The organism is Isoptericola sp. AK164 (assembly GCF_029643425.1).
In the GTDB taxonomy this organism is placed as follows: domain Bacteria; phylum Actinomycetota; class Actinomycetes; order Actinomycetales; family Cellulomonadaceae; genus Isoptericola; species Isoptericola haloaureus.
In genome coordinates this window covers 226,788-283,354 of sequence record NZ_CP119106.1, presented here as the reverse complement: position 1 = coordinate 283,354, position 56,567 = coordinate 226,788, and the positions used below count along the sequence as shown (strand labels likewise).

Here is a 56,567-nt window from a genome sequence, read left to right as displayed (position 1 = left end):
GGGTGCGGGTTCGGGGGCCTCGACCGGCTGGGTCGCCTGCTCCACGGTCTTCTCGAGCGTGGTCGTCACCGGCTCCACGACGTCGTCGACGATCGTCCCGGTCGTGTCCGTGACGGTGGAGACGACCCCACCGAGCAGACCGCCGGAGCCGTCGTCGGACCCGGTGTCGTCGGCGGCAGCGGCCGTCGAGGTGAGGCAGAGGGTGGTGGTCACGGCGCCGACGGCGACCCCGAGGGCGCGCAGCGTCCAGCGGCGCAGGCACCGTGCCTGCGGGACGCTGTCCGCGCGCGTCATGCATTCCCCCTGCGTGTCGCACATCGGCCCTGCTCAGGGCTGTGACGTCACTCACTGTGCCGGGAGCAACCGACCTGTGCAACCCGGGCGGTGGGCGTGTCGGGAGATCAGCGCGTGATCACCGGGGCGCGCTCGGGCAGCCGGTCGAGCCGGTCGGCCGTGAGGATCGCGCACTCGGCCAGGTCCGCCGCGATCTGCGAGGACAGCCCCAGGTAGCTCGCGGGATCGATGAGCTCGCGCAGCTCGTCGGGGTCGAAGGCACCACCCACGAGCGGGTCCGCCTGCAGCAGCTCCAGGAACGGGCGGTCCTGCGTGGCCGCCGCCTGGGCGACCTCGAAGACGACGTCGTGAGCCTTCTGCCGACCGATCTTCTCGCCCAGCGCGAGCATCAGCGCCTCGGATCCGATCATGCCCTCGGACAGCTTGATGTTGGCCCGCATCCGGGCCGGGTCGAGCTCGAGACCGGCCATGATGACCTGCAGCCGGGCCAGCATGTCGCCCGCGAGCACCGCCGCGGACGCCGAGACGTCCTCGAGCAGCGCCGTCATCGCCCCGTTGGCCTCCTGGTCGTGCAGCATCGACTCCAGCGCCGGTGTCGCCAGGGCGCGCAGCTCGGCGGACATCGTCAGCAGGTCCAGGGCGAGCTGCGGGTTGCGCTTGTGCGGCATCGTCGAGGACCCGACGGTCCCGTCCGGGACCGGCTCGAACGCCTCGGCGAACTCCGGCTGCATCAGCGCGTAGACGTCCTTGCCGATCTTGCCGATCGTGCCCGCGAGCTGGGCGAGGACCAGGACGAGCTCGACGATGCCGTCGTTGACCGACCGGGACGGCACGCGCATCGGGTGCAGCGTCAGCCGCTGGGCGACGCCCGCCTCGATGACGCGCCCGGCGTCCCCGAAGGAGGCGAAGGTGCCGGCCGCTCCGCCCATGAGCACGCAGAACAGCCGGTCGTCCAGGCGTTCGAGCCGTTCGGTGTGCGACACGAGCTGGTCGATCCATACGGCCACCTTGAAGCCGAAGGTGACCGGCACCGCGTGCTGGGAGTGCGTGCGCCCCGCCATGGGCAGGTCGGCGGCTCCCTCGGCCAGCGCCGCGGCCGCGCGCAGCACGCCGCCGAGCTGACGCAGCAGCACGCGGTGCGCGTCGCGCAGCACCAGCACGTCGGCCGTCTGGGTGATGTTCTGCGTGGTGGCGCCCCAGTGCACCCAGCCGCCGTGCTTGGAGCCGACGGCGCGGGCGAACTCCTCGATGAGCGGCACCAGCGGGTGGCTGGCCTCGGCCGTCGCGGCGAGGACGCGCTTGATGTCCAGCTTCTCGATGCGGGCGGTGAGCGCGATCGCGCGCGCGGACTCCTTGGGGATGACCCCGGCGTCGGCCTCGGCGAGCGCCAGCGCGGCCTCGACGTCGAGCCGGGCCTGCCACCGGTTCTCCCGGGTGAACAGCGCGGCGATGCCGGGGTCGGGGACCCGACCCTCGGTGAAACGCCCGAACGGCGCGACGATCATGTCCAGCTCCCCTCGACGTGCGAGTCGATGGAGGCATTCTGCCCCGGTCATGTTTCGGGCAGGGCAACGTCGTGCGTCGCGGCAGGTCAGCAGGCTCTCAACGGCCCAGGAGCGCGGGCCGGTCCGGGTGGTCGAACCGGACGACGACGTCGGCCCGCCGCTCGGGCGCCGCCTCGCGCCGGTACCGGGTGTACGCGGCGAGCGTCCACGCCTCGTCCAGCGGGGTGCGACGCATCTCGGTGGCCGGGCGCAGCGCGAGGTGGACGGCGAGGTCGACGTCGAGCCCCCGGCCGAGGGCGAGCGACCCGTCGAGCACGACCACCGTGCCCGGCGCCGCCTCGACGTACGCCGCGCGCGTCGGGCGGTCGACGTCCGGGTCGCGCAGGGACGGCAGCCAGCGGCCGCGCCGCACGACGGAGGTCAGCACCTCCCGGTTGAGGCCGTCGACGTCGATCCAGTCGTCGAGCAGCGCGTCCGGGTCCCGCCGGCCCTGCTCGAGCCGCAGGGAGGCGGGGCGCCAGAAGTCCCGGACCCGGACCCGCGCCACGGGGCGCCCGGCGACCTGCAGCGGCGGGACCAGCGCGTCGGCGAGGCTCTCCGGGTGGGTGGACGGGTGGCCGTCGACGACGAGCCGTACCGGCCGGTCCGCGTCCTGGGACAGCACCCGGTCGACGACGTGGCTCACCACGCCGTCGACGGTCACCGGCTCCACCCGCACCCGCTCATGCTCACACACGCCACCAGATGCTCACCCAGCCTTCCGTTCCAGGTCCGGCAGTCCCGGTGGCGCCCCGCTGCTCGCCGCCCGCTCCGGCTCCTCCACCCGACCATCTGTCGGACAGAGACCCGGCTGATTGCCAGATAGGGGCATCGCAATTTGTTAGATAGATTGGCGGCCATCTGTTAGATTCCCGCCATGCGGTACCGCCGACGCATCATCGACGACGCCCTGGACGAGCTGTTCCCGCACCTGGCCGCCATCGCGCTCGAGGGCGCCAAAGGCGTGGGCAAGACCGCGACGGCGACACAACTGGCCAGCACCGTGATCAACCTCGCGGACGATCTCCAGCGGCAGACGGTCGCGGCCGACGTCGGCCAGGTCACGCGGGTGCCGCCCCCGGTCCTCGTCGACGAGTGGCAGCTCGAGCCGCCGGTCTGGGACCGGATCAAGCGCGCCGTCGACGACGACCTCACCGGCGGGCGATACCTCCTGGCGGGTTCGGCGGGCGTCGCGCCCGGAACCCGGATCCACTCCGGCGCCGGGCGCATCGTGTCCCTCACGATGCGCCCCCTGTCGTTCGCCGAACGAGCCGTCAGCACGCCGACCGTCTCACTACGCACCCTCCTGGACGGCCACCGCCCCGAGATCACCGGGACGTCGGAGGTCGGGCTGCCGCACTACGTCGACGAGATCCTCCGGTCCGGATTCCCCGGGATCCGACACCTCCCGGAGCCCGCCCGGCACGTCCAGCTCGACAGCTACCTGGCACGGATCGTCGAGCGCGAGCTCCCGGAGAACGGCATCCACGTCCGCCGCCCCGAGGCGCTGACCGGCTGGCTCGCCGCCTACGGTGCCGCCACAGCGACGGACGCCTCGTACAGCACGATTCTCGACGCGGCCACCACCGGCGACGGCGACAAACCCGCTCGCCAGACGGTCGACATCTACCGCGAGCACCTCTCGCGCCTGTTCATCCTCGACCCGGTACCCGCATGGCTCCCTCTGTTCGCCCCCCTCAAGCGCCTGACCAGGACGCCCAAGCACCACCTGGTGGACCCGGCACTCGCGGCACGACTCGTGGGCGTCACCCAGGACGGTCTGTTGCGTGGAGAAGGGGACCGCGTTGCGTCACGAGCCGACACCGGCACCTGGCTCGGAGCCTTGTTCGAGTCGCTCGTGGTCCAGAGCATCAAGGTCTACGCTGACGGCGCTCGAGCGACCGTCGGACACCTGCGCACCAAGGACACGAACCGCGAGATCGACATCATCGTCGAACGGCCGGACCGCAAGCTCGTCGCGATCGAGGTCAAGCTGGCAGGCAGCGTGAGCGACAAGGACGTCCGCCACCTGAACTGGTTGCACGACCAGCTCGGCGACCGCGTCCTCGAACGTGTCGTGGTGACCACGGGACCCTCTGCCTACCGCCGCAAGGACGGCGTCGCCGTCGTCCCGCTGGCGCTGCTCGCCCCGTAGCACTCCCGGCAGGCGCTCACCGGGCGTGCTCCACGCACCGCGTCGCCGCCGGCCGCGCCTCGAGCCGGCCCGCCGGGATGCCCCGCCCGCACACCTCGCACACGCCGTACGTCCCGGCCTCCACCCGACCGAGGGCGTCCCGCAGCGCGTCGCGCTCACGCTCCGCCTCGGCGAGCAGCGCGGCGGCCTGCTGGCGCTCCCAGGCGAGCGTGGCGCCCTCCGGGTCGTGCTCGTCGTCGACGTTCTCGCCCCGCACCGAGGCGACGATGCCGTCCACGACGGCCCGCTGCCGGCCGATGCGCTCCTCGGCCGCGGCCAGGCGGGCGCGCAACGTCCCGACCGGGTCCGGACCACCGCCGTCGGACATCTCAGAAGCCCCGGTAGGTCCACCGGCCGGCCACGAGCGTGCCGGCCACCGGGAGGTCGCGCAGCGACTCGGCGAGCGTCACCACACCGGTCCGGGTGCCGTCGTCGGACAGCGTGAGCGGGTCCAGCTCCAGCACGGCCAGGTCGGCGGGGTCTCCCGGCCGGACCCGCACCCCGCGGCCGTCGGTCGAGGCCGCGAGCGCCGTGGCCAGGTCGATGCGCTGCTCGGGGTGCCACGGGTCGCGGCCGTCGCGGGACCGGGTGACGGCCGAGGCGACGGCGAACCACGGGTCCAGCGGGGCGACCGGCGCGTCGGAGCCGAGGGTGAGCGGCACCCCGGCCGCGTGCAGGTCGGCCAGCCGGAAGGCGCGGTCGGTGCGGCCCGCCCACAGCTCGTCCGAGGCGTCACGATCGTCCATGGCGTGCTCGGGCTGCACGCTGGCGACGACGCCGAGCGCGGCGAACCTGGCGACGTCGTCGGGGTGCAGCAGCTGCGCGTGCTCCACGGAACCGCGGGCCCCGGAGGCCGCGAACGCATCCAGCGCCAGGGCGTTGGCGTGGTCGCCGATGGCGTGGATCGCGCAGCGCAGCCCGGCCTCGTGCGCGCGGGACATGAGCGGGACGAGATGGTCGGTCGCGACGTTGAGGATGCCGTGCGCGTCGGGCCCGGCGAACCCGACGTAGTCGTCGAAGCAGAAGGCGGTCAGCGTGTTGAGCGACCCGTCGGAGATCACCTTGAGCGGGCCCTGGGTGACGAGCTCCGCCGTCGGCCCGCCGTCCGGGACGAGGGCGTCGCCGTGGCGCAGCCCGGCCTCGAGGACGGCGTCGAGGTGCTGCTCCCACACGGCGGCACGCACCCGCAGCCGGTCCCAGCCGGCCGCGGCCCGGCGCCGCCAGGCGGTGAGGTTGTCGTCGACCTCGAAGTCGACCACCCCCACGACCCCGCGCTCGGCGGCGGCGCGGGCCGCGTCGGAGACGAGCTCGTCGGCGTCGGCGTCGGACACCGTGACGATCGCCGGCGACGCCGGCATCCACTCCTCCTCGCGCAGCAGCCCGGTGGGGTGGTGCGCGATGCCGAGGTAGCGCAGCCCGGCGGTCGAGGCCCAGGCGGAGTGCAGGTCGCCGGAGAGCAGGATGACGGGGATCTCGCCGGCGACGGCGTCCAGGACGTCGGAGGTGGGTTCGTCGTCCCAGGTGGCCCAGCGGAACCCGAAGCCGACGAAGGGGCGGCCGGGCGCCGGGTGCCGGCGGGCGTCGGTGAGCGCGGCGCCGACCAGGGCGGCGGCGTGCGCCGGGCCCGTGGCGGTCGAGACGTCGAGCCGGCGGCGCACCATCGCCCACTGCGTCAGGTGGGTGTGGGCGTCCCACAGCCCGGGGACCACCGTGCGACCGCCGGTGTCGACGCGTTCCGCGGCACCACGCCGGAGGCCGAGCGCGCCGGGCAGCGGAGCGCCCGTGGGCACGACGGCGGCGACCCGCCCGTCGGTGATCAGCACGTCCACGGGGCGGTCGGGATGCCCGGCCAGACGGGCGTTCGCGAGGTGCAGGACGGTCACGCGGACACCGTAATCGGTGCGGTCCCCGGCTCGCCCCGCCCGGACGCGGGGCGAGCGGGGCGCTAGCGTCGTGGCATGAGCGCACCGACGCCGTACCTCGCTCTCGCCGGCACCGCCCGGGAGGCGCTGACCTTCTACGCACAGGTCTTCGGAGGCAGCGCCCAGCTGCACACCTTCGCCGAGTTCGGCCGGACCGACGGGCCCGCGGACGCCATCGCCCACGGCTACCTCACGGACGGGCCGGTGGATCTCTTCGCCGCCGACGCGGCCGAGGGGGAGACGCCCCTGCACTGCGAGGGCATGATGCTGTCGCTCCTGGGAGCGGCCGCCCCCTCCACGCTGCGGGACTGGTTCGCCCGGCTGTCCGCGGGAGGTCGGGTCGTCGAGGACCTGCAGACCCGCCCGTGTGGAGCGTCGGACGGACAGGTCGTCGACCGGTTCGGCCTGCACTGGCTGATCGGGTTCGAGGGCGACGAGGACTGAGCCCCCTCTCGCCCAGGACGTCCTCCGGTCGGGCACCGGGCGACGTCCTGCGGGACAGGTGTGCCCCGACGAGCCCGTGTCGTCGCTCACAGTGGGAATGTCGCGGTCCCGGCGCGCTGTTCCGTCCGGTGCGTATCGCCACCATCGATGCCATCCATCAACATCTTCGATCATTTCGGGAGACCCCCATGCGACGCTCGTCCGCCCTCATCGCCACCGCCACGGCCACCCTGACCGCGCTGGCGCTCGCGGCGTGCGGCGCGGCCGACGACGGCGCGTCGGGCGGCAGCACCGACGCCGAGGGCTCCGGCGACCTGAACCTCGTGGCGGACGGCACGCTCACCGTCGCCACCGAGGGCACCTACCGGCCGTTCACGTTCCACGACGCCTCCGGCGAGCTCGTCGGGTACGACGTCGAGGTGGCCGAGGCCGTCGCCGAGGAGCTCGGTCTGGAGATCGAGTTCGCCGAGACCCAGTGGGACGCGATCTTCGCCGGGCTGGACGCCGGCCGGTTCGACACCATCGCCAACCAGGTGTCCATGACCCCGGAGCGCCTCGAGGACTACGCGTTCTCCCAGCCGTACACCGTCTCCCGCGGGGCCGTCGTCGTACCCGAGGGCGACACCTCGATCACGAGCTTCGACGACCTGGACGGCCTGACCGCCGCGCAGTCGCTGACCAGCAACTGGCGAGCGCTCGCCGAGGAGTCCGGCGCCGAGATCGAGGCCGTCGAGGGCTGGGCCCAGTCCGTCGAGCTGCTCGGCACCGGCCGCGTCGACGCCACGATCAACGACTCGCTGACCGTGCTCGACTACCGGGCCGAGAACCCGGACGCGCCGATCCAGATCGCCGCCGAGACCAAGGAGAGCTCCGAGATGGGGTTCGTCGTCACCCCGGAGCGGGCGGCGCTGGCCGAGGCGATCGACGGGGCGCTGGACACCCTGCGTGAGGACGGGACGCTCACGGAGCTGTCGGAGAAGTACTTCGGGGCCGACGTCACCAGCTGATGGACGTCCAGCTCTTCACCGACTCGTTCTGGCCGCTCGTCCTGGGTGGCCTGACCGGGACGATCCCGCTCGCGCTCTCCTCGTTCGCGATCGGGCTCGTCCTCGCCCTCGGCGTCGCGATGCTGCGCCTCTCGGCCCACCCGGTGCTCGCCTGGGTGGGCCGGGCGTACGTCTCGGCGATCCGCGGCACCCCGCTGCTCGTGCAGCTCTTCGTCATCTTCTACGGGCTGCCGTCGCTCGGGCTGACCATCGACCCGTGGCCGAGCGCCGTCGTCGCGTTCTCCCTCAACGTCGGCGGGTACGCCGCCGAGGTGATCCGCGCCGCGATCCTGTCGGTGCCGACCGGCCAGTGGGAGGCCGGCTACGTCGTCGGGATGTCCCGCCATCGGACGCTGCGGCGCATCATCCTGCCGCAGGCCGCCCGCGTGTCCGTGCCGCCGCTGTCGAACACGTTCATCTCCCTGGTCAAGGACACCTCGCTCGCGTCGCTGATCCTCGTGACCGAGCTGTTCCGCGAGGCCCAGGAGATCGCCGCGTTCACCAACGACTTCCTGCTGATCTACACCGAGGCGGCGATCGTGTACTGGATCTTCTGCACGGTGCTGTCGTTCGGGCAGTCCCGCCTCGAGAGGAAGCTGGAGCAGTATGTCTGAGGCCCCGCTGCTGACCGCCACCGGGCTCCACCTGTCCTTCGGCGAGAACCACGTGCTGCGCGGCATCGACCTCACGGTGCACCGTGGCGAGGTCGTCGCCCTCATCGGCCCCTCCGGGTCCGGCAAGACCACGCTGCTGCGCTCGCTCAACGGCCTGGCCACGCCCGACGCCGGGCGCATCGTGGTCGACGGCGGACCCGGCGAGCAGGTCGACCTGACCTTCGACGGCGGTCCCCGGCGCGCCTGGGGACGAGCGGGACGCCGTGCCCGCGCCCAGCGGGAGTCCCTGCGCGACCGGTCGGCGATGGTGTTCCAGCACCACCACCTGTTCCCGCACCTGACGGTGCTGCAGAACGTCGTCGAGGGACCGGTGCAGACACGTGGCGTACCCCGCACCGAGGCCGAGGACCGGGCGCTGGCCCTGCTGGACCGGGTGGGGCTCGCGGATAAGCGCGACGCCTACCCCCGCGAGCTGTCCGGCGGGCAGCAGCAACGCGTCGGCATCGTGCGGGCGCTCGCCCTGCAGCCCGACCTGCTGCTCTTCGACGAGCCGACCTCGTCGCTGGACCCGGAGCTCGTCGGCGAGGTGCTGACCGTGATGAAGGAGCTCGCCGAGGAGGGCTGGACGATGGTCATGGTCACCCACGAGCTGGAGTTCGCCCGAGCCGTCGCCGACGAGGTGCTGTTCCTCGACGACGGCGTCGTGGTCGAGCGCGGTGCGCCGGCGCAGATGTTCTCGGCACCGCGCCGGGGCCGGACCCGGGAGTTCCTGCACCGGATCCTGCACCCGCTCGACTGAGGCGGAGGTGCAGCGCAGGGTGGGGGCCGCAGCGCAGCACGGCACCCGCCCGCAGCGGAACCGCAGCCTCAGGCGAGGCCGGCACGACTGAGGCGTCGAGGCGGTGCGGATCCGCCACCAGTATGCTGCGAATCCACCACCATCGGACTGCGAATTCACCGCGCAGATGGTGCGGATCCACCAGATTGCGCGTACCGTGGCGCTGTGACCAGCACCATCGAACGCCATGTGCGGGGACGCGCCCTCGAAGGGTTGGACGACACCCGCGTCGTCGTCGTCCAGGGTGCGCGCCAGGTGGGCAAGACCACCCTCGTCCGGGACCTCGTCCGGGCCAGAGAGGGCCGACTGGTCACCCTGGACGATGAGCTCACGCGTCTCGCGGCACGATCCGACCCGACGACGTTCCTGCGGCAGAGCCCGGACCGCCTCCTCGCGATCGACGAGGTCCAGCGAGCCCCGGAACTCGTTCTCGCCCTCAAGGCCGCCGTCGACGAGGACCCTCGACCGGGAAGGTTCCTCCTGACCGGCTCTGCAGACCTCCTGCGGCTGCCCGCCGCCGAGGACAGCCTGGCCGGCCGGGCCGAGAGCATCGAGCTCCTCGGCTTCAGCCAGGGTGAGCTCACAGGCCATCGGGAGCGCTTCGTCGACCGACTCCTGTCCGGTGAGCTCTTCCTCGACCACGGCGGCGCACTGGAACGTCGCGACTACCTGGACCGTGCCGTCGCCGGCGCCTACCCCGAGGCCCTCGCCCGGACCACGGCTCGACGCCGGAACCAGTGGCTGGACAACTACCTGGCTCGCATCGTCGAACGGGACGCTCGGGACGTCTCCGCGATGCAGACGCTGGACCGGCTCCCGGACGTCCTGAGGATCCTGGCGGCACGCAACGCCGAAGAGCTCAACGTGAGCGGCCTGGCGAACGCCCTGAACATCCCGGCCACGACCCTGACCCGCCAGCTCGACCTGCTCGAGACCCTGTACCTCGTGCACCGCGTACCTGCCTGGTCGACCAATCTGTCCAAACGCGTCGTCGCACGCCCCAAGTCGATGCTCCTGGACTCCGGACTGGCAGCCCGCCTCATCAACGTCACGACGGACGGCCTCGCGCCGGGTGCCCACGGGAACGTGGCGGGGCATCTCCTCGAAGCGTTCGTGTCGGCCGAGATCCGTCGGCACCAGGGGTGGGCGGACGAGTCGTTCCGCATCAGCCACTATCGCGACCGGGCCGGCGGTGAGGTCGACCTCATCCTCGAGACGGGCGACGGCCGTGTCGCCGGGCTCGAGATCAAGGCCACCGCACGCGTCACAGGTGGTGACTCACGATGGCTCACGCGGCTGCGGGATCACCTGGGGAAGCGATTCGTCGCCGGCATCGTGCTCCACACCGGCCCGACGAGCGCCCCGCTGGGTGACCGCCTCGCCGCCGTTCCGCTCGACGTCCTCTGGCGAACCTAAGCCGCTCCCCCACTCGACCCCCCTCCCGCCGCCCGGATTGCCGAGATCGGCGATCGGGGCGACGGGGACTCCTCTGGCAGACTCGCGCCCATGGCGGACGTGACGGTGGTCGGGGCAGGGGTCATGGGGCTGACCTGCGCGGTCCGGCTCCTCGAGGCCGGGCACCGGGTCGAGGTGCTCGCCCGCGACCTGCCGCAGGACACCACCTCCGCGGTCTCGGCCGCCCTCTGGTACCCGTACCTCGCTTTCCCGCAGGACCGGGTCACCGCCTGGTCGGCCCGCTCGTTCACCGCCTTCGCGGACCTCGCCGCGACGGATCCCGGGTCCGGCGTCCGGATGCGTGCCGGCACCGAGGTCTTCACCGAGCGACCGGCCGAACCGTGGTGGCGCGACGCCGTGCCGGAGCTCGCGCGCACGGCCGACGTGCCGCCGTCGTACACCGACGGCTGGACCTTCACCGCCCCCGTGATCGACATGCCCGTCTACCTGGGCTGGCTCGCAGCACGCGTGGCGGCGCGGGGCGGCACGATCGCTCGGCGCGACCTGACCGCGCTGCCCGACGGCGACGTCGTGGTCCACACGTCCGGGCTGGGGGCGCGCGACCTGGTCGGCGACGACACCGTCCACCCCGTGCGCGGGCAGGTCGTGGTGCTCGAGCAGTGGGGGCTGGACCGCTGGTGGCTCGACGCCGCCGGGCCGACCTACGTGGTGCCGCGCCTGCGCGAGGTGGTCGTCGGCGGCACCGACGACGACGGCGCCTGGGACCGCGAGCCCTCGCCGACGACGGCGGCGGACATCCTCGAGCGCGCCGCCCGGCTCGTGCCCGCCGTGCGGGAGGCCCGGGTGCTGCGGCACGTCGTCGGGCTGCGTCCTGCGCGTCCGCAGGTGCGGGTCGAGCGCGAAGGCCGGGTGGTGCACTGCTACGGGCACGGCGGCGCGGGTCTCACCCTGAGCTGGGGCTGCGCCGACGAGGTACGAACGCTGGTGGACACGGCGGTCACCGCATGACGCGCCTCGTCCTCCTGCCCGGCCGGGACACCGGTGGCCTGGATCCGGAACGGCTCGAAGCCGAGTGGCTCGCCGCGCTGAACACCGGCCTCGCCCGCGCGGGCTCGCCGCTGCGCCTCGCCGACGCCGACGCCACGTTCGTGTTCTACGGCGACGCGCTCGACGCCGTCGTCGGCGGCGACGAACCACCGCCGATCACCACCCACGGCCTGCCGGGGATGAGCGAGGACGCCGCACGGTTCGCGCTCGGCGTGGCGCGGGAGGTGCTCGCGACCACCGGGACTATGACGGCGGCACCCGCCGTCACCCCCGCCGCGCTGGCGGGTGGCTCGCTCTGGGCTGCGCTGTCCGCGGCGCTCGCCGCGATCGACCGCTGGGTTCCCGGACTCAGCAGCGCCGTGCTGCTCCTGTTCGTCCGGGACGTGTACGTCTACCTGACCGACGCCGAGGCACGCGCCACGATCGACGCCGGTGTGGCCGCGGCGATCGCCGGTGACGGGCCGGCCGTCGTCGTCGCCCACTCGTTGGGGTCGGTCATCGCCTACGACGTGCTGCGGTCCACCACCCCGGGGCTGGACGACGTGCCCCTGCTGGTCACGCTCGGCTCGCCGCTGGCGATCACGGCGGTCCGCGACGCGGTCGAGGCGGTCGCTCCCCTGACCTGGCCGCCACCCGTGCAGCGCTGGGTGGCGCTGCGGGATCCCCGCGACCTGCTCACGCTGCGCGACCTGGACGCCGACGGGTTCCCGCTGCCCGGCCCGCTGACCATCGAGAACGCGCACGTGGACAACCCGGTGCCGGGTCACCACGCCGCAGCGACGGTGCTGGAAGGAGTACCGGCGGGCTACGCGGCGGTCGTCGAGGTCGGCAGGCTGCTCGACGAGGCGCTGGGCCCCTGCTGACGTCGCGGCGAGTCAGGCATCGGCGGCTGACACCTGACCCGCCGCTACGTCGTGCGGTCCTGCCAGCCCGGCAGCAGCCGCTCGAGGGCGTCGACGAGGTCGATGGAGTCGCCGTCCTTGCCGCCGGCGCCGAGCACCAGCGGCGGACGCTTCGGCTCCGGACGCAGGCCGCGGACCCGGTCGAGCAGGGTCAGCGGGGCGGTGAGCACGTAGAAGGCGCCGTCGGTCGCGACGGCGGCCGTCCTGTCGGCGCGCAGGTACCAGCCGTGCAGCGGCGTCCGGGCGGTCCCGCGCCCGCCGTAGCCCTTGACCTGGAGTGCCTCGGCCGGCAGGTCCGCGGCGCGGGCCGCCTCGACGAACCGCGCGAGGAGCTCCTCGGCCTGCCGGTGCTCGGCGTCCTGCCGCGCGGCGAGCCGCGCCGCGTGCTCGTGGGCGGCCTCGGTGCGTTGTCGGGCCCAGTCGTCGCTCACCCGGCCAGTGTCCCACCGGCCAGACCTGACCGGCGTCACAGCCGCGGCCGGCTCCGTCAGAGCTCGCGCTCGGCGTAGGCCAGCAGCGCGTCGCGCACGAACGTCGCCCCGTCCACGCCGCCGTAGTTCGCGGCGAACCGCTCGTCGGCGACGTACATCTCGGCCAGCCCGACGACGTACTCCTTCGGCGGGCGCCCGACGTCGGACCCGGGCGTCCCCGGGATCGACCCCAGCCACTCGGCGTGCCGCGCGGCGAGCACCTGCGCCTCGTCGGACGTCGGGTCGACGCCGCGCCCGGCCGCGTCGGTCCACGCCCGGCCCAGGGCCTCCGTCTTCTCGCGGAAGTCGGCCTGCCCGTCCACGCCCAGCCCGCGCCACCAGGCGTCGGACTCGGCGTAGGTGTCGGCGCCCCAGCGCTCGGTCACCTCGTCGCGGTACCGCGTGTGGTCGAACCCGTCCAGCATCTCCTCGGCCACGATGGGCCTCCTCTCGGTCAGTGCGGTGAGCGTGCGTTCCACCGAGGCGATCTGCCGGTCGATCCGGCGGCGCTCGTCGTGCAGCACGTCGAGATGCCGCCGCAGCGCGGCGGTCTCGTCGGTCTGGGCGTCCAGGACGTCGGCGATCTCGGCCAACGGCAGCCCGAGCTCGCGCAGCAGCAGGATGCGCTGCAGCCGGCGGATCGCTCCGTCGTCGTAGTGGCGCAGCCCGCCGTGCCCCGTGCCCGACGGCGGCAGCAGGCCGATGCGGTCGTAGTGCCGCAGGGTGCGGCTCGAGACGCCCGCGAGGCGGGCGACGTCCTGGATGGAACGGCTCATGGGCTCGACGGTAGAGGTTGACGCTACGTCAAGCGCAAGGGGTTCAGTCGCTCTCGGGAGCGGACCCGGACCCGTGCTCGGACCACGACCCGGACTCGGCGTCCGACGGTTCCGGGACGAGACGCTCGCCGGGCGGCGCCGTGGCGTTCCACTCCTTGGCCGCCGCCCAGGCGACGGCGGTGAGGGGGACGGCCAGCAGCGCGCCGACGATCCCGGCGAGGACCGTGCCCGCCGTCAGGGCCGACAGCACGACCAGCGGGTGCAGCGACAGCACCTTGCCCATGACCACGGGGGCCAGCAGGTCACCCTCGAGCTGGTTCACCGCGATGACGATCGCGACGACGATCAGGGCCGCGATCGGGCCGTTGGTCACCAGGGCCACCAGTGCGGCCAGGACGCCTGCGAGCACGGCGCCGATCAGGGGGATGAACGCGCCGAGGAACACCACCGCGGCCAGCGGCAGCGCGAGCGGGACGCCGACGATCATCAGGCCGGCCCCGATGAAGACGGCGTCGACGGCCGCGACGATCGCCGTGCCGCGCAGGTACCCGCCGAGCACCTCGACCGAGCGCTCCCCGACCTGGAGCGCCCGCCGCCGGGTCGCCGCGCGCAGCGGCGTGATGAGGAAGGTGAACATCCGCCGCCCGTCCTTGAGCAGGAAGAACAGCACGACGACGCCGAGCAGCAGTCCGGCGACCGCCTCCACGGCGGCGGTCGCGCCACGGATCGCCCCGGACTGCACCTGGTCGCTGGACAGCGCGTCCATGGCCGACTGCCGCACGGACTCGATCTGGTCCGGGCTGATCCCCAGCGGGCCGTCGGTGACGAACCGCTCGAGCTCCTCGATCCCGCGACCGGCCTCGTCGACGAGGCGCGGCCACTCGTCCTGGAAGGCCAGGGTCACCAGCCACACCACCAGCGCCAGCAGGATCAGCCCGGTCAGGAGCGTGGTCCACGTCGCGAGGAGGGCCGGCCACCCCAGCCGGCGCAGGATGCCGACCAGCGGGGCCAGGGCCGCGGCCACGACCATCGCGATGAGCACGGGGATCACCAGCAGCGACAGCCGGGTCAGGGCGAAGACCACGCACGTGGCCAGCGCGAGCAGCAGGAGCACCTGCGCGGCGCGGACCGCCGGGCGCCCGAGCCGGTCGTTCCACAGGGCCGCGGCCGTGCGCGGCGGCGAGGAGTTGTCCATCGATCCACGGTCGCACCGGACCCGCCGACCCGCCGTGCCGACGTCTTCCCGTCACCGCACCCGGTCGCGGTACGCCGTCGGGGACTGTCCGTGCACCCGGGAGAACTGCCGCGAGAAGTACAGCGGGTCCGCGTACCCCACGGCCTGCCCGACGGCGGAGACGGGCAGCGCGGTCGCGTCCAACAGCTCGCGGGCGCGGGCCATGCGCAGGTCGGTCTGGTAGCGCAGCGGCGAGGTGCCGACGCGGGCCCGGAACGCGGCCCCGAGCTGGGACGTGCTGAGGCCGACGAGCGCCGCGAGCGCCGCCACCGACGTGCGTCGCGGCGTCGTGGCCCGCAGGTGCGCCAGGGCGCGCTCGACGGGGTCGGGGGCGGGTCCAGGCGGGCGCCGGCCGGCGGCGACCACCTGGGCCAGGGCGTGCCAGGCGCAGCCGGCCGCCTGCACCAGGCCGCCGGCGGTGGCGGTGTCCAGGGCGTCGACGGCCTGCCCGACGAGGCTGGCCACGGGGGCGGGGTCGCGCAGGTGGACGACGGGGCCGCCGACGAGGTCGCGGGCGGCGGCGACGAGCTCGTCGGCGTCCGGTCCGACGGCGTGCAGCCACCACAGGGACCAGGGGTCGTCGGCCGCGGCACCGTACTCGTGCGCCACCCGCGCGGGCAGCAGCACGACGTCGCCGCGCCCGACGGCGGAACGTCCATCCGGGGTGCGGCACCAGCCGGCCCCGCCGGTACACACGAGCAGGACGTGCTCGGCGGCGCCGCCGGGCCGGGTGCGGGCGTGCCGTGCGGCGTGCGGGAACACGCCGGCGTCGGTCACGAGCAGACGGTCGGTGACCGGTCGTGCGCGGGCCGCGCGCACCGCGGGCCGGGGGACGACGACCATCCGCTGCCCCGCGAACCCCTCGCGCAGCGCCTCGGCCCCCGACGCCGTCGTTTCGTCCATGCGTGCCATGGAATCGCCCATCGTGCCCGGCCGCAACGTCGCCGTAGCGTCGCACCGTGCCGTCCGAAGCCTCCACCCCGCCGTCCCGCCTCGTCCTGCCGCCCGCCCCGGAGCGGCTCGCGGACCGACCGGTCCGCGTCTGGCGCGAGGCCGTGCCGATCGACACCTACGCCGTCGCCGAGCCGGACCGGTTCCCCGCCTACCTGGACCAGCGCGTGTACCAGGGCTCCTCGGGGGCGGTGTACCCGATGCCGTTCGTGGACCGGGTCGCCGAGACCAAGGCCACGCGCCGCTGGCAGGCAGTGCACCTGGAGAACGCCTTCGTGCGGCTGATGATCCTGCCCGAGCTGGGCGGGCGGATCCACGTGGGCCTCGACCGCACCCGCGGCTACGACTTCTTCTACCGCAACGACGTGATCAAGCCCGCCCTGGTGGGGCTGACCGGCCCGTGGGTCTCCGGCGGGGTGGAGCTGAACTGGCCGCAGCACCATCGTCCGGCCACGGCCCTGCCGGTGGAGACGCACCTCGAGACCGACGACGACGGCGCGGTGACGGTCTGGTGCTCCGACCACGACCCGCTGCGCCGCATGCAGGGCATGCACGGCATCCGGCTCGCCCCGGACAGCGCGCTGATCGAGCTGCGCGGCCGGCTGGTGAACCGCACCGACGACGTGCAGACGTTCCTGTGGTGGGCGAACGTCGCCGCCGCGGCGGGCGACGACTACCAGGCGTTCTTCCCCACCGACGTCACCGTGGTGGCCGACCACGCCAAGCGCGCGGTCACCACGTTCCCCGCCGCCTCCGGCCGCTACTACGGGGTCGACTACCCGGCACGGCGCACGCCGGAGCGTCCGGACGGCGACCGGCTGGACCGGTACCGCAACATCCCGGTGCCGACGTCGTACATGTGCCTGGGGACGCAGGACGACTTCTTCGGCGGCTACGACCACGGTGCGCGCGCCGGGTTCGTGCACTGGGCCGACCACCGCGTGGCACCGGGCAAGAAGATGTGGACGTGGGGCGACGCCCCGTTCGGGTGGGCGTGGGACCGTCACCTGACGGACACCAACGGTCCGTACGTCGAGCTCATGGCCGGCGTGTTCACCGACAACCAGCCGGACTTCGCCTTCCTGTCGCCCGGGGAGACCAAGACCTTCTCCCAGTACTGGTACCCGATCCAGGACATCGGCCCGGCCCACCAGGCCACCCGGGAGCTCGCCGTCAGCCTGACCGTGCCCGCGGACGGTCCGGACGGTCCGGACCGGGTGCGGCTCGGGGTCGCGGTGACCGCGCCGCGACCCGGCGCCCGGATCGTGCTGCGCGCCGAGGACCGGGTGCTCCTGGACGAGACGGCCGACGTCGCGCCGGGCGCGCCGCTGGTGCGCGAGCTGCCGGCCGTGCCCGGGGTGCCGGCGACCGCCCACGAGCTCACCGTCACGCACGGCGAGGAGGTCATGGTGCGCTGGCGGCCGCGGGCCGTCGAGCCCCCGGCGGACGTCGAGGCCGCCGTCGACGGGCTCGTGGCGACGGAGCCCCCGCCGCCCGAGGAGATCGGCTCGACCGACGAGCTGTACCTGACAGGCCTGCACCTGGAGCAGTACCGGCACGCCACCCGTTCCCCGGAGCCGTACTGGCTCGAGGCGCTGCAGCGCGACCCGGGTGACGCCCGCTGCGCCACGGCGCTGGCGGCCCGCCGGCTGCACGCCGGTCGCCTCGACGACGCCGAGGACCTGCTGCGCCGTGCCGTGGCCCGGCTGACAAGCCGCAACCCCAATCCGCGCGACGGCGAGACCCACTACCGGCTCGGCGTCGTGCTGAGGCGGCAGGGACGCCCCGCCGAGGCCCGCGAGGCGTTCGGCACCGCCCTGTGGGACCAGGCCTGGCGCGACGCCGCGACCGTGGCCACGGCCCGGATCGACCTGGCCGCGGGGCGGGACACCGAGGCCGACGCCGCGCTCGGCGAGCTGCTGGCCCGCAGCCCGCAGGACACCGCGGCGCGCAACCTGGCCACGATCGCCGCGCGGCGGCTCGGCGACGACGCCCGGGCCCACGACCTGGTCCGAGGCAGCCTGGCGACGAACCCGCTGGACGCCTGGGCACGGGACCTCGCGGCGCGTCTGGGCCAGGACGTCGTGCGCACCGACGACCCGACGATCGCCCTCGATGTCGCCCGGGAGCACGCCTCGGCGGGCGAGACCGACGCCGCCCGCGACCTGCTCGACGAGGTCGCGGCCGCCGGGACGCTGCCCGGCCGGCGCAACGTCGCCCCGCTGGCCCTGCTGCACCGGGCGGACCTCGACCTCGCCGCCGGTGCCGCGGCGTCGGCCCGCGCGAGCCTCGACGCGGCCGCGCACCGCGAGAGGCGGTGGTGCTTCCCCGACGCCGGGGACCTGGACGTGCTCGCCCGGCTGCGGTCGGCGTGGCCGCGCGACCCCTTCCTGGCCGCGCTGGCCGGGCACGCCCTGTACGCCGTCGGACGCCGGCACGAGGCGGTCGCGGCGTGGGAGGTGGCGGCGAGCCAGGACGGCACCGACCCCGTCGTGCTGCGCAACCTCGGCGTCGCGGCGGTCAACGTGCTCGGCGACCTCGACCGCGCGGCCGAGCACTACGCGGCGGCCCGGACGCTCGCCCCGGACGACGCCCGGCTGCTGTACGAGGCGGACCAGCTCGCCGGCCGTCGCGGCCGCGGTGCCGACGAGCGGCTCGCGACGCTCCTCGCCCGGCGCGACCTGGTCGACGCGCGGGACGACCTGTCGGTCCAGCTCGCCGAGCTGCTCACCGCCGTCGGGCGCCCCGCCGAGGCCGTCGCGGTGCTGGCCGGCCGGTCCTTCCAGCCGTGGGAAGGCGGCGAGGGCCGCGTGCTCGCCGCCTGGGAGGAGGCCCACCGGACCCTGGGCCGCGCGGCGCTGGCCGACGGCGACGCGACCGCCGCCGTCGGTCACGCCGAGGCCGCGCTGGACCCGCCGGAGTCCCTCGGCGAGGCGCGCCACCCGCTGGCCAACACCGCCGACCTGCACCTGCTGCTCGGGGACGCCCGCGCGGCGGCCGGCCGGGACGCGGACGCCCGCGCGGCGTGGACCACGGCGGCCGACCAGCAGGGAGACTTCCAGGTGATGCAGGTCCAGGAGCACTCCGAGGCCACGGCCGCGTCGGTGCGGGCGCTGCGCCGGCTCGGGCGGCACGCGCAGGCCGCCGCGCTGCGCGACGGGCTGGCCCGGTACGTCGAGGCCGAGGCCGGACGCACCGCGACCGTCGACTACTTCGCCACGTCGCTGCCGACGATGCTGCTGTTCACCCAGGACGTCCAGGCCGACCACGACGCCCGCGTGACGGTGCTGCGCGACCGGCTCGCGGCCCTCGACGCGGAGCACGACGCGGAGCACGACGCCGAGGCCGTGCGATGAGCGCGACGATCCGCGTCACCGACCGCTGGATCGAGCGGGACGGCCGGCCCTGGTTCCCGGTCACCGGGGAGATCCACTACGGGCGGGTCCCGCGCGAGCGGTGGTCCGAGGTGCTGGGGCACGCCCGCGCCGGCGGCCTGGACTCCGTGGCGAGCTACGTGTTCTGGCAGGCCCACGAACCGGCCCCCGGTCACTTCCGCTGGGACGGGAACCTCGACCTGCGGGCCTTCGTCGAGCTGGCCGGCGCGCACGGGCTGGAGGTCGTGGTGCGCCTCGGCCCGTGGTCGCACGGCGAGGCGCGGCACGGCGGCTTCCCGGACTGGCTGGTCGCCACCGACCTCGCCCTGCGCACCGACGACCCCGGCTACCTGGCGCTGGTGCGGCGGCTGTACGGCGAGATCGCCGCCCGGCTCGACGGGCTGCTGCACGCCGACGGCGGACCGGTGGTCGGCCTGCAGGTCGAGAACGAGCTCGCCGACCGCCCCGAGCACCTGGCCACGCTGCGCCGGATCGCCGAGGAGGAGGGTCTGCACGTCCCGCTGTGGACGGCGACCGGCTGGGGCGGCGCACAGGTCCCCGACTCCCTGCTGGACGTCTACAGCGGGTACGCGGACGGCTTCTGGGCCGAGGCGGAGGACGACTGGCCCGACTGGGCCGCGTCGCACTTCCGGTACTCGACCGTGCGCGACGACCTCGGGGTCGGGGCGGACGTGCGGGCGGCGCTGGCCGACGGCGGCACCGTGGACGGCGCCGGGGACGGTGCCGGGGACGGGGACGGGGGGACCGTGCCGACCCGGCCCGCCACCCCGTTCGCGACCTGCGAGCTCGGCGGCGGCATGCACGTCGCCTACCACCGCCGTCCGCTGGTGACCCCGCGGGACGTGGCCGCCCTGGCGCTGGCCACGATCGGCAGCGGGTCGGTCTGGCAGGGCTACTACGTCTATGCGGGCGGCACGCAGCGCGTCGGGCCGACCGGGTCCGAGCAGGAGTCCCAGGCCACCGGCTACCCGAACGACGTCCCGACGCTCAGCTACGACTTCGGCGCCCCGGTCGGCGAGCACGGCCAGGTCCGCGCGCACCACCACCTGCTGCGCCGCCAGCACCTGTGGCTGGCCGCCGACGGCGCGGCGCTCGCGACGATGCCGGCCACCGTGGGCGGCGGCTCGGCGGACCCGGACGAGCTGCGCTGGGCGGTGCGCTCCGACGGGCGGCGCGGGTACGTGTTCGCCACGACCTACCAGCCCGCGCACTCCCCGCTGCCCGCGCAGCGCGACGTGCAGCTCACGGTGGAGCTCGACGACGGCCCCGTCACGGTGCCCTCGCGGCCGGTCGACCTGCCCGCCGGGGTGTCCGTCGTCTGGCCCGTGCGCTACCCCCTGACGGAGGCCCTCGTGCTGCGCAGCGCGACGGCCGCGCTGCTGACCCGTCTCGAGGAGGGCGGCCCTGACGGGACGCCGCTGGTCGTCCTGACCGCGACCGACGGCGTGCCGGTCGAGCTCGTGCTCGAGGGCGAGGTGCCGGTCGCCGGACCGGTCGCGGCCGGGACGCTCGACGGCGGCACCGTCGTCACGCTCACCACGGCGCCCGGTCCCGGCACCACGGTCGACCTGCCGGGCGTCCGCCTGCTCGTGCTCGACGAGGCGAGCGCCGACCAGCTCTACCGGTTCGAGCTCGGCGGCCGCCCGCGGCTGCTGCTGTCGGACGTCCCGCTGTCGGTGTCCCCCGACGCCCGGCACCTGGTGGCGCAGACCGAACGTCCCGACGTCCGGATCGCGTGCTGGCGCCCCGCGCAGGGGTGGGTGTCGCGCACCGGGGCCGCCCCGCGCGCCGGTCGGCACCGCCTGGCCGTCGACCCGGCGCCGCACGCCCCGGCACCGCCGGCCCCGCGGCGCGGAGGCCCCGCGCACCGGCTCGCGGCACCGACCGACTTCTCCGGGGCGGCCCGGGTCCGCCTGGACGTCCCCGCCGACCTCCTCGACGCCCCGCCGGGTGACCGGGTCCTGCTGCGGGTCGCCTGGTCCGGCGACGTGGGCCGGGCCGTGGTCGGCGACCCGCTCGCCGACGGCACCGTGATCGGCGACCACTTCTGGCACGGACGCGACTGGGACGTCGACCTGACCCCCTGGCGCGACGAGGTCGCCCGCGACGGGCTCACCCTCGAGCTGCTGCCCTGGCGCCGCGCGACCGGCGTGCGGGTCGACCCCGCGGTGCGCGACGTCCCCGACGGCGCGCGGATCCGCTCGGTCGACGTGGTGCACGTGGCCCGGGTCGGGCTCGCCGTGCCCCCACCCTCCGACGACGAGCAGGAGACCCGATGACATCCACGACGAGGACCACGATGGTCACCGGCAACGACGTCCCCCGCACCCGGTCCGCGGGCCGGGTGCCCGACCACCTGCCCGACCGGCTGGCGATCACCCTGTGGGACTTCTCCTGGTACGTGCGCACCGGCCCCGGCGAGCCGTTCGAGGACCTCGACGCCGCCTTCACCGCCGCGGCCGAGCGCGGCTACAACGCCGTACGGATCTGCGCCATGCCGTTCCTGCTGTTCCGCAGCGGGCTGGACACCTCGGCGCTGCGGCTCGGTCCGATCGGCGGCGGGTACGCCTCCCGGGTGCGGTGGTACGACGTCGCCCGGCCGACGACGATCGACGCCCGCGCCCACCTGCTCGCGTTCTTCCGTGCCGCCGACCGGCACGGGTTCGCCGTCGTCGTCTCCTCCTGGGAGTACCAGCAGAGCCCGGCGTTCGCCGCCGAGCGGGACTGGTACGACGCGCTGACCGCTGTGCCCCCCGCCGACCGGGCGGTGGTGCTCGCCGAGGCGCTCGCCGACCTGGTCGACCTGCTGGTGGCCGAGGGGCTGGACCACACCGTGGCGCTGGTCGAGCCGCACAACGAGGTCCAGGCCGGTCACCTCACCGCCGGCCTGCCCGGCGTGGAGGACCCGGTGGTCGAGCTGCGCGACCGCCTCGAGGCCGCGATCGACGCGTTCGCCGCGCGGCACCCGGCGGTGCTGTGCGGGCCGAACTACGCCGCGGTGCCGGTCACCGCCATGCGCGGCGTGCCCCGCAACGCCCAGGTACTGGGCGTCCACCCGTACGTCTACGGCGTCCTCGACCAGCTCGTCGACGAGTTCGCCCTGCGCGGCGACCCCGCCGACTTCCCCCAGGAGCGGGCCGACGCCGAGCTGCTGCGCCCCGACGCGCCTCGGCTGGCCTCGTGGGCCCCGCCCGCGGACGAGGAGTGGAAGCGGCGGGCCTCGATCGTCGGGCACGCCGAGATCTATGTGCACGACTGGTGCGACCCCGAGGCGGTGGACCGCTGGCTGTACGACCGCTACGGCGCGCACCGCATCGCGATGGCGAACCGGCTGCGCGAGTGGATCGGCGTCGCGGCGGACACCGCGGCGCGGATGGGTGTCCCGCTCGTCCTCGGCGAGGGATGGGTCGGCTACACCCCGCGCGACGGTCGGTTCGAGGAGGGCCCGGTCGGTGCCCAGATCTGCCGCGACGCGGTCCGGCTGGCCGACGCCGTCGATGCCTGGGGATCGGTCGTGTGCTCCAACGCCGCGCCGCACCACGCGATGTGGCAGGACGTCGCGCTGCAGCGCGAGTGCACGGACGTCATCCGCCGCCGGTCGTGACCGTCCCCACCGGCGCGGGCCCGATCGAGTGCACGTAGCCGCTGGCCGCCGCCACGGCGAGGCGCACCTGGTCGCCCGGCGCGAACCGCCGGTAGGCGTGCTGGTGGAGCTGGAACTCGCGGATCGTCCCGACGTCGTCCACGACCGTGACGAAGAACGACGCCAGCTCGTACGGACCGTCGTGCCCGAACGCGCGGTACACGTGCCGGCGCCGGTCGGTCACGGTCCCGACCACGACGGCGGGCCGGACGGCGTCGGCGACGTCCCGCAGCAGCGGCACGACCGTGACCCACAGCAGCCCGAGCGCGAGGACTCCCACCAGCACCGGGGTCCACAGCCCGTCCCCCGACCCGGTGAAGGACTGCAGCCCGTACCCGAGCAGTCCCAGCGCCACGAAGGCCAGCAGCGCACGGACCACGGTCGGGGCCGGGGCGAGCGGCCGCGCGAGCGTCGTGGCGTACCGGGCGCCGGCACGCAGGCGCCGTCGGCGCGGCCGCAGGGCGTGAGCCACCAGTCCGCCGAGCATCAGGACGAGGACGGCGAGCCGCAGCACGATATCGAGGGCGTCCGGGGTGTCCACGGTTCGGCTCAGGCGGACAGGCGGCGGACCGCGGCGCGCGGCGCACGCTCGAGCCAGCGGTCCGCCGCGGTGCCGAACGGCTCGGTGAAGCGGGCGATGTCGTGCTGGACGTCCTCCCAGGCCTCCCAGGCCAGGTCGACCCAGGCCGAGGGGTACGACGGCGAGCGGTGGACGAAGTCGTCGCGGTCCAGGGCACGCACGGCGCCGTCGGCGTCCCGCACGACGTCGAGGTCGAGGTCGACGAACGAGCTGACCGGCGCGGCGGCGATCACCTCGGTGGCGATGTCGACCCGCACCGAGCCGTCGTGGCGGAACCACGCGGCCCACGGGTCCGCCACGGGCAGCAGGAGCACACCGGCGCCGTCGGGCACGGAGAACCAGTCGCCCCACTCGTCGAAGCCCAGGACCTCGGCGCGCCAGACGCGGCGCACCGTCCCGCAGGGCTTGCGCTTCTCGATCCGGATCGCGGCCATGTGCCCTCCCCCGAGGCGGTCTTCCGTCGCCCGGGCCCGGGATCGTGCGACCCGAGGGGCTCCGGGTGCGCCTCATGGTGGCCCCGCACCGTGGCAGGCGTGCGGCGCCACGGTGACCAGCACCGATCGATCAGGTGAACTCCAGGTGGCCGGGCACCGCTCAGACGGTCGTGTACCCGCCGTCGATGAGCCAGTAGGCACCGGTGACGAACGACGCCTCGTCGGACAGCAGGAAGCGGACCACGGAGGCGACCTCGTCGGGACGGCCCAGCCGGCCGAGCACGTGCTTGGAGACGAGCACCTCCTCGATCTCCGGGGTCAGCAGGCCCTCCAGCAGGGGCGTGCGGATGTAGCCCGGCCCGACGCAGTTGATGCGGAGCCCCGCGGGCCCGTACTCGGCGGCGGCGTTCTTCGTGATGCCGACCACGCCGTGCTTGGCCGCCGTGTACGCCCCGTTGCCGATCGCCGCCACCGTGCCGTGGATGGACGCCATGTTGACGATGGCGCAGGCGGTCGGGTCCTGCTCGAGCATCGCCGGGATCTGCGCGCGCATGCCGTAGAGCACGCCGTTGAGGTTGATGTCGATGACCCGGTTCCAGTCCTCGACGTCGAGCTCGCCCGCGGGCGCCTGGTTGCCGCCGATCCCCGCGTTGTTCACGGCGTAGTGCAGCCCGCCGTAGGCCTCCTGGGCGGCCTGGACGACCTTGGCCGCGTCGTCGGCGTTCGCCGTGTCCTGCTGGACGGCCGTCGCCTCGCCCCCGTCGGCCGTGATCTCGTCGACGACACGCTGCGCCGCCTCGAGGTTGATGTCGGTGTTCACGATCCGCGCACCGCGGGCGGCGAGCTGCTTGCTGATCGCCGCCCCGAGTCCCGAGCCGCCCCCGGTCACCAGGGCGACCTTGCCGTCGAACGTCATGTGCCACTCACTCCTTCGTGCGAGCCCGTTCTCTTCACGCTAGCGCCGTGCCGGGGGCCACGCCCGGCACGTGACCAGGTGCTCGACCGTGCCATGATGAGGAGATGGGCCAGCCCCTCGAGACGGACTATCTCGTCGTCGGCGCGGGCGCCACGGGGATGGCGTTCGCGGACGCGCTGCTGGACCACGAGGACGTGCACGTCACGCTCGTCGACCGCCGGGACGCACCGGGCGGCCACTGGCGAGACGCCTACCCGTTCGTGCGGCTGCACCAGGCCTCCTCCTTCTACGGGGTGGCGTCCACGTCGCTCGACGGCGGCGTGCAGACCTCCGGCCCCGAGGCCGGGCTGCACGTCCGCGCCACGGGCGCCGAGGTGTGCGCCTACTACGACCGGGTGCTGACCGAGCGGTTCGTGGCGAGCGGACGGGTGACGTTCCTCGGCGGGCACGACGCGGCCGACGACGGCACCCTCGTCGAGCGCGCCACGGGCGCCGTGCGGCCGGTGCGGGTCCGTCGCCGGGTCGTCGACGCGCGCTACCTCGCACCGACGATCCCCGCGCTGACGCCGCCGCCGTTCGTCGTGGACGAGCAGGTGCGGTGCGTGCCCGTGGGCGAGCTCCCGACGGTGGCCGACGACGCCGGGTCGTTCGTCGTCGTCGGGTCCGGCAAGACGGCCACGGACGCCGTCGTGTGGCTGCTCGAGCGCGGCACCCACCCGGACCAGATCACCTGGGTACGGCCGCGCGACCCGTGGATGCTGGACCGTGCCGTCGTCCAGCCCGACGCCGCCGTGTTCCGGACCATGGTCGCCGAGCTCCTGGAGGCGGCGGCCGAGGCACCGACCGTGGACGCGTTCTTCACGCGCCTCGAGGACGTCGGCGTGATGCTGCGCCTGGACCCCGGGGTCCGGCCGACCATGGCCCGGGTCCCCACGCTCGCCCGCTGGGAGCTGGAGCTGCTGCGCTCGGTGGAACAGGTCGTGCGCCGTGGTCACCTGCGCCGGGTGTCGCCGGGCGTGCTCCACCTGGACGCGGGGGACGCGGCGGTGCCGCGGGACGCCGTCGTCGTGCACTGCGCCGCCGAGGGGCTCCGGGTCCGGCCCGTCGTGCCGATCTGGTCGCCCGGGCGGATCGTCGTGCAGCCGGTGCGCGCCGGGTTCCCCTGCTTCGGCGCCGCGCTGATCGGCCACGTGGAGGCCACCCGGGGCGACCGGTCGGACGCCGGGCTCAACGCGCTGTGCCCGTCGACGGGATACTTCTCCACACCGCGCGAGTGGGTCGCCGGACAGGCCGCCGGGGCGCTGTCGACCGCGGCGTTCATGGCCGACCACGACCTCGCCCGCTGGTCGCACGGGACGACCCTCAACCCGAGCCGGATCTCGCCCGAGGACCGCGAGCGCCCCGAGGTGCGGGCGGTCCAGGACCGGCTGCGCGCGGCGACCGAGCCCGGTGTGCGCGGACTGCTGCGGCTCGCCGCCTGATCCGTTCGTCAGCCCCGCAGGGAGGGCAGCACGTCGTCGACCGTGGGGAACGACGGCTGGGCGCCGGGTGTCGCGACGGAGAACGCCCCGACGCGCACCGCGGTGCGGGCGGCGTCGACGAGGGTGTCGCCCTGGCTGATGCGATACGCGAGCGCCCCGACGAAGGCGTCCCCGGCACCGGTGGTGTCGACCGCCTCGACGTGCGGGGTGGGGACCACGACCGGCCCCTCGTCCCCCGCGGCGGGCTCGAGCACGACGGCACCGGCGGGGCCGAGGGTGAGCACGACGGACCGCGGTCCGAGCGCGAGCAGCTCGGTGATGACCGCGAACGGGGACTCGGGCACCGGGCGCTCCGACTCCTCCAGCAGCCGCTCGGCCTCCCCGTGGTTCACCACGAGAGGGTCGGCCAGGGCGAGCACGTCGGCGGCGACCGGCACGACCGGGGCGAGGTTGAGCAGGATCCGTCCCCCGCAGGCGCGCGCGGCGGCCTCGGTGCCGCGCAGCGGGATCTCGCCCTGCAGGACGACGAGGTCGGCCCCGGCGACCAGGTCCACGTGACGGGCCACGACGTCGGCGTCGACCGCGCGGTTGGCCCCGGGGACCACGACGATCGAGTTCTCGCCCTGGTCGTCGACCCAGATCTGGGCCACGCCCGTGGGGCCGTCGACGGTCTCGACGCCGTCCAGCCGGACCCCCGCGTCACGCAGGCCGACGAGCGCGCTGTCGGCGAAGGCGTCCGAGCCGATGGCCCCGATCAACGCGACCTCGCCGCCGAGCCGAGCGGCCACGACCGCCTGGTTGGCGCCCTTGCCCCCCGGGATCACCGTCATCGAGTCGGCGAGCACCGTCTCCCCGGGGACGGGCAGGTTCGGGACACGGGCGACGAGATCGGCGTTGACGGAGCCGACGACCACGATCGAGGTCATGACTCGGGCCTCCAGGGTGCGTGGGCAGGACGGACGGACCGGCGAGCGGTCCGCCGTCCATGATCTCGCACGATTGTGACGCCGGCGTTGCCGCGACGCTCGTCAGCAGGCCAACAGGTCACGCAGCCGGGCCGCGAACGCAGCCGGATCGTTGTCCGGGGCCCCCGCGTGCCGGGCGAACCCGCCGTGGTCCCCGGGGAAGACGACGGGACGCACCGCGAGCGCCTCGGCCAGGGCCACCGCGCCGCGGTACGCGAGCCCGCCCGGCGGCGAGGCGGCCCCGACAGCGGGCAGCACCCGCAGGTCGGTGCTGCGGACGCCCGCGCGCAGGTCGTCCAGCGGTGGCTCCCACCGGGGCATCGTGGCCAGCGACGTGCCGAGCATCAGGTCGTCGCGCCGGCCGTCGTCCTCGGTCGGCAGCCCGAACGCGGCGGGATCCGGGTCGGGCTGGTCGAGGTAGTCCGGCGTCAGGGGCTCGGTGGCGGACACCAGGCGCAGGAACTTGGCGGTCGCGGGACCGGTCCCGGAGCGGTGGTAGGTGTCGACGACGTCCTGCTGGGCGCGCACCGCCACGTCCCGGTCGGACAGCAGCGCCGTCAGCGGCGGCTCGTGGGCGACGAGCCGCCGGACCTCGCCGGGGTGCGCGGCCGCCCAGGACACCGCCGTCACGCCGCCGCCGGAGGAGCCGAGGACGTCCAGCGGGCCCCGGTCGACGGCTCGGGCGACGACGTGCAGGTCGGCGGCGTGGTCGTCGACCGTGACCTCGTCGGTCGGCCGCTCGCGCGGGGAACGGGCCGTGCCGCGCGGGTCGTACGTGATCACCGTGCGGTCGCCGAGCTCGGCGACGAGCTCGGCGAACCCGTCGGCCGCCATCGGGTTGCCGATCACGAGGAGCGGCGGGCAGCCGGCCTCACGGCGCGGTGCGTGGACGTCGAAGGTCAGCACGGCCCCGGGCACGTCGAGAGTGCGGGTGGTGGTCGTCATACCCGTACCGACGACGCCCGGGCCGCGGACTCATCGCCTCCGGGGGAGCTCGTCGGGGACCCTGTCGGGAGCCCGGTCTCTACTCGTCGTCGGCCGAGGAGTCCCAGTCGTCGTCCTCGTCGATCGTGAAGGAGCCGCCGAAGTGCACCTGGTCGGGGTCGACGCCGAGACCCTGGGCGATCTGCAGCCGCATCTTCTCGGCCATGGCCACGCCCTGGGAGGTGTCCCGCATGGAGCGGTACGTCTCGGCGTCGACGCCGAACTCGTTCCGCGTCCAGGCGTCGAAGGCCGTCTCGTAGGCGGGGCTGGGGGCCTCGACGACGTACTCGGCGACCTCCCCCAGGGGGAAGTGGCGCGTGCGGCGCGGCCTCTCGTCGTCGCCGGCGAGGGTGACCGTCAGCACGCCGTCCGCGACCTCGTGCTCGACCAGCTCGGGACGCCGGAAGTACTCGGTGTCTCGACCCTTGAGGTGGACCACGAGGAGCTCGTCGCTGACCGGTTCGCTGGTGGGCGTCGGCGGGTAGGTGCGCGGCGTGGGTCGCGTCGTGGAGTCAGACATCAGGTAAGAGCATGCGCCGTCCACGGCCACTTGTCACGCCCGTTCTCCCCGGGCGCAACGCGGGGCGGCCACGCACCGGCCGCGTCGTCCACAGGTTCGACGCCACGGACGGGCCGGGGCCGACGGCGGCCCCCGCGCGGGCGGCACGGTGACCGGACGTACCGCACCCGTCGCGAGGAGCACCGATGCCGACACCGACCCTGCCCGCCCGCCGGTTCACCCACCCCGAGCTGGTCGACGTCACGACCGCCTGGCGGGCCGAGGAGCGGCTCGCCGCCGACCCGGACGCGAGGCACCACTGGTGCGCCGACCGGCACGGCTGGCTGCTGCGTCGCGGGCTCGACGAGGTGCTGGGCCCGGTGCTGATGCCGGACGCCTGGGGCGCGGCGTCGTTCTACCGGTTCGTCGACCTCGACGCCTCGGTCGCCACCGCCCTGCTCGACCGGCTCGACCCGAGGTACCTCGCCGCCGAGCGCCAGAACGACGGTCCGAGCCTGGGCACGGTGCTGCGCGCCGTGGTGGCGCACCCGGACCGGCTGCGCGCGCACGGCTACGTGGTGGGCCCGGGCCGGTGCGACGAACGCGTCACGGTCGAGGGGGTGCTGGTGCGCACGGACGACGCGTTCGTCCTCGGCGACCACCACGGTCCCGGCTGCCAGTGCGACGAGCTCGAGCGAGTCGTCGCCGCGCTGGGCGTGGACGACGCGCACGTGCCGCCGCACGAGGTGACGCGGTGGTGGGGACGACCCGGCGACCTGTCCCCGCAGGAGTCCGGCGAGCACTGGTACCGGCTGTGGTGGGACTGAGCCGTCCACAGGCTGTGGACGACGGCGGTGGTCGGCTCCGTCCCGTCGCTAGCGTCCGGCGCATGGCGCACCTCGACCTCGACACCGACGACCTGGCGACGGCCGCACGCCACGCGCACGCCGCCGCCGAGCTGCTCGACGCGACCGCCGGCACCGGCCTCACCGGGACCGTCGACGCCACCCCGGCGGCCGGCGAGAGAACGCTGGCGGCCGCGATCGACGACCTCGCCGCGGCCTGGGCTCCGACGTCCCGGTCGCTCGCCACGACGCTGACCGGGCTGGGCGACCGGCTCGCGACCACCGCGGCGACGTTCGACACCGCCGAGGGCGCCGTCGCGCGGCGGGTGGCCGCGGCGGTGCTGGGCGACCTCGTGCCGGGTGGCCTCGTGCCGGGTGGCCTCGTGCCGGACGGCCCCGCGCGACGGGTGGGCGAGGGCGGGTGACGACCGACCGGCCGTTCGAGCCCCTGTCCGGGTCGCCGGCGTCGCTGGAGGAGCTCGCGGGCGCCGCGGCACGTGCCGCCTCGGCCCTGTCGGCGCTGCGCGCCGACCTGATCGTGCTGGACCGGTCGATGATGCGGCACCGGTCCGGAGCGGTCGACGCCGCGCGGGAGGCCGTCACCGCACTGATCGGCCGCGGGAGCCTGTGCTACCAGGTGCTGCGCGAGTCCGCGCAGGTGCTGACCGGGCGGGCGGCCGCGCTGGAGGGCGAGCAGCGCGACGCCCTGGACGCGATCGAGCGCCGGACCGCGGCGACGGAGCGGGTGCGTCGGGCCGAGGCCGACGAGGACGCCGCCTGGCTGCTGGCCCTCGATCCCGTCGACCCGCAGCACGTCGAGGCGGGGCGGCTCGCCGCCGCGGCCCGCGCCCGCCGGGACGCCGCACTGGGTGACGTCGCCGAGGCCGAGGCGCGCTGGCACCGCGCCCGGGACGCCAAGGAGGCGGGTTCGCGCCGGGCCGCCCGACGGCTGGACGGGCTCGGGCACGTCGAGGCCGTGCGCTGGGCGGTGTCCGCGGGGGTCGGCCTGACCGGCTTCCGGGACCGCTGGGCCGACGGCGCCCAGCTGGCCGCCCGGGTGGACGCCGCAGCCCGCGCGGCCCGGTCGGGCACCGCGCGCGACGGAGCCCTCGACGAGCTCGTCGCGGCGCTGCGCGCGACGGGCGACGACCCGGTGCGGTGGACGGCGTTCTGGGAGGGCACGACCCCGGCCGACCTCTACGCCGCGCTCGGGGTGGGCGTGACCGACCCGGACGTCGTCGAGCTCCTGGCCGCCGGGCTGGCTGCCTGGGCCGAGCACGCCGGCCCGGCCGAGCAGCACGCCCTCGGCCACGCCCTCGTGGCCGACCTGCCCCGGGCCGCCGTCGAGCTGGGCGGCCGGGCCGACCTCGCGGCCGGACTGCTGGCGCCGGCCCTGCCGGCCACCCTGCCGGCCGCCGTGCACGCCGGGGCCGCGGAGGCCCTGGTAGAGCGCCGCACCACGAGCCGCGACTCCCACGCCGACACGACGGCCACGGGCGCTCTCACCGTCGCGGTCGCCCAGGGCCTGGCCGCCGACCCGCCGGCGGCCCTGGACCACCTGGTGCCGCCGGACGCCACCGGCGACACGGCCGTGCACCGCGCTCGCGCCTGGTTCGGCGTCGCCCCGCCCGACGGCTGGCCGGACGGCGGAACCGCCGTCGCGGGGCTGCTCGCCGCTGCCGTCGCCGCCGGGGTCCGCACCGAGGGTCGCGAGGGCCGGCACCGGGCCGCGTTCCTGTCCTCCGCCGCGACGGGGCAGCTCGTCGCTCCCGGCGGGCTGCTGGCCGGGCGCTACCCCGTGGACGACACGACCGGGGCGCGCATCGCCGCGGCCTACGCGCCCTTCCTGGTCTCGGCGAGCGACGCCGCGGAGCGGCAGGCCGGTGTCCCGCCGCCGCGGGAGCCGGGGGTGCGGGACCGCCCCGAGCTGGCGGAGGGCACCGGCCGGTTCGCCGCCGTCGTGCAGCCCGACCTGGACGTCCTCGCCCTGCGGGACGTCGTCGCCGCCACCTCCACCACGGAGACCTCCGCGGGGTACTGGCTGTCCGCGGTGGACGACTACGTGGCCGGGGCCGCCACCACCCTGGCCGACCCCGCCGTCGACGACGCCGACGCGGAGGCGCTCGCGCGGGCCGCGGTGCGGGACGCCGGCGTGGTCGTCGGTGCGATCCGCTCCCGGGAGATCGCCGTCGCGCGGCAGCAGGACGCCTCGGACGGCCTGTTCGTCGCCCTCGGGCTCGACGCCCTGACGGCGACCGCCCGCCTCGCGCCGACGATGGTCACCACCGGAATGCGGGGTCTGCTGCCGCCGCCGCCCGGCGCCCTGCCCGCGGCGCGCGAGCGGGTCCTGGCGGACGAGGACGTGCTGTGCGAGCGCTTCACGACGCCGTTCGTCCGGGAACGACGACAGCACCTGACCGCGGCGGGCCGGTCCCCCGCCGAGGTCGAGGACGCCGTCGCGCGGCTGCGTCCGGAGTCGGCCGACATGTCCGCCGCGTTCGGCACCGGCTACGCCCTCGCCGCGGGGGTAGGCCGTCAGCTGGGCGAGTAGTGCCGGGCGCGCGGTGTTCAGCCGTCCAGGAGCCGCAGCTCGACCACGGGCACGACGCGCCGCCAGTCCCGCTCGCCCTGCGCGGCGGCCAGCGGGACGGCCCACGCGGTCACGACCTGCTCCAGCCGCGCCCAGGCCGCCGGGTGCTGGTCGGCGTACTCACGCAGCCGTGCCGCGGCGGCGTCGGGGTCCAGCGGCTCGGCGAGGGCACGGGCGTCCCGGCGCCGACCCACGGAGACCAGCACCCGCGGCTCGACGAGGACGTTGCGGTACCACTGCGGGCGGGCGTTCAGCCCGGCGACGACGACCAGGCGGTCCGGTTCCGGCCGGCCCGAGACCTCGAGGACCGCGAAGCGCCGCGCGCCGGTGGTGCGGCCCCGGTGCTGGAGCAGGAGCAGGCGTCCGCCGAACAGGACGCCACCGCCGATCCGGAACAACCAGATCGGCGAGCGGACGAACCGGCGGGAGTGCAGCAGCCGGGTGGCGAGGTCCATGCCGTCACCGTAGCCGTGGCCGCAGGGCCCCACCTGCCCGGGCGGCGCCCTCCGCCCGCTCGGCGGCCGAGCCGGGCACGTCGACCCGGTCGGACCGGTCGTCCTGCAGCGCCCGCAGCGCGTTGAGGATGGCCAGCAGGTCCACGACCTCCTGGCTCAGCGCGCCGACGACGGCGGGGATCACGCCGGTGGCCGCCACGCCCATGAGCACCACCGACAGTGCGATGCCGAGCCAGATGCTCTGCAGCGCCACGGTCATGGTCCGCCGTCCGACGCGCACCGCCGTGACCGTCCGACGGAGGTCCTCGGTGAGGATGACGACGTCGGCGGACTCGCTCGCCGCCGTCGACCCGCGGGCGCCCATAGCCACCCCGACGTCGGCGGCGGCCAGGACGGGCGCGTCGTTGACGCCGTCCCCGACCATGAGGACGGGCCGGTCCGGGAGCTCCTGCACGAGGCGGACCTTGTCGGCGGGCAGGCACTCGGCGTGCACGCGGGCGATGCCGACGGCGTCGGCGACGTGCTCGGCGGTGGCCGTGGAGTCGCCGCTGAGCATGAGCGTCTCGGTGATCCCCAGCCGGGCGAGCTCCTCCATCGTCTCGCGGGCGTCCGGCCGCGCGGGGTCGCTCATGACCAGCGTGCCGGCGAACCGGCCGTCGACCGCGACGTACACGGCCAGCTCCCCCTGCTCCAGGGGCTCCTCGACGGCGTCCGGCGCGGACCGGGCGACCCGCCGGAGCTTGCCGACGACGACGTCGTGCCCGCCGACGCGCGCCGCGACGCCGTGGGTCGCCTCCTCCCGGGCGGTCTGTGCGCTGTCGAGCGCCAGCCCGCGCTCGACGGCGGCCTCGCGGACGGTCGTGGCGAGCACGTGCGAGGAGTACTGCTCGGCGGACGCCGCGAGCCGCAGCAGCTCGTCGCTCCGCCACGGGGGGCGCGCCCGGACCGCCAGCAGGGCGGGCCGGCCGACGGTGATCGTGCCGGTCTTGTCGAAGGCCGCCGTGCGCACCGCGGCCAGGCGCTCGAGCGTGCCGGCGTCCTTGACGATGAGCCCGTGGCGCGCGGCCCGGCTCATGCCGCCGAGGAACGCCACGGGGGCGGCGAGGAGGAGCGGGCAGGGGGTGGCCACGACGAGCACCTCGGCCACGACGGTGGGGTCGCGGTGGTAGGCGAAGGCGGCGCCGGCCACGAGGAAGGCGAAGATCGTGAACGGCACGGCGTAGCGGTCGGCCAGCCGGACCACGGGGGCCCGGGACTCGGCGGCCTCGCGGACCATCGCCACGATCCGCGCGTACTGGCTGTCCGCCGCGGCGGCGGTGGCACGCAGGGTGACCGCCTGCTCGGTGTTCAGCACCCCGGACAGCACCGGGTCGCCGACGCCGCGCGTGACCGGCAGGCTCTCGCCGGTCAGCGACGACTCGTCGAAGTCGGTCTCGGGGTCCACGAGCTCGGCGTCGACGGGCACCACCTCGGCGGGTCGGACGAGCAGCAGGTCGCCGGGCCGGACGTCCGCCACGTCGACGTCGACGACGCCGCCGGCGGCGTCCAGGCGGTGGGCACGCGTCGGCGCCCGCTCCAGCAGGGCGCGCAGCTCCTGCCGGGCGCGGTGTGCCGCGAAGTCCTCCAGCGCCTGCCCGCCGGTCAGCATGAGCACCACGACCAGCGACGCGACGTACTCGCCGACGACGACGGTCGCCACGATCGCGGTCAGCGCGAGCAGGTCCACGCCCCAGTGGCCCGCGATCAGGTCGCGCACCATGCCCACGGCGACGCGCGCACCCACCAGGAGCGCCCACCCGGAACCGACCCAGCGCGCGACGTCCGGCTCGCCGCCGGCCAGGAGGCCGAGCACGACCGCCAGCACCACCAGGGAGGACGCCACCCACGGGTAGCGGCGCACGAGCTGCCCCGCCATGCGTCCATCCTCCCGCGTCGTGCGGTTCCCGGCCTCCCGACTGCACGGTCGGGGACGCGGACCTACGCTGTCGACGTGCCCGCCCCGCCGGCCCCCGACGGTGTCGCCGACGTCGACGACGCCGTCCGCACCCGTGTCCCGGGACGCAGCGCCCGGTGGGTCGACGTCGCGGCCGCGGCCGGGACGGCGCTCGGGCTGTCGGGGCTGCTCGTCCTGGACCCCGCGACGCCGCCGGTCGGGTACGCGGCGGCCACCGGGTTCGGGGCGCTGGTGCTGCTGCGCCGTCGGGCACCGCTGCCGATGCTCGTGCTCACCCTTGTCGGCGCCACCGTCTGCGCGGTGGCGGACCTCGGTGTCCTCGGCACCCCGCTGGCGGCCGCGCCGGCGCTGTGCGCCGCCGCGGCACAGGGCCGCCCGGGTTGGGCGTCGGCGACCGGGGGCGCCCTGGTCCTGGTGGTCTCGGCGCTGCGTCCCGCCCGTCCGGGCACCGGTGCGGACGTCGTCACCCTGCTGCTCGGCGACCTGGCCGTCGTGGTCGCGGCCGTCTGCGTGGGCGTCCTGGTGCGGTCGCGTCGGCAGGACCGCCCCGACCGGGGCGCGCCCGGCCCACGGCCGCCGGCGTCCGACCCGGCCCCACCGGACCGTCCCGGCCCGGTCGAGCCCGGCCCGGTCGAGCCCGGCCCGGGGGCCGAGCGTCTCCGGGTCGCTCTGGACCTCCAGGACGTCGTCGGGCACCACCTCTCGCTCGTGGCCCTGCACACCGACGTGGCCGCGGGCGCCGTGGGGCGCGACGACGACGCGGCCCGCACGGCCCTGCGGCACGTCCGGGAGGCGACGTCGGCCACCGTGCACGAGCTGCGCGCCACCGCCCTGCTGCTGCGCCCCGCGGAACAGGGCACGGAGCAGAGCGCGGACGCCTCGGCGGCGGTCCCCGGGGCGCGCGACCACCTGCCGGCGGTGACCGGTCCGGCCGGGCTGGCCGCCCTCGTCCAGCCGGTGCGGGCGGCCGGGATCCGCGTGACCACCCGGGTCGACGTCCCGCGGGGCTCCCTGGACGCGACGGTCGACGCCGCGGCCTACCGCATCGTCCAGGGCGCCCTGGCGCGCGTGGGTGCGGACGCCGCGGCGTCGACCGTCCGCGTCGAGCTGGGTGTCTCGGCAGGGCGCCTGCGGGTCGTCGTGGCCGACGACGGGCCCGGACCCGCGCCGGACGGGGCCGACGACGGGCCCGGACCCGCGCCGGACGGGGCCGACGGCGCGCGCCTGGCCGCGATGCGCGACCGGGCGACGCTGCTCGGCGGCCGCCTCGACGTCGTCGACGGCGCGGACGGCGGGCTCGTCGTCACGGCCGACCTGCCGGCCCGCCTCGCCGAGTCCGTCCCGTAGGGTCGAGCCATGGTCGCCCCCACGTCCCCCGCCGGCACCGCCGCCTGAGGACAGCCATGGCCCACGACCACGGCACGCACGAGACCCACCGCGGACGGCTGGGCGCGGCCTTCGGCATCACCGCGGGCATCGTCGTCGCCCAGGTGGTCGGCGCCGTCGTGACCGGCAGCCTCGCCCTGCTCGTGGACACCGCGCACCTGCTCACCGACGCCGCCGGGCTGGGGATGGCGCTGTTCGCGGCGCACGCCTCGCTGCGCCCGCCGACGGCGCGGCGCACCTGGGGGCTGCGGCGCGCGGAGGTGCTCGCCGCGCTGGCCCAGGCCGCGCTGCTGCTCGCCGTCGGGGTCTTCGTGCTGGTCGAGGCCGTGCAGCGGCTGCAGGACCCGCCCGAGATCCCGGGGACCGAGCTCGTGGTGTTCGGCGTCGTCGGCCTGGTCGGCAACCTCGCGGCCCTGGCGGTGCTGGCCGGACGCCGCGGCGCCAGCCTCAACCTGCGGGCCGCGTTCCTCGAGGTGCTCAACGACGCGCTCGGGTCGCTGGCCGTCGTCGTCGCCGCCGTCGTCATCACCACGACGGGGTGGCAGCAGGCCGACTCGGTCGCGGCACTGCTCATCGGTGCGCTGATCCTGCCGCGCGCGCTGGTGCTGCTGCGAGACACCACCGCCGTGCTCCTCGAGTCGACACCGCCCGGCCTCGACCTGGACGACGTCCGCGCCCACCTGCTGCGCGTCGAGCACGTCCACGCGATCCACGACGTGCACGCCTCGCTCATCGCGACGGGGCTGCCGCAGCTCTCGGCGCACGTCGTCGTCGACGCCGCGTGCTTCCGCGACGGGCACGCCGGGGAGATCCTCGACGAGCTGCAGGAGTGCGTCCGCGACCACTTCGGCGTCGAGCACTCGACCTTCCAGGTCGAGCCGGAGACCCACCCCGCCCACGAGCACCCGACGCACGACTGACCGGACGGTCAGGGAGCCGAGGCGCGCACCACGAGCTCGGGCGGGTAGACGACGTCCCGCGGCGGACGTCCCGGCTCGGCGATCTCGTCCAGCAGCAGCCGGGCCGCGGCCCGGCCCATCTCGGCGATGGGCTGGCGCACGGTGGTCAGGGGGACGGCGGCCCGCCGGGCGAACGGGATGTCGTCGTACCCGACCACGGCGATGTCCTCGGGCACCCGGATCCCCGCCTTGACCAGGGCGTCCACGAGACCGATGGCGTGCAGGTCGTTGCCGGCGAACACCGCGTCGGGGCGCTCGGGAGGGTCGAGCGCGGCGATCCACCGGCCCGTCTCCTCCCCGACGGTGATGTCGAGGTCGGAGGAGCGCACCACGTCCAGGCGGACGTCGTCGCGCTCGGCGACGGCCTCACGAGCCCCCTCCAGGCGGCGTGCCACCTGCCGTACGCCCTCCGGACCGGCGGCGAACAGCAGCCGGCGGCGGCCGGAGTCCACCAGGTGGCTGGCCGCGATCCGGCCGCCCTCGCGATGGTCCAGCGACACCGACGACAACCGGCCGTCCGGGTCCTCGTGGTCGACGAGCACCACGGGCGTCCCGCGGTCGTGGCGCTTGCGCAGCGGCTCGAGCTGGTCGTCCGACGGCGCCACGACCACGCCGTCGAACCGGAGCTGCTCGAACAGGGTCAGGAACTTCTCCTGCTGGACGGGCGACTCGTGGGACGACCCGACCACGACCGACAGCCCGGCGTCCTCGGCCACCTGCTCGACGGCGGTCGCGATGCCGCCGAAGAACGGGTTGGAGGCGTTGACCACGCTGAGCCCGACGATGCCGCTGCGCTGCCGGCGCAGCTGCCGCGCCGGCATGCTGGGGACGAACCCCAGGTCGGTCACCGCCGTGGCGACACGCTTCTTCATCCGGTCGGACAGCTTGTCCGGCCAGTTGAAGTAGTTCGACACCGTCGCCGCCGAGACACCGGCGTGCCGGGCGACGTCGTGGATCGTCACCGTCGACTCAACCATGGCTGCTCACGCGTCGGACGCTAGCAGGATTCGGCCAGCCTTCCCTTGCTGGCGGCGGCACGTGGACAGTGATTCGGTGGAACCATGACCGACGACCCCGAGGTCCGCACCGCGCACTCCGACGAACCGCACGCCGTGACCGGGCTCGCCCAGCGGCTGAACTGGCTGCGCGCGGGCGTGCTCGGCGCCAACGACGGCATCGTCTCCGTGGCGGCCGTCGTCGTCGGCGTGGCCGCGGCGACGACCTCGCAGGCCGCGATCCTCACCGCGGGTCTGGCGGCCCTCGTCGGCGGCGCGATCTCGATGGCGCTGGGCGAGTACGTCTCGGTCTCCTCGCAGTCGGACACCGAGAAGGCGCTCATCGCCAAGGAGAAGCACGAGCTCGCCACGATGCCCGAGGAGGAGCTCGCCGAGCTCGCCGGCTTCTACCGGGACCGCGGGCTCTCCGACGAGACCGCGCGGCAGGTGGCCGTGGAGCTGACCGAGCACGACGCCCTGGGTGCGCACCTGTCCGCGGAGCTCCACATCGACGCGGACGACGTCGTCTCAGCGTGGCACGCGGCCGTCGCCTCGTTCGTCGCGTTCACGATCGGCGGCCTGCTGCCCTTCGCGACGGTGCTGCTGGTGCCCGAGCCCGCCAAGATCGCGGCCACGTTCGTGGCCGTGCTCGTCGCGCTGGCCCTGACCGGCGGCGTCGCCGCGTGGATCGGCGGCGCCCGGATCGACCGGGCCGTGCTGCGGGTCGTCGTCGGCGGCGCGCTCGCCCTGGGGGCGACGTTCGCGGTCGGCTCGCTGCTGGGCACCACCGGCGTCGCCTGACCCGGCCGGCACCACGGCCTGGTCGACAGGTCGGCCGGCAGGTCGGCCGGTACGGCGCCCGCTGCGGTGGCTCAGCAGCCGGGCGAGCAGCAGGATGCCCGCGGCCGTCCCGGCACCCAGCAGGGTGAGCCCTACCCGCTCGAGGGCCCCGGCGACGGGGGCGTCGCCCGTCGTGGTCCCGACGACGGTCACCGTGAGGAAGATCGTGTAGACCCAGTACGGGGCGGTCAGCATGGTCACGACGCAGCCCACCACGCCGACCGCGACCACCAGCGACATGGCCTGCGGCGCGACGTCGAGCGCGACGAGGACGACGACGACCAGCCCGCCCAGGACGGTGCCGCCGGCCCGGGCCAGCGCGCGGGCGGTGATGTCCCCGGTGCGCGGCACCATCACCAGGTAGAACGTCAGCAGCAGCCACCACGAGTGCGTGTCGGGGAACCAGGTCGTCGCCCACCACGTCCCCACGGCGGTGACCACGACCAGGGCGGACACGTAGAACCTCAGCTCGGGGCCGGTCAACGGGTCGTGGTCCGGGCGGGGCACCCCGCGGGAGAGCAGGGTGAGGACGAGCGCGGTCACCACGCCGCCGGCCAGCACGGCGGCGGCGAGGGGCCAGGCACCGGCCAGGGTCCGCGGGTCCGCGGCGACCAGCGCCGGGGGCGAGACGGTCAGGGCCGCGAGGGTCACCGCGGCGGGCGCCCCGCCCGAGCTCCAGCCCCGCCCGGCCGCCAGTCCCAGGGCCGCGGCGACGAGCGTCATCAGCACCACCGCCGACCACACCTGCGCCCCGGCCAGGGGGGCCACGAGCGCGAGGGCACCCGTCAGGCCGGCGAGCACCCAGGCCCGGCGCAGCGAGGCGACTCCCGCGACGACGGTCGGCAGCATGCCCAGGAAGTACGGGGTGACCACCGCGGGGGCGACGACCGCGAGCACGACGACCGGGACGACGGTGGCGAGCGCCGCGACGAGCAGGCGACGGCGGGACGGGTCCATGGCGACCAGCCTGCCGACGTGCGCCGTGCACCGCACGCGGGCGCCGGCGGCTCGCGACGTGGTCTCATCGCGTGAGACCGGGTCACAGATCGGTGACCTGTTCGTGACAGAGGACCGCTACGGTTGCCCGCATGAACCGACCTGAGGTGGCGTCCGTCACACCGCGCCCGGACGTCGCCGAGCGCCTGGCGCGCCTGATCCAGATCCCCACCGTCTCCGCCGAGATCGACAGCCGGGGGCACGAGCCGTTCGAGAGCCTCGTCGACCTCCTGGCCGAGCTGTACCCCCTCGTGCACGAGCACCTGAGCAGGGAACGGCTCGGCGACCTCGGTCTCGTCTACCGCTGGCGCGGCCGCGGGGACGCCGACGACGGACCGCTCGTGCTCATGGCGCACTTCGACGTCGTGCCCGTGGACGAGTCCGACGGCTGGACCCACCCGCCGTTCTCCGGTCGGATCGCCGACGGCTGGGTCCACGGCCGCGGCGCGCTCGACGACAAGGGGCCGCTCGTCGTCCTGCTGGAGGCCGTCGAGAACCTGCTGGCGGCCGGGTTCGTCCCGGCCCGCGACGTCTACCTCTCCCTCGGCGGGGACGAGGAGTGCCACGGCCCGTCGGCCGAGACGATCGCCGCGACGTTCGAGGCCCGCGGGATCGTGCCCTGGATGGTCCTCGACGAGGGCGGCGCCGTCGTCGACTCCCCGCTGCCCATGGTGACCGGCACTGCCGCGATGGTCGGCGTCGGGGAGAAGGGGGTGCTCACCGCCCGGCTCTCCACGCGCGGCGACGGCGGCCACGCCTCCATGCCCCCGACCCTCACGGCGGTGCGGCGGATCGCCCGGGCCGTCGACCGCCTCGGGCCGCGCACGTTCCCCGCGCGCACGCCCCGGGCGATCAGCGAGCTGCTGCGGCGGTTCGCCGAGCGCGCGAACGGGGCGAGCCGCACGGCGCTGCGCGCCCTGGCCGCGTCCCCCCGGGCGACCGCGCAGGCGTTCGTGACCCGCGGCGGCGAGACGGCGGCCCTGGTGCGCACCACCGTGGCGGCCACCATGCTCGACGGCGGCACCGCCGCGAACGTGCTGCCCTCGCAGGCGTCCGCGACGCTCAACCTGCGCATCGCCCTCTCCGAGACGGTGGAGGGGACCGTCGCCCGGATCCGCCGCCGGATCGCCGACGACCAGGTCGACGTCGAGGTGCTCGAGGCCAGCGAGCCGTCCCCCGAGTCGCCGACCGACGACGAGCGGTTCACCCGGATCGCCGACGCCGTCGCGGTCTCCCACCCCGGTGCCGCCACGGTGCCCTACGTCGTCTTCGCCGCCACCGACGCGCGGTACTTCCACCGCTTCGCGCCGGCCGTCTACCGGTTCGCGCCGCTGACGATGTCGGCGGCGCAGCGCGCGTCGATCCACGGCGTCGACGAACGGGTCGAGATCAGCGAGCTGGAACGCGGCGAGCTCTTCCACCGCACGCTGCTGGAGCGGCTCGGATGAGCGCCGGGACCGCCGCGCGCCGGCCGACGACCGGCGCGTCGATGACCGTCGTCGTCGGCTTCCTCGCCTTCGTCGAGCTGACCAGCGGCGTCATCCAGGGCTACTACACGCCGCTGCTCACCGACGTCGCCCGCCACCTCGGGGTGCACGACGCCGACGTCAACTGGCTCGAGGGCAGCCAGCTCATGCTGTCGGCGCTGGTGGTGCCGGCCCTGGCCAAGCTCGGCGACATGGTCGGCCACCGGCGCATCCTGCTGTGGTCCACCGCCGTGACGGCCGCGGCCTCCCTCGTGCTGCCGTTCACCGACTCGTTCGCCGTGTTCCTCGTCGCCTGGGCGCTGCAGGGCTTCTACGTCGTGTGGCTGCCGCTGGAGATCGCGCTGGTCTGGCTGCGCACCCGGGACCTGCCGAACCGCTCCGCCGTCACCGCGAAGGCCGCCGGGATCCTCGTGGCCGCGCTGCAGGCCGGCGCGATCGCCGGGGCGCTCGCCGGCGGGGCGCTCGTGGACTCGTTCCCCCTGTGGGTCGTGCTCCTCGTGCCCGCGCTCCTGGTCTGCGCGTGCTTCGTCGTCGTCTGGCTGGGCGTCGCCGAGACCCCGGACCCGGTGGGCGGCCGCCTCGACACCCGCGGGCTGGTGCTGGTCTCGCTCGCCCTGCTCGCCTTCACCGGCGGGCTGAGCCTGCTGCGGCTGGAGGGCGTCGCCTCGCCGGTCGCCTGGGCCGCCGTCGCCGCCGGGCTGCTCCTGCTCTGGCCCTTCGTACGCTGGGAGCTGCGCCACGACGACCCGCTGATCGACGTGCGGATGTTCCGCTCCCCCGCCCTGGCCCCCGTGTTCCTCACCGCGGGACTGTTCGGCGTCTCCGTGCTCGGCGCGCAGGCACCGCTGTCCACGTTCGCCCGCACCGACCCCGCGGTGTACGGCTACGGGCTGGGCACCACCGGGTTCCAGACGTCGCTGCTCATCGGGGTGTACCTGATCGCCATGATCGTCGGGGCGCTGTCGTTCCCGCGCGTGGCCGCGCTGGTCTCGCCGCGGCTCACCCTGTTCGTGGCCGCCCTGGCCGTCGCCGTCGGCTTCGGGCTGTTCCTGCCGTTGCACGACACCTACGTCCAGGTGGCCACCAACATGGTGATCGTGGGGCTGGGATCCGGCACGCTGGTGGCCGCGCTGCCCGCCGCGGCCGCGGCCGCGGCGCCACCGACGCAGACGGGCGTGGCCACCGGCCTGACCAACTCGGTCAAGACGGTCGGCGGGGCGATCGCCTCGTGCGTCTTCGGCATCGCCCTGCTCGGCGCGGCCGGCGCGAACGCCGCCGAGTCGGTCACCGGCACCGCCGGCACGCTGACCGGCTACATGACGGTCTGGGTCGTGTGCGGCGGGACCGCCCTCGTCGCGGCCGTGCTGCTGCTCGTCGTGCCGAAGGAGGCGTTCACCGACCGCGGGGCCCACGCACCCGCCGCCTGACGGCGCTGCCAGGATCTGGTGCCCGCCGGGATCTCGTCGGCAGGAACCCGACGGGCACCCTTCACCGTAGGAACGCGACGCGCGGCGCGGAAGCGCCCAAGGTCCCCCCGCTGTCGGGACCAAGGTCCTGCGCGGGACGTCTCACCCGGAACCGTCGAATCCCCCGAGACGGTCCACGACGTGCTCGGCGATCGCCAGCCCGGAGGTGGCCGCCGGCGACGGGGCGTTGCGCACCACGGTGACGCGGTCCGAGGACTCGACGACGAAGTCGTCGACGAGGGACCCGTCCCGCGCCACCGCCTGGGCACGCAGGCCGCAGCGCCCGCGCACGACGTCGGTCGCGCCGATCGCCGGGACGTAGCGCTGCGCGGCGCGCAGGAACGCGGACGGCACGGCCGACCCGTACATCTCCCGGACGCCCGTGACCCAGTGCTCCGCGGCCATCCGCCAGAAACCGGGCCAGGTGAGCGTCGCGGCGAGGTCGCGGGGCCCGACGGCGAGACGCCGGTAGGAGCTGCGGTGCAGCGCCAGGACGGCGTTGGGCCCGACCTCCAGCCCGCCGTCGACCGTCCGGGTGAAGTGCACGCCGAGGAACGGGTACCGCGGGTCCGGCACCGGGTAGACCATGCCCCGGACCAGGTCCTGCTTCTCGGGCCGCACCGCCATGTACTCGCCCCGGAACGGGACGATGGCGGGGTTCCGCCCTCCCCCGACGAGGCCGGCGAGCCGGTCGGACTGCAGGCCCCCGCACACCACCAGCCGGCTCACGGTGTGCCGGCCGCGCTCGGCGCCGCCGTCGCCGGAGGTGCCGGCGGTGCCGGACCGGGCCCCGTGCCGCGTCGACACCGTGACGTCGCCGGCACCCTGCCGGATCCCGGTGACGGTGGTGTTCAGCAGGACTCGACCACCGGCGGCCTCGATGTCGGCCCCGAGCCGTCGCGCGACCGCGCCGAAGTCGGTGATCGCGGTGCGCGGCGAGTGCAGCGCCGCCCGGCCGACGGCGCGCGGCTCGACGTCGGCGATCGCGCCCGCGTCGAGCCGGCGGAGCCCCGGGACCCCGTTCTCGCGCGCCGTGGCCTCCAGCGCGTCGAAGCGGCCCTGCTCGGACTCCTCGACCGCGACCACGAGCTTGCCCACCTCGTCGAACGGGAGGTCGTGCTCGGCGCAGTACTCCTGCAGCAGGCTCCGGCCGCGCGTGCACAGCGTCGCCTTGAGGCTGCCGGGCCGGTAGTAGATGCCCGCGTGCACGACGCCGGAGTTGTGCCCGGTCTGGTGGGCGCCCAGGCGGTCCTCCGCCTCGAGCACCGTCACCGGGGTCCCCGGTCGTCGCCGCACGATCTCGCGCGCCACGGCGAGCCCGACGATCCCGCCGCCGACCACACCGACCGCACCGTCCTGCGTCGTGCCCACGGTGTCACCTCCTGCGGCGACCGGCGGCGACCCCGGCGGGTCCCCGGTCAGTCACGGTCGCGGCGCTCCTCGACGGCCTGCTTGAGGATGAAGGCCGGCAGCAGGAACGTGGCTAGCATCGTGACGAGCCAGACGACGATCGGGCCGATCACCCAGCCCTGCCACCCGGAGATCGTCAGGCCGTCGGAGGCCAGGGAGGCCACCAGCAGCGCGACGTAGGTCGTGATGAGCCCGACCGCACCGACGAGGGTCGGGGCGTTGCGGCGGGCGAGCTGGGCGAAGAACGGCGACAGCACGGCCTGCGCCAGCGCGAAGATCACCACCGCCAGGACGAAGCCGAGCGGGTCGCCCCAGACGATGTCGAAGGTGTCCCAGCCGAAGGCGTCGAAGAGGACGTCGGTGAGGACGACACCGATCGCCGCGGCGAGGAGGAAGACGGCGGTGCGCGCGAGGAGTCGGACCATGCCCGCAGGGTGGCACAGATCACCCCGAAACGCGCGAGATGCTCAGGATTCCCTCAATCCTGCTGTGGAGCGAGCGCGGCGACCACCACCATGTGGAGCACGTCGAGTCGTTCAGGGGGTCACGTCAGATGCGGGTCCTGGTCACAGGTGGGGCCGGCTACCTGGGTTCCCACGTCGTGCTGGCCCTGCTCCAGGCAGGGCACGCGGTCGACGTCGTCGACGACTTCAGCGCGGGCAGCCCCGCCGCGCTCACCCGCGCCGAGGGAGTCTCCGGCCGGCAGGTGACGACGCACGCCGCCGACGTCGCCGACATCGACGCGATGGAGCGCGTCTTCGCCACGGCCCGCTTCGACGCCGTCGTGCACCTGGCGGGTCTGCGGTCCGCGCGACTGAGCGACAGCCGCGTGCTGGACACCTACGAGACGAACCTGTCGACGCTCTTCACGCTGCTGCGCTGCATGACCTGGTACGCGGTGCACCGCCTCGTGCTGTCCTCGTCCGCCGCGGTCTACGGCCCGTCCGACGACGGCGGTCGGCTCGCGGAGTCGGCAGCCCTCGCGCCGGTCTCGCCCCTGGGCCGCAGCCTGGCCACGAACGAGCACCTGCTCACCGACCTCGTCGGCCACGACCCGGCGCTGCGGGTGGCGGTGCTGCGCTGCTTCACCACGGCGGGCGCCCACCCCTCGGGCCGGCTCGGCGAGGACGGCGCCTCCTCGGCGACGGGGCTGCTGACCCGTGTCGGACAGGTCGCGGCCGGACGCCGGGACGCCGTCGAGGTGTTCGGCGGACGGCACCCCACCGCGGACGGCACGCCGGTGCGCGACGTCGTGCACGTCGCCGACGTCGCCGACGGGCACGTCGCCGCGCTGGAGGGCCTGGACACGGCCGCCCGGCCGATGACCACCTGGAACCTCGGGACCGGACGCGCCGCGAGCGTCCTCGACGTGATCCGCACGTTCGAGCGGGTCACGGGACGGACCGTGCCGTACCGCATGGTCGCCGCCGGGCCCCCGACGGCGGCCTCGGCGGTGGCGGACCCGGAGCGCGCCGCGACGGAGCTCGGATGGCGGGCCCGCCGCGGGCTCGACGAGATCTGCCGGGACCACTGGCGCTGGCAGCGCACGAACCCGGACGGCTACCCGCCCACGGTGACGCCGGAGACGCCCTGGCGCGGCGGGGTCGGGCACCGGCTCCGGATGGTGCCCCCGCTGCCCGAGGCCGCGCCCGCCGGGTCCCTGGCCCGCCGCGCGGTCGGTCAGTCCTTGACCTCGCGGAAGTAGCGCAGCGCCCCGTCGTGCAGCGGGGCCGGCTCGGTGTAGATCACACGGGTCCGGTCGAGCAGCTGGGCGGCGGCGGCCCGCTCGGCGAGGGCGGTGCGCGCACCGAAGAGCGTCGCCACGAGCCCGTGGGCGGCGTCGTCCGGCAGGTCGGTCGGCACCACCAGGATGTTCGGCACGGCGAGCGTCTCGACGTCGGCCTCGAGCCCGTAGATGCCCTCGGGGACCGTGCCGTGCCGGTAGCCCTGACCGTACCGGTCGCGGAGCTCGTCGACGACGCCGTCGAGCGGGACCAGCCGGATCGGGGTCTCCTCGGCGAGCTCGACCAGGCCCGGGGTCCGCAGCCCGCCGGACCAGAAGAACGCGTCGATGCGGCCGGTGCTCAGCGCGTCGAGCGACTCGGTGATGCCCAGCTCGACCACCCGCAGGTCGGACTCCGGCAGAGGGCCGGCGGCGAGCACCCGGCGGGCGATGAGCGACGTGCCCGACCCGGTGGCACCGACCGACACGCGACGTCCCCGCAGGTCCGCCAGCTCCTCGACCGGTGAGTCGGCAGGGACCACCAGGTGGGCGAAGTCGTCGTAGACGCGGCCCAGCGCACGCAGGTCCACCGGCGCGTCGAAGGCCCCCGTGCCGTGCACGGCGTCGGCCACGGCGTCGGCCGCGCTGAACGCGAGCTGCGCCTCGCCGTCCGCCAGCAGTGCGAGGTTCTCCACCGACCCGCCGGTCGACAGCACCTCGGCCTCGACGCCGTGCTGCTCGGCCAGCACGTCGGCCAGCGCCTGGCCGTAGCCGTGGTAGATGCCCGTGGTGCCGCCGGTCGCGATCGTGAGGCGGTCGGGCAGGCGGCCGGACCAGGAGCTGTCCTCGCCGCCGAAGCACCCCGCCAGCGTGCCGAGGGCCAGCAGGGCAGCGGTCACGGCACCGATCGTGCGCCTCATGCGGGCTCCTCCTCGGGCTCGTCGTCCCAGGCCGGCACCTGCAGGTGGGCCCGCAGCCCGCCGTCGTCGGGCAGCTCGAGCCGGAGCCTGCCGCCGGCGGAGGACAGCAGCTCGGAGGCGATCGCGAGCCCGAGGCCGGACCCGCGCACGTTGCTGTGGCCCGGGCTGCGCCAGAACCGTTCGGTGAGCCGGGCCAGGTGGTCCGGGGCGACGCCGGGCCCGTGGTCCCGCACCACGATCTCGAGCCGCCCGGGCTCGTCGTGCACGACGATCTCCAGCGGCTCCTCGGGCGGGGAGAACTTCAGGGCGTTGTCCACGATGGTGTCCAGGGCGGTGCCGAGCGCGGTCGGGTCGACGCCGGCCCACACCGGCCGGTCGGGGGCGGTGAGCCGCACCTCGCGACCGCGCTCCACGAGCCGCCAGCCCTCGATGCGCCGCTCCGCGAGCTCGACCAGGTCCACCGGCTGGGCGGGGCCCGTGCCGGCGTCGTCGGCGAGCAGCAGCAGGGCGTCGAGGATCTGCGCCATGCGCTCGGCCTCGGCACGCACGTGCTCGACCTCGTCGACCTGGTCGGGCGGCACGGTCAGCGCGAGTCCCTCGATGCGCAGCATCAGGGCGTTGAGCGGGTTGCGCAGCTCGTGGGAGGCGTTGGCGACGAACTCCTGCTGGCGCCGCATCAGCTGCTCGACGCGTTCGGCCATCTCGTTGAACCGGGTGACGACCTCCCGCAGCTCGGGCGGCCCGGTCGACGGCGGGATGCGCTCGTCGAGGCGGCCCGAACCCATCCGCTCCATCGCGGCGTCCACCACGCGCACGGGGCGCAGCACCCAGCCGGCGGTGCGGTCCGCGATGAGCACGGCCAGCAGCGCGACGGCGACGCCACCGGCGGTGAGCAGCCCCCAGCTCAGCCAGATGTTGCGCTCCAGGGCCTGCGTGTCCGAGACGGTCACCAGCGCCCCGACGACGTCCTCGCCGTCGTGGACGGGTTCGGCCACGACGACCTCGTCGACGTCCCACGGCCAGAAGCTCGTCGTCATCTCGCTGGGCCGTCCGGCGATCGCCGTGTGCCGCTGCGGGTAGTCCTCGACCTCGAGGCCGGCGGCGGCCAGGGTCACCCCGGCCTGGTCGACGACGGCGGACCGGATGCCGTACACCTGCCGGTAGCGCTCGAGGTCGACGGCGACGATCCCGGGGTCGTCGGCGAGGATCGCCTGGCGGGCGGTGATGGTGAGGTACGAGGCGTCCCGCACCCGGTCGAAGAAGACGTCCTGCTGCTGGGCACGGGTGACGCTCGCGGCGTACAGCAGACCGACGAGGACCAGCACCAGAGCGACCGGCACGTAGACGAGCGCCGTCAGCCGCGCCCTCACGCGGACCCGGCGACGCGGTAGCCGACGCCCCGCACCGTCTCGACGACGGTCGGGTCACCGAGCTTGCGGCGCAGCGAGGCGACGTGCACCTCCAGGGTGCGCCCGAGCCCCTTCCAGCTCGACCCCCAGACCTCCCGCAGGATCCGCTCCCGGGCCAGCGCCGTGCCGCGGTGCCGCACGAGCAGGGCGAGCAGGTCGTACTCCTTGCGGGTGAGCGAGACGGTGGAGTCGTCCGGGCGACGCACCTCGCGGGCCGCGAGGTCGATGTGCAGGCCGGCGACCTCGACCCGAGCGGCTTCCTGGCGGCCGTCCCACTCGCGGGCGCGGCCGCGGCGCAGCACGGCGTCGATGCGGGCCAGCACCTCGCGGATGTCGTAGGGCTTGGTGACGTAGTCGTCCGCCCCGAGCTCCAGCCCGCGGATCCGGGCGTCGAGCTGCGTGCGGGCCGTGACCATGATGATCGGGGTGTCGGACACCTTGCGGATACGGCGGCAGACCTCGAAGCCGTCCATGTCCGGCAGCGCGAGGTCCAGCAGCACCAGGTCGGTGTGCTGGCTCAGCTCGTCGAGCGCCGTCGACCCGTCCCCGGCACGGATGACGTCGTACCCGTGTTTCCCCAGGACCGAGACGAGCGCGCCGGCGACGTGCTCGTTGTCCTCCACGACCAACAGCTGCACGGACCGACCGTAGCCGAGCCGGTACCGGCGCCGCCAGGGTGTCCGCGCACGGGGCCGGGCGGGTCAGCCGCTCAGTCCGTCGACGAACGCCCTGCTCGCGGCAGAGATCTGCTGCCGCGCGTCGTCGTGGGAGATGGTCGGGGTCCCGTCCCCGGGCTGCGGGCCGTAGTCGCCGAAGAAGGCGTGCACGGCGCCGTCGACCACGGTGAACGAGCTGCCCGCGGGCAGGTCCGCCCGGGAGGCCTCGATCGCCTCCGGGGTGGACAGGCCGTCCTCGGTGCCGGAGACGGACTCGACCGCCGCGGTCAGGGTGTCGCCGACGTCGCCGGCCGGGTAGGAGGCGTAGAGCAGGAGCCCGACGGCGGGGGCCGTGGCGTCGGTGTCGGCCGCGTCGGCCTCCATGGCCGCCACCACCCCGCCGAGCGAGTGCCCACCCACGACCCAGCGCTCGACGGCGGGCAGGTCCGCCCGTGCGGCGTCGAGCGCACCGGTGGCCAGGAAACCGATGCTCAGGGGCTGCTTGACGATCACCACGGTGTGGCCGGCCTCGGCCAGGGGGCGCAGCACGGCGGCGTAGGCGCGGGCCTCGACCTTGGCGCCCGGCTGGAACAGGACGGCCGTGCCGCTGGACTCCCCGACGGGTGTCAGCTCGACCCGGGTCGGGGTCTGCGTCACCGTGACGACGTCGTCGGACCCCGTCGCCTCCAGGGCGGGTTCGACGGCGACGAACGGGCGCAGCCAGGCGATCGCCCCGATCCAGCCGATCGCGGCGACGGTGAGCACGACGCCCAGCACGCGGCGGGCCCGCCCTCGCGCCGTCGTCGGGCGTCTGCTGCGCCACAGGGCCGCGACGCAGCCCAGCACCGTCAGGACGAGCAGCACGGCGTAGGCGGGATGTCCGTGCACGACGGCTCCCCACGCCGTCGCGAGGGCCCAGGCCACGACGGCCAGGCCCCCGACGGCGACGGCCTGCCCGACCCGGACGGGCCAGGTCGCCCGGCGGCGCTCGGGGGCGGCGTCGACGGCGCCGTCCGCCGTCGGCCCCTCGCTCACTCCGTCACCGTGATGCCGAGGTTGGCCGCGAGCACCGGGGCGATCTGCGCGAGCTGCTCGCTCGTGACCGTGGTGCCGCGCAGCGCGTCGGTCCCGACCAGCTCGGTGAGGTCGGCGCCGCGCAGGTCGACGTCGTGCAGCGTGGACGCCTGCACGTCGAGCCGGCGGACGCTCGTGCCCTCGAACGCGACCCGGGTCGCCCGGACCTGGACGAGGTCGAGCTCGTCGATCTGGCAGTCGGCGAACACGACGTCCTGCAGGGTGGCCCCGCGCAGGTTGACGTAGCCCAGCTTGCAGCCGACGAACCGCACGGACTGCCAGGTGGACTCGTACAGCTCGGCGGACCCGACCCGGGCGTCGCGCAGCTCGACGTCCCGCCACCGGCCGCGGATGCCCGCGACGACCGGGACGTCGACCTGGGTCATGACGACCTCGGTCAGCGTCAGGTTCCGCAGGTCGGCCTCGCCGGCCCGCAGGCCGTCGAGCCGGGAGGTGTGGGCCTGCGCGCCGCGGAGCTCGAGGCGGTCGACGTCGATCCCGGTGTGGACGCGGCCCTCGAGGTCGGCACCGGGGGCGAGCTCGGTCGCCTCACCGGGGTCGAGGTCGGTCAGCACGACCGGGTCGACGACGGGCGGGGCGGGCTGCTTCTGCGACGGTGACGGCACGGGGTCAGTCTAGGAAGTCGTCCTGACGGACCGACGCCCCGGCCTTCAGGAGCGACCAGAACATGCTGATCCGCGCACCCATGTCGACGCTCTCGGGACGGAGCAGCCACTGGAGCTGCAGGCCGTCGGCGACGGCGACGAGGATCGACGCCGCGTCCTCGGGGTCGACGGCGGTGGAGAAGTCGCCGGCCTCCTGCTGGGCCCGGATGTCGGTCGCGATCTCCTCGGTCAGCCACCGGTACCGTTCCACGAAGAAGTCGTGGGCGACGCTGCCGTCCCCGACGGCGCTCTCGGCCGACATCGAGACGAACAGCCGCACGAGGCCCGGCTCGCCGGCGTTCCGCTCGACGGCCCCGAGCAGCTCGCTGACCGAGTGGGAGTGGCTGTACTCGTCCGGTGCGGTGGTCCGGTCGTCCCGCCGGCGCAGCACGGCGAGGAAGAGCTCCTCCTTGGCGCTGAAGTAGTGCAGCAGGCCCGCCTGGCTCAGTCCGGACTGCCGGGCGATCTCCCGCATCGAGGTCCGGTCGTACCCGCGGCGCGCGAACTCGTCGAGGGCGACGTCGAGGATCTCCTCGCGCTTGGCGAGACCCTTCGCGTAGGGGCCACGGGATGCCATGCGGCCATAGTAGCCGCGCCGGATGTGTGAAATCATGTCGATGAGCGGTTTTCCGGACCTTCGACGAAGCGGGGACGATGATGGACGACGAGACCAGGACACACCTGCGCACGCTGCGCGAGTCGTTGTCGTTGGACGAGAAGGTGCGGCTGCTGACAGGGCAGGACTCCTGGTCCACAGCCCCGCTGCCCTCCGTCGGACTGCGCTCCATGGTGCTCTCCGACGGCCCCGCAGGCGTCCGCGGGCAGCTGTGGGACGAGCGCTCGCCGTCGGTCAACTTCCCGTCGCCCACCGCGGTCGCGGCCTCGTGGGACCGGGACATGGTCGAGCGCGTCGGCCGCGGGCTCGGCGGGGAGGCGGTGCGCAAGGGCGCCGACGTCGTGCTCGCACCGACGATCAACATCCAGCGCACCCCGTACGGCGGCCGCCACTTCGAGGCCTTCAGCGAGGACCCGCTGCTGACCAGCGAGCTGGCGACCTGCTACGTGCGCGGCATCCAGGCGTTCGGCGTCGGCGCGACGGTCAAGCACTACGTGGCCAACGACTCCGAGACGGAGCGGTTCACGGTCGACGTCCGCGTCGCGGACCGCACGCTGCGCGAGGTCTACCTCGCGGCGTTCGAGGGTCCCGTCGTGGACGGTGGCTGCCTGCTCGTCATGAGCGCCTACAACTCGGTCAACGGCCGCACCGCGTCGGAGAACGACCTGCTGACGACCCCGCTGAACGACGAGTGGGGGTTCGACGGCGTCGTGGTCAGCGACTGGACGGCGGTGCGGACGCTCGAGAGCGCACGGCACCCCCAGGACCTCGTCATGCCGGGCCCCGACGGGCCGTGGGGTGCGGAGCTGGTCCGCGCCGTCGACGACGGGCGCATCCCGGTCGAGGCCGTGGACCGGAAGGTCGACCGGCTGCTGGCCCTCGCCGCCCGGGTGGGCGCGCTCGAGAGCCTGCCCGCCCCGACGCGGCCGGCGGCCGACGACGCCCACGCGACGGCGCACGCCGCCTCGGTCGCCGGGACCGTCCTGCTGCACAACGACGGGCTCCTGCCCCTGGCGTCACCCCGCTCGATCGCGCTCGTCGGCGAGGGCGCGCGCGTCGCCCGCACCCAGGGCGGCGGGAGCGCGACGGTGATCCCGCCGTCGGTCAGCACACCGGTCGACGGCCTCGCGCGGCGCTGGCCGGACGCCGACGTCACCTGGTCGCTGGGCGCCGTCGTGCAGCGCGGCGTCGCGGACCTGCCGGACGAGGACGTCACGACCCCCGACGGGGACCCGGGCATGACGGTGCGGTACCTCGACGCCGACGGCACGGTGACGCTGGAGGAGGACCGCCGGGCGTCCCGCGTGGTCGGCTTCGCGTGGGACTCGCCGGTGGTCCAGGCCGACCGGGTGGAGATGAGCTTCCGCTGGCGCACGGACGACGCCGTGACGCGGCTCGGGATCGTGGGCGTCGCCGGCTACACCGTGACGGTGGACGGCGTCGAGGTCGCCACCGGCGAGCAGCACCTCCGGCCCGACGACGACCCGGCGGCGACGGTCCTGCACCCCCCGAGCGAGTCGGTCGAGATCCCCACACCGGCCCCGCACACGCTGGTGACCGTCACGTTCCGACCCTTCGCCGAAGGCATCCCCGACGCCCTCACGCTGGGGGTCGGCGTGCCGCCCACCACACGTGACGCGGACGCCCTGATCGCCGAGGCGGCGGACGCCGCGGCCGCCGCCGAGGTCGTCGTCGTCGTCTCGACCTCCGGCGAGGTCGAGTCCGAGGGGTTCGACCGCGCCTCGCTGTCCCTCCCCGGACGGCAGGACGACCTCGTGCGGGCCGTGGCCGCCGCGAACCCGCGGACCGTCGTCGTGGTGAACTCCGGCGCGCCCGTGCTGCTGCCCTGGCGCGACGACGTGGCCGCGGTCCTGGTCAGCTGGTTCCCGGGCCAGGCGTTCGGCGACGCCCTGGCGGAGGTCCTCGGCGGCGACGCCGAGCCGGGCGGCCGCCTGCCGGTGACGTGGCCGGACGTCGAGGACGAGGTGCCGGTGTCGGACACCCGCCCCGTGGACGGTGTCCTCGAGTACGCCGAGGGCGTGCACGTGGGCAGCCGTGCCTGGCTGCGGGCCGGCGTCGCGCCGGCGTACCCGTTCGGTCACGGGCTGGGTTACACGTCCTGGAGGCTCGACCACGTCGACGCACCCGCCACGCTGACGGCCGGCGACGACGCCGTGCTGCGCGTCGGGCTCACCAACCAGGGCGACCGCGCCGGCAAGACCGTGGCGCAGGTGTACCTCGAGCGCGCGACGCCGTCCGAGGTGGACCGGCCCGTGCGCTGGCTGGGCGGCTTCGCCACGGCCACGGCGGCTCCGGGCGAGACCGTCGTGGTCGACGTCCCGGTCGCCGCCCGGGCCTTCCAGCACTGGGACGACGGATGGCGCACCGAGCCCGGCACCTACGTGGTGCGTGCCGGGTTCTCGGTCGAGGACCTGCCGGCCGAGGTCGACCTGTCCGTCGAGACGGCACGATGAGCCACGACGTGCTCCAGGGCGGGTGCGACCCGGCCTTCCGGTCCGTCGCCGACCGCTTCGCCGCCCTGGTCGCGGCGGACCCGACCCTCAGCGCCCAGCTGAGCGTGCGGGTCCGCGGCGAGCCCGTCCTCGACCTCGCCGGCGGTCCGCACCTGACCGTCGACGCGGTCACGGGGGTCTACTCGGCCACCAAGGGTGTCGCCGCGCTCGTCGTCGCCCACCTCCTCGACCGCGGCCTGCTCGACCCCGACCGGGTCGTCGCGGACTACTGGCCCGAGTTCGGCGCGGCGGGCAAGGACCAGGTCACCGTCCGGCAGCTGCTCTCGCACCAGGCGGGACTCCCGCTCGTGGAGCGACCGCTGGGCGTGGCGGACGTCGTCGACTCCCGGGCCGCCGCCGCGGTCCTCGCCGCGCAGCGGCCGCTGTGGCGTCCCGGGTCGGCGTTCGGCTATCACGCGCTGACCATCGGCATCCTCGTCGAGGAGCTCGTGCGGCGGGTCACGGGGCGCACCCTGCAGACGGTGTACGAGACGTCGGTCCGCGGTCCGCTCGACGCGGACTTCCACCTCGGCCTGCCCGAGGCACTGGACGGCCGCTACGTCCCGGTCCAGGACCCGGAGCTCACCGCGGAGCAGGCGGCCAAGGTCGCCGCCCGACCGCCGGCCGACGCGATCGCCGAGGCGGTGTTCTCGAACTTCTCCGTGCCGGACGACCGCTCGCAGGAGGGCGCCAGCACGAACAACCCCGCGGTGCGCCGGGCCGGCTTCGCGGCGATCGGCGGCGTCGGCTCGGCGAGAGGCCTCGCGCAGGTCTACGCGGCCGCGCTCCCGGGCGGCGGGGTGCACGTCGCCGCCCCCGAGGTCTTCGCCGAGATGGCGCAGCAGCACGCGTGGGGCACCGACCGCGTGCTCGGCGTCCCGAACTGCTTCGGCATGATGTTCATGCTGCCGCAGCCGCGGCAGCCGTTCGCCGGCCTCGGCGCGTTCGGCCACGACGGCGCCGGCGGCGCGCTCGCGTTCGCCGATCCCCGCACGGGAGTCGCCTTCGGCTACGTCCCCTCCCCCATGCAGCATCCCGGCGGCGCCGACCACCGCGCGGTGGAGCTCGCGCGGCTCGCCGTCGCCGTGGCGCGAGCCGCCGGCTGACCGTTCCTGCCCACGACCGCTCCACCACCAGGGAGAGAACAATGACGACCGATCCCCTCGACGGCGCGCGCTTCCTCGGCTCGGACGCCGACCGCGAGGCGGCGGCCCGCTTCTGGGTCGAGCGCGAGCTCGACCGGCCCCGCACCGAGATCACCGGCGCGGTGCTGCGCGCCACCGCCCACGGCGTCTACGAGGCCCGCGTCGACGGCTCGCCCGTGTCGGACTCGGTGCTGGACCCGGGCTGGACCTCGTACGAGTGGCGGCTGGCGTACCAGGAGCACGACGTGCGCGCGCTGGTCGCCGACGGCGACGGACCGCTGCGCATCGACCTCCTGCTGGGCAACGGCTGGTACCGGGGCGACCTCGGCTTCGCCGACGCGCGGGCGAACTACGGCGAGGAGATCGCCGTCGCGGCGGTCCTGGACCTCACCTACCGGGACGGCTCCACGCAGCGTGTCGCGACCGGGGACGGCTGGTCGGCCGAGACGACGGAGGTCCCGCGCAACTCCCTCTACGACGGCCAGACGATCGACGCGCGCCTGCGCGGGCGCCCGTCGCCGCTGACGGTGCACGAGGTGGACGTCGACCGCTCGACCCTCGTCGCCCCGGTGGGCCCGCCCGTGCGGCGCCAGGAGACGCTCCGTCCGGTCGAGATCTGGCCGGCACCGGGCGGAGGCACGCTCGTGGACTTCGGCCAGAACCTCGTCGGCTGGCTCCGGTGCACGGTGCAGGGTCCCGCCGGCACCGAGATCGAGATCCGCCACGCCGAGGTGCTGGAGCACGGCGAGCTCGGCACCCGACCGCTGCGGGGCGCCGCCGCCCGCGACCTGTTCGTCCTCTCGGGCGGCGTGGACACGTTCGAGCCGACGCTCACCTTCCACGGGTTCCGCTACGCCCTGGTGACCGGATGGCCCGGCGAGCTGACCACCGACAGCCTCGAGGCGGTCGTCGTGCACTCCGAGATGGCCCGCACCGGGACCTTCGCCTGCTCCGACCCCGACGTGAACCAGCTCGTCCACAACTCGGTGTGGGGCCAGAAGGGCAACTTCCTCTCCGTCCCGACCGACTGCCCGCAGCGCGACGAACGGCTGGGCTGGACCGGCGACATCGCCGCCTACGCGGCGTCCGCGGCCTTCCAGTTCGACTCGGCCGACTTCCTGCACGACTGGCTCGCCGACCTGCGCGTCGAGACCGAGCACTCGGCCGATCGCGGCGTGCCGCTCGTCGTGCCCGACGTGCTCAAGTACGAGCGCTGGCCCGAGGACTTCAGCCTGCCCCCGTGGGCCGCCACGGCGATCTGGGGCGACGCGGCCGTCTGGGTCCCCCAGGCGCTGTGGACGGCCTACGGCGACGCCGGACGCCTGGCCGAGCACTACCCGGCCATGAAGATGCACCTCGAGTCCGTCGAGCCCTACATCTCGCCCACGGACCTGTGGGACCTGGGCAACCAGCTCGGCGACTGGCTGGACCCCGACGCCCCGCCGGAGGACCCGGGCGCCGGCAAGGCCGACCCGTCGGTCGTGGCCACGGCGTGCCTCGTCCGGACGGCGCGGTTCGCCGCCGAGGCGGCCGCCGTCGCCGGCGAGACGGCCGACGCCGAGCGGTGGGCGCGGCTGGCGGCCCGCACGCGCGCGGCGTTCAACGAGCACTACGTCGAGAACGGCGTCGTGCGGTCGGACTGCACCACCGTGTACGCCCTCGCGATCGCGTTCGACGTCCTCGACGACGCCGACCGGGCCGTCGCGGGCGACCGCCTTGCCGAGCTGGTGCGGGCGGCGGGATACACGGTGACGACGGGGTTCGCGGGCACGCCCTTCATCACGTGGGCCCTGTCGGAGACCGGGCACGTCGACGACGCGTACGCCCTCCTGCTGGAGAAGTCGTGCCCGTCGTGGCTGTACCCGGTCACGATG

The 56,567-nt window shown here is 75.1% G+C and carries 50 protein-coding genes and 1 pseudogene (2 of these 51 cut by a window edge); 24 read left to right on the top strand and 27 right to left on the bottom strand.

The genetic code is table 11. From position 1 onward, the window contains the following. From PO879_RS01265 to PO879_RS01255, 3 genes are all read right to left on the bottom strand, one after another. Nucleotides 1-294, bottom strand: the 5' portion of a protein-coding gene (locus tag PO879_RS01265) for a hypothetical protein (RefSeq protein WP_278236139.1). It extends 1,293 nt beyond the left edge of the window; the window shows 294 of its 1,587 coding nt (coding positions 1-294); the start codon lies at nt 292-294; the stop codon falls past the left edge of the window. Nucleotides 295-401: 107 nt separating this feature from the next. Further along, on the bottom strand, nt 402-1,799 hold the full coding sequence (locus tag PO879_RS01260; RefSeq protein ID WP_278236138.1) for an adenylosuccinate lyase family protein: 1,398 nt from the start codon (nt 1,797-1,799) through the stop codon (nt 402-404). A 97-nt stretch (nt 1,800-1,896) separates the two neighbouring features. After that, nucleotides 1,897-2,535, bottom strand: a complete 639-nt coding sequence (locus PO879_RS01255) for a uridine kinase (protein WP_278236137.1) — start codon at nt 2,533-2,535, stop codon at nt 1,897-1,899. Between the two features lie 180 nt (nt 2,536-2,715). Here PO879_RS01255 and PO879_RS01250 point away from each other — a divergent pair, with 180 nt between their 5' ends. After that, nucleotides 2,716-3,993, top strand: coding sequence for a DUF4143 domain-containing protein (locus PO879_RS01250; protein WP_278236136.1), 1,278 nt, complete (start codon nt 2,716-2,718; stop codon nt 3,991-3,993). Between the two features lie 16 nt (nt 3,994-4,009). Here PO879_RS01250 and PO879_RS01245 read toward each other — a convergent pair whose 3' ends face one another. Both PO879_RS01245 and PO879_RS01240 read right to left on the bottom strand, forming a co-directional pair. Beyond that, nucleotides 4,010-4,360, bottom strand: a complete 351-nt coding sequence (locus PO879_RS01245; protein WP_278236135.1) for a TraR/DksA C4-type zinc finger protein — start codon at nt 4,358-4,360, stop codon at nt 4,010-4,012. Between the two features lies 1 nt (nt 4,361). Then, a complete protein-coding gene (locus tag PO879_RS01240) occupies nt 4,362-5,915 on the bottom strand; it encodes an amidohydrolase (RefSeq protein WP_278236134.1) in 1,554 nt (517 codons plus the stop codon). Nucleotides 5,916-5,990: 75 nt separating this feature from the next. On the opposite strand from PO879_RS01240, the gene PO879_RS01235 reads away from it, so the two are divergent. From PO879_RS01235 to PO879_RS01205, 7 genes are all read left to right on the top strand, one after another. After that, entirely contained in the window at nt 5,991-6,398 is a 408-nt protein-coding gene (locus tag PO879_RS01235) for a VOC family protein (RefSeq protein ID WP_278236133.1), read from the top strand. 188 nt (nt 6,399-6,586) lie between these two features. Continuing rightward, on the top strand, nt 6,587-7,405 hold the full coding sequence (locus PO879_RS01230; RefSeq protein WP_278236132.1) for a transporter substrate-binding domain-containing protein: 819 nt from the start codon (nt 6,587-6,589) through the stop codon (nt 7,403-7,405). Beyond that, a complete protein-coding gene (locus tag PO879_RS01225; protein ID WP_278236131.1) occupies nt 7,405-8,058 on the top strand; it encodes an amino acid ABC transporter permease in 654 nt (217 codons plus the stop codon). Before PO879_RS01230 ends, PO879_RS01225 begins: the two co-directional genes overlap by 1 nt. Then, nucleotides 8,051-8,857 (top strand): amino acid ABC transporter ATP-binding protein, encoded by an 807-nt coding sequence (locus tag PO879_RS01220; protein ID WP_278236130.1) that lies wholly within the window; start codon nt 8,051-8,053, stop codon nt 8,855-8,857. Before PO879_RS01225 ends, PO879_RS01220 begins: the two co-directional genes overlap by 8 nt. A 204-nt stretch (nt 8,858-9,061) precedes the next feature. Further along, entirely contained in the window at nt 9,062-10,312 is a 1,251-nt protein-coding gene (locus tag PO879_RS01215) for an ATP-binding protein (RefSeq protein ID WP_278236129.1), read from the top strand. Between the two features lie 90 nt (nt 10,313-10,402). Further along, a complete protein-coding gene (locus PO879_RS01210; RefSeq protein ID WP_278236128.1) occupies nt 10,403-11,320 on the top strand; it encodes an FAD-dependent oxidoreductase in 918 nt (305 codons plus the stop codon). Next, entirely contained in the window at nt 11,317-12,222 is a 906-nt protein-coding gene (locus PO879_RS01205) for a hypothetical protein (protein WP_278236127.1), read from the top strand. Before PO879_RS01210 ends, PO879_RS01205 begins: the two co-directional genes overlap by 4 nt. 44 nt (nt 12,223-12,266) lie before the next feature. Here the strand turns inward: PO879_RS01205 and PO879_RS01200 are convergent, their stop codons facing one another. The 4 genes from PO879_RS01200 to PO879_RS01185 are packed head-to-tail and all read right to left on the bottom strand — an operon-like array spanning nt 12,267 to nt 15,644. Next, nucleotides 12,267-12,692, bottom strand: a complete 426-nt coding sequence (locus PO879_RS01200) for a hypothetical protein (RefSeq protein ID WP_278236126.1) — start codon at nt 12,690-12,692, stop codon at nt 12,267-12,269. 56 nt (nt 12,693-12,748) lie between these two features. Further along, nucleotides 12,749-13,507 (bottom strand): TipAS antibiotic-recognition domain-containing protein, encoded by a 759-nt coding sequence (locus PO879_RS01195; protein ID WP_278236125.1) that lies wholly within the window; start codon nt 13,505-13,507, stop codon nt 12,749-12,751. A 43-nt stretch (nt 13,508-13,550) separates the two neighbouring features. Further along, nucleotides 13,551-14,702, bottom strand: coding sequence for an AI-2E family transporter (locus PO879_RS01190; RefSeq protein ID WP_278236124.1), 1,152 nt, complete (start codon nt 14,700-14,702; stop codon nt 13,551-13,553). 51 nt (nt 14,703-14,753) lie between these two features. Next, nucleotides 14,754-15,644, bottom strand: a complete 891-nt coding sequence (locus tag PO879_RS01185) for an AraC family transcriptional regulator (RefSeq protein ID WP_278236123.1) — start codon at nt 15,642-15,644, stop codon at nt 14,754-14,756. Between the two features lie 56 nt (nt 15,645-15,700). Here PO879_RS01185 and PO879_RS01180 point away from each other — a divergent pair, with 56 nt between their 5' ends. Genes PO879_RS01180 through PO879_RS01170 form a run of 3 tightly spaced genes read left to right on the top strand, consistent with a single transcriptional unit; the run spans nt 15,701 to nt 22,691 of the window. Beyond that, nucleotides 15,701-19,048 carry a DUF5107 domain-containing protein gene (locus PO879_RS01180; protein ID WP_278236122.1) on the top strand — a complete coding sequence of 1,116 codons (3,348 nt, stop codon included), beginning with the start codon at nt 15,701-15,703 and terminating at the stop codon, nt 19,046-19,048. Beyond that, entirely contained in the window at nt 19,045-21,366 is a 2,322-nt protein-coding gene (locus tag PO879_RS01175; protein WP_278236121.1) for a beta-galactosidase, read from the top strand. Before PO879_RS01180 ends, PO879_RS01175 begins: the two co-directional genes overlap by 4 nt. Next, the gene (locus tag PO879_RS01170) at nt 21,363-22,691 is read left to right on the top strand and encodes a cellulase-like family protein (protein WP_278236120.1); all 1,329 of its coding nucleotides are present in this window, start codon (nt 21,363-21,365) and stop codon (nt 22,689-22,691) included. The genes PO879_RS01175 and PO879_RS01170 overlap by 4 nt, the downstream gene beginning before the upstream one ends. On the opposite strand, the gene PO879_RS01165 is transcribed toward PO879_RS01170, so the two are convergent. The 3 genes from PO879_RS01165 to PO879_RS01155 all read right to left on the bottom strand — a co-directional run bounded on the left by PO879_RS01165 (nt 22,672) and on the right by PO879_RS01155 (nt 24,660). Further along, nucleotides 22,672-23,271 carry a hypothetical protein gene (locus PO879_RS01165; protein WP_278236119.1) on the bottom strand — a complete coding sequence of 200 codons (600 nt, stop codon included), beginning with the start codon at nt 23,269-23,271 and terminating at the stop codon, nt 22,672-22,674. The genes PO879_RS01170 and PO879_RS01165 overlap by 20 nt on opposite strands. Before the next feature lie 8 nt (nt 23,272-23,279). Further along, nucleotides 23,280-23,744 carry a DUF402 domain-containing protein gene (locus PO879_RS01160; RefSeq protein ID WP_278236118.1) on the bottom strand — a complete coding sequence of 155 codons (465 nt, stop codon included), beginning with the start codon at nt 23,742-23,744 and terminating at the stop codon, nt 23,280-23,282. A 160-nt stretch (nt 23,745-23,904) separates the two neighbouring features. Then, nucleotides 23,905-24,660 carry an SDR family NAD(P)-dependent oxidoreductase gene (locus tag PO879_RS01155; protein WP_278236117.1) on the bottom strand — a complete coding sequence of 252 codons (756 nt, stop codon included), beginning with the start codon at nt 24,658-24,660 and terminating at the stop codon, nt 23,905-23,907. A gap of 104 nt (nt 24,661-24,764) precedes the next feature. On the opposite strand from PO879_RS01155, the gene PO879_RS01150 reads away from it, so the two are divergent. Continuing rightward, nucleotides 24,765-26,141: an NAD(P)-binding protein gene (locus PO879_RS01150; protein ID WP_278236116.1), complete on the top strand. Its 1,377-nt coding sequence runs from the start codon at nt 24,765-24,767 to the stop codon at nt 26,139-26,141. Nucleotides 26,142-26,149: 8 nt separating this feature from the next. On the opposite strand, the gene PO879_RS01145 is transcribed toward PO879_RS01150, so the two are convergent. The 3 genes from PO879_RS01145 to PO879_RS01135 all read right to left on the bottom strand — a co-directional run bounded on the left by PO879_RS01145 (nt 26,150) and on the right by PO879_RS01135 (nt 28,610). After that, complete coding sequence (locus PO879_RS01145) at nt 26,150-27,067, bottom strand: ribokinase (RefSeq protein WP_278236115.1); 918 nt, start codon at nt 27,065-27,067, stop codon at nt 26,150-26,152. Between the two features lie 102 nt (nt 27,068-27,169). Next, a complete protein-coding gene (locus PO879_RS01140) occupies nt 27,170-28,051 on the bottom strand; it encodes an alpha/beta hydrolase (protein ID WP_278236114.1) in 882 nt (293 codons plus the stop codon). A gap of 79 nt (nt 28,052-28,130) precedes the next feature. Further along, the gene (locus PO879_RS01135) at nt 28,131-28,610 is read right to left on the bottom strand and encodes a hypothetical protein (protein WP_278236113.1); all 480 of its coding nucleotides are present in this window, start codon (nt 28,608-28,610) and stop codon (nt 28,131-28,133) included. A gap of 185 nt (nt 28,611-28,795) precedes the next feature. Between PO879_RS01135 and PO879_RS01130 the strand changes: the two genes are divergently transcribed. From PO879_RS01130 to PO879_RS01120, 3 genes are all read left to right on the top strand, one after another. Further along, nucleotides 28,796-29,416: a hypothetical protein gene (locus PO879_RS01130; protein ID WP_278236112.1), complete on the top strand. Its 621-nt coding sequence runs from the start codon at nt 28,796-28,798 to the stop codon at nt 29,414-29,416. Nucleotides 29,417-29,478: 62 nt separating this feature from the next. Continuing rightward, nucleotides 29,479-29,859 (top strand): hypothetical protein, encoded by a 381-nt coding sequence (locus PO879_RS01125; protein WP_278236111.1) that lies wholly within the window; start codon nt 29,479-29,481, stop codon nt 29,857-29,859. Next, on the top strand, nt 29,856-31,985 hold the full coding sequence (locus tag PO879_RS01120) for a hypothetical protein (RefSeq protein ID WP_278236110.1): 2,130 nt from the start codon (nt 29,856-29,858) through the stop codon (nt 31,983-31,985). Before PO879_RS01125 ends, PO879_RS01120 begins: the two co-directional genes overlap by 4 nt. 17 nt (nt 31,986-32,002) lie before the next feature. Here PO879_RS01120 and PO879_RS01115 read toward each other — a convergent pair whose 3' ends face one another. Beyond that, the gene (locus tag PO879_RS01115; protein WP_278236109.1) at nt 32,003-32,479 is read right to left on the bottom strand and encodes a nitroreductase family deazaflavin-dependent oxidoreductase; all 477 of its coding nucleotides are present in this window, start codon (nt 32,477-32,479) and stop codon (nt 32,003-32,005) included. A 4-nt stretch (nt 32,480-32,483) separates the two neighbouring features. After that, the gene (locus PO879_RS01110) at nt 32,484-34,394 is read right to left on the bottom strand and encodes a heavy metal translocating P-type ATPase (protein ID WP_278236108.1); all 1,911 of its coding nucleotides are present in this window, start codon (nt 34,392-34,394) and stop codon (nt 32,484-32,486) included. A gap of 75 nt (nt 34,395-34,469) precedes the next feature. Here PO879_RS01110 and PO879_RS01105 point away from each other — a divergent pair, with 75 nt between their 5' ends. Next, nucleotides 34,470-35,780: a histidine kinase gene (locus PO879_RS01105; protein ID WP_278236107.1), complete on the top strand. Its 1,311-nt coding sequence runs from the start codon at nt 34,470-34,472 to the stop codon at nt 35,778-35,780. A gap of 56 nt (nt 35,781-35,836) precedes the next feature. Continuing rightward, complete coding sequence (locus PO879_RS01100) at nt 35,837-36,739, top strand: cation diffusion facilitator family transporter (RefSeq protein WP_278236106.1); 903 nt, start codon at nt 35,837-35,839, stop codon at nt 36,737-36,739. Between the two features lie 8 nt (nt 36,740-36,747). Here the strand turns inward: PO879_RS01100 and PO879_RS01095 are convergent, their stop codons facing one another. Beyond that, nucleotides 36,748-37,755 (bottom strand): LacI family DNA-binding transcriptional regulator, encoded by a 1,008-nt coding sequence (locus PO879_RS01095; protein WP_278236105.1) that lies wholly within the window; start codon nt 37,753-37,755, stop codon nt 36,748-36,750. A gap of 84 nt (nt 37,756-37,839) precedes the next feature. Between PO879_RS01095 and PO879_RS01090 the strand changes: the two genes are divergently transcribed. After that, entirely contained in the window at nt 37,840-38,574 is a 735-nt protein-coding gene (locus tag PO879_RS01090) for a VIT family protein (protein ID WP_278236104.1), read from the top strand. A 114-nt stretch (nt 38,575-38,688) separates the two neighbouring features. Here PO879_RS01090 and PO879_RS01085 read toward each other — a convergent pair. Beyond that, nucleotides 38,689-39,336, bottom strand: a pseudogene (locus tag PO879_RS01085) (FUSC family protein); the annotation flags it as partial. 365 nt (nt 39,337-39,701) lie between these two features. On the opposite strand from PO879_RS01085, the gene PO879_RS01080 reads away from it, so the two are divergent. Continuing rightward, a complete protein-coding gene (locus PO879_RS01080) occupies nt 39,702-41,057 on the top strand; it encodes a M20/M25/M40 family metallo-hydrolase (RefSeq protein ID WP_278236103.1) in 1,356 nt (451 codons plus the stop codon). Next, entirely contained in the window at nt 41,054-42,523 is a 1,470-nt protein-coding gene (locus PO879_RS01075; protein ID WP_278236102.1) for an MFS transporter, read from the top strand. Before PO879_RS01080 ends, PO879_RS01075 begins: the two co-directional genes overlap by 4 nt. A 141-nt stretch (nt 42,524-42,664) precedes the next feature. On the opposite strand, the gene lhgO is transcribed toward PO879_RS01075, so the two are convergent. After that, entirely contained in the window at nt 42,665-43,933 is a 1,269-nt protein-coding gene (gene lhgO, locus PO879_RS01070; protein WP_278236101.1) for an L-2-hydroxyglutarate oxidase, read from the bottom strand. A gap of 47 nt (nt 43,934-43,980) precedes the next feature. Further along, on the bottom strand, nt 43,981-44,397 hold the full coding sequence (locus PO879_RS01065; protein WP_278236100.1) for a phage holin family protein: 417 nt from the start codon (nt 44,395-44,397) through the stop codon (nt 43,981-43,983). A 128-nt stretch (nt 44,398-44,525) separates the two neighbouring features. Between PO879_RS01065 and galE the strand changes: the two genes are divergently transcribed. Beyond that, a complete protein-coding gene (gene galE / locus PO879_RS01060) occupies nt 44,526-45,677 on the top strand; it encodes a UDP-glucose 4-epimerase GalE (protein ID WP_278236099.1) in 1,152 nt (383 codons plus the stop codon). On the opposite strand, the gene PO879_RS01055 is transcribed toward galE, so the two are convergent. The 6 genes from PO879_RS01055 to PO879_RS01030 form a co-directional block, all read right to left on the bottom strand. Beyond that, nucleotides 45,653-46,615, bottom strand: coding sequence for a TAXI family TRAP transporter solute-binding subunit (locus tag PO879_RS01055; protein ID WP_278236098.1), 963 nt, complete (start codon nt 46,613-46,615; stop codon nt 45,653-45,655). The two genes, galE and PO879_RS01055, sit on opposite strands and share 25 nt — an antisense overlap. Continuing rightward, on the bottom strand, nt 46,612-47,985 hold the full coding sequence (locus PO879_RS01050) for a HAMP domain-containing sensor histidine kinase (RefSeq protein WP_278236097.1): 1,374 nt from the start codon (nt 47,983-47,985) through the stop codon (nt 46,612-46,614). The genes PO879_RS01055 and PO879_RS01050 overlap by 4 nt, the downstream gene beginning before the upstream one ends. After that, nucleotides 47,982-48,662 (bottom strand): response regulator transcription factor, encoded by a 681-nt coding sequence (locus tag PO879_RS01045; RefSeq protein WP_278236096.1) that lies wholly within the window; start codon nt 48,660-48,662, stop codon nt 47,982-47,984. The genes PO879_RS01050 and PO879_RS01045 overlap by 4 nt, the downstream gene beginning before the upstream one ends. Nucleotides 48,663-48,725: 63 nt before the next feature. Beyond that, on the bottom strand, nt 48,726-49,715 hold the full coding sequence (locus tag PO879_RS01040; RefSeq protein ID WP_278236095.1) for an alpha/beta hydrolase: 990 nt from the start codon (nt 49,713-49,715) through the stop codon (nt 48,726-48,728). Next, nucleotides 49,712-50,380: a pentapeptide repeat-containing protein gene (locus PO879_RS01035; RefSeq protein ID WP_278236094.1), complete on the bottom strand. Its 669-nt coding sequence runs from the start codon at nt 50,378-50,380 to the stop codon at nt 49,712-49,714. Before PO879_RS01035 ends, PO879_RS01040 begins: the two co-directional genes overlap by 4 nt. 4 nt (nt 50,381-50,384) lie before the next feature. Beyond that, complete coding sequence (locus tag PO879_RS01030; protein ID WP_278236093.1) at nt 50,385-50,996, bottom strand: TetR/AcrR family transcriptional regulator; 612 nt, start codon at nt 50,994-50,996, stop codon at nt 50,385-50,387. 77 nt (nt 50,997-51,073) lie between these two features. Here PO879_RS01030 and PO879_RS01025 point away from each other — a divergent pair, with 77 nt between their 5' ends. The 3 genes in view from PO879_RS01025 to PO879_RS01015 are tightly spaced (at most 41 nt apart) and all read left to right on the top strand, a layout consistent with a single transcriptional unit that may run on beyond the window. Further along, nucleotides 51,074-53,509, top strand: coding sequence for a glycoside hydrolase family 3 C-terminal domain-containing protein (locus PO879_RS01025; RefSeq protein WP_278236092.1), 2,436 nt, complete (start codon nt 51,074-51,076; stop codon nt 53,507-53,509). Then, the gene (locus PO879_RS01020; protein WP_278236091.1) at nt 53,506-54,654 is read left to right on the top strand and encodes a serine hydrolase domain-containing protein; all 1,149 of its coding nucleotides are present in this window, start codon (nt 53,506-53,508) and stop codon (nt 54,652-54,654) included. The genes PO879_RS01025 and PO879_RS01020 overlap by 4 nt, the downstream gene beginning before the upstream one ends. A 41-nt stretch (nt 54,655-54,695) precedes the next feature. Further along, on the top strand, nt 54,696-56,567 hold the 5' portion of the coding sequence (locus tag PO879_RS01015) for a family 78 glycoside hydrolase catalytic domain (protein ID WP_278236090.1). The gene runs 375 nt beyond the window's last position; 1,872 of the gene's 2,247 nt are visible here — the first part of the coding sequence; it begins with the start codon at nt 54,696-54,698; its stop codon lies off the right edge, out of view.

Excerpts from the sequence above, each read along its gene's own strand:
- PO879_RS01020 (WP_278236091.1), top strand. The coding sequence starts at position 53,506 with ATGAGCCACGACGTGCTCCAGGGCGGGTGCGACCCGGCCTTCCGGTCC.
- PO879_RS01230 (WP_278236132.1), top strand. The coding sequence starts at position 6,587 with ATGCGACGCTCGTCCGCCCTCATCGCCACCGCCACGGCCACCCTGACC.
- PO879_RS01175 (WP_278236121.1), top strand. The coding sequence starts at position 19,045 with ATGAGCGCGACGATCCGCGTCACCGACCGCTGGATCGAGCGGGACGGC.
- PO879_RS01170 (WP_278236120.1), top strand. The coding sequence starts at position 21,363 with ATGACATCCACGACGAGGACCACGATGGTCACCGGCAACGACGTCCCC.
- PO879_RS01225 (WP_278236131.1), top strand. The coding sequence starts at position 7,405 with ATGGACGTCCAGCTCTTCACCGACTCGTTCTGGCCGCTCGTCCTGGGT.
- PO879_RS01140 (WP_278236114.1), bottom strand. The coding sequence starts at position 28,051 with ATGACGACCACCACCCGCACTCTCGACGTGCCCGGGGCCGTGCTGACC.
- PO879_RS01235 (WP_278236133.1), top strand. The coding sequence starts at position 5,991 with ATGAGCGCACCGACGCCGTACCTCGCTCTCGCCGGCACCGCCCGGGAG.
- PO879_RS01150 (WP_278236116.1), top strand. The coding sequence starts at position 24,765 with ATGGGCCAGCCCCTCGAGACGGACTATCTCGTCGTCGGCGCGGGCGCC.
- PO879_RS01030 (WP_278236093.1), bottom strand. The coding sequence starts at position 50,996 with ATGGCATCCCGTGGCCCCTACGCGAAGGGTCTCGCCAAGCGCGAGGAG.
- PO879_RS01155 (WP_278236117.1), bottom strand. The coding sequence starts at position 24,660 with ATGACGTTCGACGGCAAGGTCGCCCTGGTGACCGGGGGCGGCTCGGGA.
- PO879_RS01250 (WP_278236136.1), top strand. The coding sequence starts at position 2,716 with ATGCGGTACCGCCGACGCATCATCGACGACGCCCTGGACGAGCTGTTC.
- PO879_RS01095 (WP_278236105.1), bottom strand. The coding sequence starts at position 37,755 with ATGGTTGAGTCGACGGTGACGATCCACGACGTCGCCCGGCACGCCGGT.
- PO879_RS01125 (WP_278236111.1), top strand. The coding sequence starts at position 29,479 with ATGGCGCACCTCGACCTCGACACCGACGACCTGGCGACGGCCGCACGC.
- PO879_RS01245 (WP_278236135.1), bottom strand. The coding sequence starts at position 4,360 with ATGTCCGACGGCGGTGGTCCGGACCCGGTCGGGACGTTGCGCGCCCGC.
- PO879_RS01080 (WP_278236103.1), top strand. The coding sequence starts at position 39,702 with ATGAACCGACCTGAGGTGGCGTCCGTCACACCGCGCCCGGACGTCGCC.
- PO879_RS01260 (WP_278236138.1), bottom strand. The coding sequence starts at position 1,799 with ATGATCGTCGCGCCGTTCGGGCGTTTCACCGAGGGTCGGGTCCCCGAC.
- PO879_RS01195 (WP_278236125.1), bottom strand. The coding sequence starts at position 13,507 with ATGAGCCGTTCCATCCAGGACGTCGCCCGCCTCGCGGGCGTCTCGAGC.
- PO879_RS01185 (WP_278236123.1), bottom strand. The coding sequence starts at position 15,644 with ATGGACGAAACGACGGCGTCGGGGGCCGAGGCGCTGCGCGAGGGGTTC.
- PO879_RS01130 (WP_278236112.1), top strand. The coding sequence starts at position 28,796 with ATGCCGACACCGACCCTGCCCGCCCGCCGGTTCACCCACCCCGAGCTG.
- PO879_RS01110 (WP_278236108.1), bottom strand. The coding sequence starts at position 34,394 with ATGGCGGGGCAGCTCGTGCGCCGCTACCCGTGGGTGGCGTCCTCCCTG.
- PO879_RS01210 (WP_278236128.1), top strand. The coding sequence starts at position 10,403 with ATGGCGGACGTGACGGTGGTCGGGGCAGGGGTCATGGGGCTGACCTGC.
- PO879_RS01025 (WP_278236092.1), top strand. The coding sequence starts at position 51,074 with ATGATGGACGACGAGACCAGGACACACCTGCGCACGCTGCGCGAGTCG.
- galE (WP_278236099.1), top strand. The coding sequence starts at position 44,526 with ATGCGGGTCCTGGTCACAGGTGGGGCCGGCTACCTGGGTTCCCACGTC.
- PO879_RS01055 (WP_278236098.1), bottom strand. The coding sequence starts at position 46,615 with ATGAGGCGCACGATCGGTGCCGTGACCGCTGCCCTGCTGGCCCTCGGC.
- PO879_RS01220 (WP_278236130.1), top strand. The coding sequence starts at position 8,051 with ATGTCTGAGGCCCCGCTGCTGACCGCCACCGGGCTCCACCTGTCCTTC.
- PO879_RS01075 (WP_278236102.1), top strand. The coding sequence starts at position 41,054 with ATGAGCGCCGGGACCGCCGCGCGCCGGCCGACGACCGGCGCGTCGATG.
- PO879_RS01065 (WP_278236100.1), bottom strand. The coding sequence starts at position 44,397 with ATGGTCCGACTCCTCGCGCGCACCGCCGTCTTCCTCCTCGCCGCGGCG.
- PO879_RS01205 (WP_278236127.1), top strand. The coding sequence starts at position 11,317 with ATGACGCGCCTCGTCCTCCTGCCCGGCCGGGACACCGGTGGCCTGGAT.
- PO879_RS01090 (WP_278236104.1), top strand. The coding sequence starts at position 37,840 with ATGACCGACGACCCCGAGGTCCGCACCGCGCACTCCGACGAACCGCAC.
- PO879_RS01135 (WP_278236113.1), bottom strand. The coding sequence starts at position 28,610 with ATGTCTGACTCCACGACGCGACCCACGCCGCGCACCTACCCGCCGACG.
- PO879_RS01115 (WP_278236109.1), bottom strand. The coding sequence starts at position 32,479 with ATGGACCTCGCCACCCGGCTGCTGCACTCCCGCCGGTTCGTCCGCTCG.
- PO879_RS01100 (WP_278236106.1), top strand. The coding sequence starts at position 35,837 with ATGGCCCACGACCACGGCACGCACGAGACCCACCGCGGACGGCTGGGC.
- PO879_RS01190 (WP_278236124.1), bottom strand. The coding sequence starts at position 14,702 with ATGGACAACTCCTCGCCGCCGCGCACGGCCGCGGCCCTGTGGAACGAC.
- PO879_RS01145 (WP_278236115.1), bottom strand. The coding sequence starts at position 27,067 with ATGACCTCGATCGTGGTCGTCGGCTCCGTCAACGCCGATCTCGTCGCC.
- PO879_RS01160 (WP_278236118.1), bottom strand. The coding sequence starts at position 23,744 with ATGGCCGCGATCCGGATCGAGAAGCGCAAGCCCTGCGGGACGGTGCGC.